The organism is Helicobacter pylori, assembly GCF_009689985.1.
GTDB lineage: Bacteria > Campylobacterota > Campylobacteria > Campylobacterales > Helicobacteraceae > Helicobacter > Helicobacter pylori_CG.
In genome coordinates this window covers 115,344-169,308 of the sequence record NZ_QBAW01000002.1, presented here as the reverse complement: position 1 = coordinate 169,308, position 53,965 = coordinate 115,344, and the positions used below count along the sequence as shown (strand labels likewise).

Below are 53,965 nucleotides of genomic sequence, written 5' to 3'. Positions count from 1 at the left end.
GGTGCTCTCTTTTGATAAAGAAAGTATGGTGTTAGTGCTAAAGGGTTCAGTGGCCGGCTTTTCTGGGGCTTATGGACGCATTAGAGCGGTATAAAACCATACATTGAATATAATATAAAGGGTTTGATATGAGTAAGGCCATCGTTTTAGACAGCCATTTGAAAGAAAAGGGTAGCGTGGAGTTACCTAAAAGATATGAGAGTATCAACAGCCATAACCTCTATCTTTACGTGAAACATTATTTATCTTCTGCGCGCGCTAATACCGCTAAAAGTAAAAACCGCGCTGAAGTGAGCGGGGGCGGTAGGAAGCCTTGGGCGCAAAAAGGGGGCGGAAGAGCCAGAGCAGGGAGCATCACTTCGCCTGTGTTTGTGGGTGGAGGTGTCTCTCATGGGGCTACGAATGAGCGCAATTACAACCTTAAAATCAACAAAAAACAAAAACGCTTGGCTTTAGAATACGCTTTAGAAGAAAAAGCGCAAGCGAATAAGCTTTTTGTGGTGGAAAAAATCGCTATAAAAGGCGTGGTTGAAGACAACAAAAGAAAGCATTTGACTAAAGAAGCCAATCAAATGTTCCAGGCTTTGGAGCAACGAGACACTTTGTTTGTGTGCATGAACATGGACGAATACACCGAGTTAGCCTTTAGCAACCTTAAAAAATGCCTTATTGTTGATGTGAGCGAGTTAAACGCTTATCTTTTAGCGGCGTTTAGCTCTGTGGTGATGGAAGAAGCAGCGTTTCAGCATGTGGTGCAAGATAAGACAGAGGAGTAAAAAATGGCAGACATCATGGATATAAAGTCAATTCTTTACACTGAAAAGTCATTAGGATTGCAAGAAAAAGGTGTTTTAGTGGTTCAAACGGCTCAACATGTAACTAAAAACCAGCTCAAAGAAGTGTTTAAAACTTACTTTGGCTTTGAGCCTTTGAAAATCAATTCTTTGAAACAAGAAGGTAAGGTGAAACGCTTTAGAGGAAAGCTTGGACAAAGAAAGTCGTTTAAGAAATTTTATGTGAAAGTTCCAGAGGGCGCTAGCATTGCCGCCCTTGGCGCGTAGAAAGGAGAAAGCGTTATGGCGATTAAAACTTATAAGCCCTACACCCCAAGCAGACGCTTCATGTCGGTGTTGGACTCTAAAGACATTACCGCAAAAAGCAGTGTCAAAGGCTTACTCACTAAGCTTAAAGCAACAGCAGGGAGAAACAATAACGGGCGAATCACTAGCCGCCACAAAGAGAGAGGGGCTAAAAAACTCTATCGCATTATTGATTTCAAGCGCAACAAATACAACATTGAAGGGAAAGTGGCTGCGATTGAGTATGATCCCTACAGAAACGCACGCATCGCTCTTGTGGTCTATCCTGATGGGGACAAACGCTATATCTTACAGCCAAGCGGTTTGAAAGTGGGCGATAGCGTTATCGCTGCTGAAGGCGGTTTGGATATTAAAGTGGGCTTTGCGATGAAGTTAAAAAATATCCCTATAGGGACGGTGGTGCATAACATTGAAATGCATCCGGGGGCTGGCGGGCAATTAGCCAGAAGCGCTGGGATGAGCGCTCAAATCATGGGTAGGGAAAATAAATACACCATTCTTAGGATGCCAAGCTCTGAAATGCGCTACATTTTGAGCGAATGCATGGCGAGTGTTGGCGTGGTAGGGAATGAGGATTTTATCAATGTCTCTATCGGTAAGGCAGGGCGTAACCGCCACAGAGGCATCCGCCCGCAAACTCGTGGGAGCGCGATGAACCCAGTGGATCACCCGCATGGTGGGGGTGAGGGTAAAACAGGGACAAGCGGTCATCCTGTATCGCCTTGGGGCACTCCAGCTAAGGGCTATAAAACTAGAAAGAAAAAAGCTAGCGACAAGCTCATCATTTCCAGAAAGAAACATAAATAAAGGGTTAAAAAATGTCTAGGTCAATTAAAAAGGGTCCTTTTATAGACGACCACTTGATGAAAAAAACGCTCAAGGCAAAAGAGGGTAAGGATAACCGCCCGATTAAAACATGGTCTAGAAGAAGCACCATTTTGCCTGAAATGATTGGTTTTACTTATAATGTGCATAACGGCAGGGTTTTTGTCCCTGTGTATATCACAGAAAACCATGTGGGTTATAAGTTAGGGGAATTCGCTCCTACAAGAACTTTTAAAGGGCACAAAGGCAGTGTCCAAAAAAAGATTGGCAAGTAAGGGGGTAGAATGAGTAAAGCGTTATTAAGATTTGTGCGGTTATCTCCTACTAAAGCCAGATTGATTGCAAGACAGATTCAAGGCATGAACGCTGAATTAGCGATCGCTAGTTTGGAATTTACGCCCAATAAAGCGGCTAGAGTGCTTTCAAAAGTGGTGGCTTCTGCGGTCGCTAACGGCTCTTTAGACGCCAAGAGCGCTCTGATTGTTTCTTGCAGAGTGGATGCTGGCCCTGTGCTTAGGCGCTCCATTCCAAGGGCTAAAGGCAGAGCCACAGCCATTAGGAAGCCAACATCTCATGTATTCGTAGAAGTAGCAGAAGGGAAAGAAATGAAATCTTCTAAAAGCCATAAAAAAAATCAAGCAGAAGGTAAGTAGGGCATGGGACAAAAAGTTAATCCGGTAGGTTTAAGATTAGGTATTAATAGGAATTGGACTTCTAGATGGTTCCCTAGCGCTCGCACCGCTCCAAGCAATATTGATGAAGACAATAAGATTAGGAAATTCCTTAAAAAAGAGCTTTATTATGCCGGCGTGAGCGAGATTGTGATTGAAAGAGCGGCTAAAAAACTGCGCGTTACGGTCGTAGCGGCTCGCCCAGGGCTTATCATTGGTAAAAAAGGCGTGGATATTGAAAAAGTCAAAGAAGGCTTAAAAACGCTCATCAAAAAAGAAGTCTCCATTAATATTAAAGAAGTCAAACGCCCCCAAGCTGACGCCCAACTAGCCGCAGAAAATGTAGCTACCCAATTAGAAAAAAGGGTCGCTTTCCGCCGCGCGATGAAAAAAGTCATGCAAGCGGCGTTAAAATCCGGCGCTAAAGGGATCAAGGTGCGCGTTTCTGGTCGTTTAGCAGGGGCTGAAATCGCTCGCACCGAATGGTATATGGAAGGGCGCGTGCCTTTACATACCTTAAGGGCTAAGATTGATTATGGCTTTGCTGAAGCGATGACGGTATATGGTATTATTGGCGTGAAAGTGTGGATTTTCAAAGGGGAAGTTTTGCAAAAAGGTATCCAATTTGAGAAAAAAGAAGAGGCTAAAGAAGAAAGAGAGCCTAGAAGAAGCAGAAGAGGGAGGCAATAATCATGTTAATGCCAAAAAGAACAAAATACAGAAAGCAAATGAAAGGGCGCAATCGTGGGAAAGCCCATCGTGGTAACTCTATTGCGTTTGGGGATATTGCGATTAAAGCCATAGAGCATGGGAGAATTGATTCACGCCAGATTGAATCCGCAAGGGTGGCCATGACAAGGCACATTAAAAGAGCGGGTAAGGTGTGGATCAGAGTATTTCCCGATAAGCCTTTGACCGCTAAGCCTTTAGAAACCAGGATGGGTAAAGGTAAAGGCTCTGTGGAAAAATGGGTGATGAATATCAAGCCGGGCAGAATCGTTTATGAAATGCTAGGCATTGAAGAAGGACTAGCAAGAGAAGCTTTAGCGTTAGCTCAGAGCAAACTTCCTTTTAAAACCAAAATTGTAACTTGTGAGAGCGAAAATGAAATATACTGAATTGAAAGATAAGAGTATCAAGGAATTAGAAGAGTTGTTGCATGCTAAGAAAGCGGAGCTTTTTGAGTTGCGCGTTAAGTTAAAGGCTATGCAATTGAGTAATCCTAACGAGATTAAGAAAGCCAGAAGAAATATCGCTCGCATTAACACGGCCATTAATGCGCATTATTCTTCTAGCGTTGAGTAAAAAAGGGTAAGCAATGAATACGAAAGAGCCGCATAAAAGGCTGGTGCAAGGCAGGGTTATCAGTAAGTTTGCTGAAAAAAGTGCTGTGATTCTTGTGGAAAGAAAAGTGGTGCATGAAAAATACCGCAAGATTGTTAAAAAGTTCAAAAAATACACCATCCATGATGAAAACAATCAGGTGAAAGTAGGGGATTTTGTGAGCGCGATTGAGTGCAGACCGCTTTCTAAAACCAAGTCCTTCACGCTTAAAGAAATTTTAGTAGTGGGAGTATAAGCATGATACAGAGTTTTACAAGATTGAATGTCGCTGACAATAGCGGCGCTAAAGAAATCATGTGTATTAAGGTGTTAGGAGGCAGTCACAAACGCTATGCGAGCGTGGGTAGCGTGATCGTGGCTTCTGTGAAAAAAGCTATCCCTAATGGCAAGGTGAAACGCGGTCAAGTAGTCAAAGCCGTTGTGGTGAGAACGAAAAAAGAAATCCAAAGGAAAAATGGTTCTTTGGTGCGTTTTGATGACAATGCGGCAGTGATTTTGGACGCTAAAAAAGATCCGGTTGGCACAAGGATTTTTGGGCCAGTGAGCCGAGAAGTGCGTTACGCTAATTTCATGAAAATTATTTCTCTAGCGCCGGAGGTTGTATAATGAAAAGCGAAATCAAAAAAAATGACATGGTGAAAGTCATTGCAGGAGACGATAAGGGTAAGGTCGCTAAGGTTTTAGCGGTGTTGCCTAAGACTTCTCAAGTGGTTGTTGAAGGGTGTAAAGTGGTGAAAAAAGCGATTAAACCTACTGATGATAACCCTAAAGGGGGCTTTATCCATAAAGAAAAGCCCATGCACATTTCCAATGTGAAGAAAGCCTAAGGAGTTGGATACATGTTTGGTTTGAAACAATTTTATCAAAATGAAGTGAGGGCAAAACTCGCTCAAGAATTGGACATCAAAAACCCCATGCTTTTACCCAAGCTAGAAAAAATCGTTATCAGCGTGGGCGCTGGGGCTCATGCAAAAGACATGAAAATCATGCAAAATATCGCGCAAACGATTTCTTTGATTGCAGGGCAAAAAGCGGTTATCACTAAAGCGAAAAAATCCGTTGCAGGCTTTAAGATCAGAGAAGGCATGGCGGTAGGGGCGAAAGTTACCTTAAGGAATAAACGCATGTATAATTTCTTAGAGAAGCTGATTGTGATTTCATTGCCCAGAGTGAAAGACTTTAGAGGGATTTCACGAAATGGTTTTGATGGGCGTGGGAATTACACCTTTGGGATCAATGAGCAGTTGATTTTCCCGGAAGTGGTTTATGATGATATTATGGTCAGTCATGGCATGAACATCACTATGGTAACTTCTACAGACAACGATAAAGAAGCGTTCAAGTTGTTAGAATTGCTTGGATTGCCTTTTGCAAAAGTGAGATAAGGGGTTAATATGGCTAAAAAATCAATGATAGCAAAGGCTCAAAGGAAACCAAAATTTCAAGTAAGGGCTTATACCAGATGCCGCATTTGTGGGAGACCTCATTCGGTTTATAGGGATTTTGGACTTTGTAGGGTGTGCCTAAGGAAAATGGGCAGTGAGGGACTCATCCCAGGCTTGAGAAAAGCCAGTTGGTAAGGATAAGATATGGTAAATGATATAATTGCAGATTCATTAACTCGTTTGAGAAACGCTTCTATGCGCCGCTTAGAATTCACACAGCTTTATTACGCAAAGATCGTGGTTTCTATTTTAGAGATTTTTAAAGAAAAAGGTTTCATTAAAGATTTCAATGTCAAAGATAAAGACAAGAAACAATCGGTTTATGTGCAATTGGCTTATGATGAAAAAGGGCATTCAAAAATCAGCGAAGTGAAGCGCTTAAGCAAGCCTGGTCGTCGTGTGTATAAGCAAAAAAACGAGTTGAAGCGCTTTAAAAATGGCTATGGCGTGATTGTGGTAAGCACTTCTAAAGGGGTGATCACTAACGAAGAAGCTTACAGACAAAATGTCGGTGGCGAAGTGCTTTGCAGCATTTGGTAAAGGATTGAAAATGTCAAGAATTGGGAAAAGAATCATTGAAATTCCAAGCTCTGTGCAAGCGAGCGTGGAAGGGAGTAAGCTTCTTTTTAAAAACAGCAAAGAAAAGCATGAGTTAGAAACTCACAACCGAGTGAAAATCACGCTTGAAAACAACCAATTGAGCTTCCAGCCTGTGGGCGAAGACGCGCAGTCTAGGGCTTATTGGGGGACTTATGGGGCGTTAGCCAACAACATTGTAACAGGCTTAAGCACTGGTTTCAGTAAGACTTTAGAAGTCAATGGCGTGGGCTATAAGGTGGCTTTGGGTAATAAAACTTTGGATTTGAGTTTGGGTTTTAGCCACCCGGTGAAATACCCCATTCCAGCAGGGATTGAAATGGTGGTGGAAAAAAACACGATCACTATCAAAGGGAGCGATAAGCAAAAAGTAGGGCAAGTCGCCGCTGAAATCAGGAGCTTCAGACCCCCAGAGCCATACAAGGGCAAGGGCGTGAAATACAGCAATGAAGTCATTATTAGAAAAGCTGGTAAAACAGCTAAAAAATAAATAAGGTGGAGTGATGAACGCGAAAGCATTGTATAAAAAGAAAGCCTTAAGAGATCGCCGAAAATTAAGGATTAAAAGCAAACTCTTGGGCGATAATTTAAGGCCTAGGGTGAGCGTTTTTCGTTCGAATCGCTATTTCTATGCGCAAGCGATTGATGATGTGAAGCAAAGCACTATAACGCATATTGACGGCAGGAAAATGGGCTTTAAAAACACGCAAGAAGACGCTAAAAAATTAGGCGCTCTCTTTGCTGAAGAATTGAAAAAAGCAGGGATTGAGCGAGCGGTTTATGACAGGAATGGTTACCTCTATCATGGCGTGGTGGCAGCGTTTGCTGAAAGCTTGAGAGAGAATGGGATCGCTCTATGACAGAAAGGAAAGGTATGGAAGAGATTAACAGAGAAGAGTTTCAAGAAGTCGTCGTGAATATTGGCCGTGTAACCAAAGTGGTTAAAGGCGGTAGGCGGTTTCGTTTTAACGCTTTAGTGGTTGTGGGCAATAAAAATGGGCTTGTAGGCTTTGGTTTAGGCAAGGCTAAAGAAGTCCCTGATGCGATTAAAAAAGCGGTAGATGATGCGTTTAAAAACCTAATTCATGTAACGATTAAAGGTACGACTATCGCTCATGATATTGAGCATAAATACAACGCAAGCCGTATTTTACTCAAACCGGCAAGTGAGGGAACGGGAGTGATTGCTGGGGGTTCAACGCGCCCTATCGTGGAATTAGCAGGCATTAAGGATATTCTAACCAAATCTTTAGGCTCCAACAACCCCTATAATGTGGTGCGCGCGACTTTTGACGCTTTAGCGAAAATCAAGGCGTAGTTAAAAAGGAGATATGATAATGGGATTAGAAAATTTAAAACCCGCTAAAGGTAGCGTTAAAAAGATCAAACGAGTGGGCCGTGGTCAAGGAAGCGGCATGGGAAAAACTGCCACAAGGGGCGGTAAAGGCCAAACTGCAAGGACAGGCTATAAGGCTAAAAGAGGCTTTGAAGGAGGGCAACAACCCTTACAACGCCGTTTGCCTAAAATAGGTTTTAGGACTAAAGATTCTCATATCTATTCTATCAATGTGGAAAAGAATGAAGCGATTAAAAATTTAGAAGAAATCACTTTTTCAAGCTTGCGCGCTTTACACCATTTCCCCCTTTATATTGAAGGCGTGAAGTTGATTGGTAAAGACGCTAAAAACTTGGCTTCTAAAATTAAAGATGAGAGAATCAAAACAAGCGGGCAGAAGTAATGCCCCTGTTGTATCAGCTTGATTTAAGAGGAATAGGTTATGAATAAAGCCATTGCTAGTAAGATACTCATCACTTTGGGTTTTTTATTTCTCTACAGAGTCTTAGCTTATATCCCCATTCCTGGCGTAGATTTAGCAGCGATCAAGGCTTTTTTTGACAGCAATTCCAACAACGCTTTGGGGTTGTTTAACATGTTTAGCGGGAATGCGGTTTCTCGCTTGAGCATCATCTCTTTGGGTATCATGCCCTATATCACTTCTTCCATTATCATGGAGCTTTTGAGTGCGACTTTCCCTAACCTGGCTAAAATGAAAAAAGAGCGAGACGGCATGCAAAAATACATGCAAATTGTGCGCTATTTGACCATTTTAATCACCCTAATCCAAGCGGTGAGCGTATCAGTGGGCTTAAGGAGCATTAGTGGAGGAGCCAATGGAGCGATCATGATTGATATGCAAGTCTTTATGATCGTTTCAGCGTTTTCTATGCTTACAGGGACGATGCTGCTCATGTGGATAGGGGAGCAAATCACGCAAAGGGGCGTGGGGAATGGGATTAGCCTTATTATCTTTGCCGGGATTGTTTCAGGGATCCCATCAGCTATTTCAGGCACATTCAATTTGGTCAATACGGGCGTTATTAATATCTTAATGCTCATTGGTATTGTACTGATTGTTTTAGCGACTATTTTTGCGATCATCTATGTGGAATTAGCTGAGCGCAGGATCCCTATTTCTTATGCGCGTAAAGTGGTGATGCAAAACCAAAACAAGCGCATCATGAATTACATTCCCATTAAGTTGAATTTAAGCGGGGTGATCCCTCCTATTTTCGCTTCAGCTTTGCTCGTGTTCCCTTCTACGATTTTACAGCAAGCCACAAGCAACAAAACCTTGCAAGCGATTGCGGATTTTTTAAGCCCGCAAGGGTATGCGTATAATATTTTGATGTTCTTGCTCATTATCTTTTTTGCTTACTTTTATTCTTCTATCGTGTTCAATTCTAAGGATATTGCGGATAATTTAAGGCGTAATGGCGGGTATGTTCCAGGGCTTAGGCCTGGAGAGGGGACTTCATCGTTTTTAAATTCTGTAGCGAGTAAGCTCACTTTGTGGGGTTCATTGTATTTAGCGCTCATTTCTACCGTGCCTTGGATTTTGGTTAAGGCTATGGGCGTGCCTTTTTACTTTGGAGGCACGGCGGTGCTGATTGTGGTTCAGGTCGCTATTGACACCATGAAAAAGATTGAAGCGCAAATTTATATGAGCAAGTATAAAACTTTAAGCGCGGTAGGCTTTTAATGGCAATCTCTATTAAAAGCCCAAAAGAAATCAAAGCTCTAAGAAAAGCCGGGGAATTAACCGCTCAAGCGTTAGCCCTTTTAGAGCGAGAAGTAAGGCCTGGGGTTTCACTTTTGGAGCTGGATAAAATGGCTGAAGATTTTATTAAATCCTCGCATGCTAGGCCTGCTTTTAAGGGGTTGTATGGTTTCCCTAACTCTGTGTGCATGTCCTTAAATGAGGTGGTTATTCATGGCATTCCTACGGATTATGTTTTACAAGAAGGGGATATTATAGGCTTGGATTTGGGGGTGGAGGTGGATGGCTATTATGGCGATTCAGCCCTCACGCTTCCCATAGGCGCAATAAGTCCGCAAGATGAAAAATTGCTCGCTTGCTCTAAAGAGAGCTTGATGCATGCCATTAATTCAATTAGAGTGGGCATGCATTTTAAAGAATTAAGTCAGATTTTAGAGGGCGCTATTACAGAAAGGGGCTTTGTGCCTTTGAAAGGATTTTGCGGGCATGGCATTGGTAAAAAACCCCATGAAGAGCCAGAAATCCCCAACTACCTAGAGAAAGGCGTCAAAGCTAATAGCGGCCCTAAAATCAAAGAGGGCATGGTATTTTGCTTAGAGCCTATGGTGTGTCAAAAACAGGGCGAGCCTAAAATACTAGCGGATAAGTGGAGCGTGGTTTCAGTGGATGGGCTTAACACAAGCCACCATGAGCATACCATCGCCATAGTTGGCAATAAAGCAGTGATTCTTACGGAGCGTTAATGGCAAGAGATGATGTTATAGAAGTGGATGGGAAAGTGATTGAGGCGTTGCCTAACGCCACTTTTAAGGTGGAGTTAGACAATAAGCATGTGGTGTTGTGCCGTATTTCTGGAAAGATGCGCATGCACTATATTAGGATTGCTTTAGGCGATAGGGTCAAGCTAGAGCTTACGCCCTATAGCTTAGACAAAGGCCGGATAACTTTTAGATATAAATAATTTAAGGGTTATTTCAATGAAAATATGTTAGTATAAAAGTTTTTAGTAGTGCCTAATTTTTTCAAAGGAGAAAAATCATGAAAGTCAGGCCATCAGTGAAAAAGATGTGCGATAAGTGCAAAATTATTAAAAGAAGGGGCGTGATTAGAGTGATCTGCGCTACCCCTAAACACAAACAAAGACAAGGATAAAGCATGGCAAGGATTGCTGGTGTGGATTTACCAAAAAAGAAAAGAGTAGAGTATGCCCTTACCTATATTTATGGGATTGGGCTTAAGAGTTCCAGAGAGATTTTAGAAGCGGTAGGCATTTCTTTTGACAAACGCGTGCATGAATTGAGCGAAGATGAAGTGTCTAGTATCGCTAAAAAAATCCAGCAAAGCTACTTAGTAGAGGGCGATTTGCGTAAAAAAGTTCAAATGGATATTAAATCTTTAATGGACTTAGGGAATTATCGTGGGATCAGGCATCGTAAGGGTCTTCCTGTAAGAGGCCAAACCACTAAAAATAACGCTAGGACTCGTAAGGGTAAGAAAAAAACCGTGGGCAGCAAGTAGCGGATAAGGAGATGATGATTTAATGGCTAAGAGAAATGTAGTGGCTAAAAAGAAAGTAGTCAAAAAGAACATTGCTAGAGGGGTTGTTTATATTTCAGCGACCTTTAATAATACCAACATCACTATCACTGATGAAATGGGTAATGTGATTTGTTGGAGCACGGCGGGTGGTTTAGGGTTTAAAGGCTCTAAAAAATCCACCCCTTATGCGGCCCAACAAGCTGTAGAAAGCGCCCTAAGCAAGGCTAAAGAGCATGGCGTTAAAGAAGTGGGCATTAAGGTTCAAGGGCCAGGCAGTGGGCGTGAGACCGCTATTAAGAGCGTGGGCGCGACAGAGGGCGTTAAAGTGCTTTGGATTAAAGACATCACCCCGCTCCCTCATAATGGTTGCAGACCCCCTAAAAGAAGAAGAGTGTAAGGAGGCTTTATGGCAAGATATAGAGGCGCAGTAGAAAGATTAGAAAGGCGTTTTGGGGTTTCTTTAGCTTTAAAGGGTGAGAGGCGATTGAGCGGGAAGAGCGCACTAGATAAGAGGGCTTATGGGCCAGGCCAGCATGGGCAAAGACGCGCTAAGACTTCTGATTACGGGTTGCAGTTGAAAGAAAAGCAAAAAGCTAAAATGATGTATGGCATTTCTGAAAAGCAATTCAGGAGTATTTTTGTGGAAGCCAATCGTTTGGACGGCAATACGGGTGAAAACCTTATCCGTTTGATTGAAAGAAGATTGGACAATGTTGTCTATCGCATGGGGTTTGCGACCACTAGAAGCTCTGCTAGGCAATTGGTAACGCATGGGCATGTGCTTGTGGATGGTAAGCGTTTGGACATTCCCTCTTATTTCGTGCGTTCAGGGCAAAAAATTGAGATCAAAGAAAAAACCAAGAGCAACCCTCAAGTGGTGCGTGCGATGGAATTGACAGCTCAAACAGGGATTGTGCCATGGATTGATGTGGAAAAAGATAAAAAATACGGCATCTTCACCCGCTACCCTGAAAGAGAAGAAGTGGTTGTCCCTATTGAAGAAAGACTCATTGTAGAATTGTATTCTAAGTAAGGGGTTAGAGCATGAAAGTTATCAAAACAGCACCTTTGATCCCATCAGAAATTAAGGTGCTAGAGAAAGAGGGCAATCGGGTTAAGATTTCTCTGGCTCCATTTGAGTTTGGTTACGCTGTTACGCTTGCTCATCCTATTAGAAGACTCTTGCTTTTAAGCTCTGTGGGGTATGCTCCTGTAGGTTTAAAGATTGAAGGCGTGCATCATGAGTTTGACTCATTAAGGGGAGTTACTGAAGATGTGTCGCTTTTTATCATGAATTTAAAGAATATCCGCTTTATAGCTAAGGCGTTAGTGGGGCAGGATAGCTCTTTAGAAAACCAATCGGTTGTGGTGGATTATTCTTTTAAAGGGCCTATGGAGCTTAGGGCTAGGGATTTGAATTCTGAGCATATAGAAATCGTCAATCCGGAAATGCCCCTAGCGACAATCAACGAAGACGCTCAATTGAATTTTTCGCTCATTATCTATAAAGGAATGGGGTATGTCCCAAGCGAAAACACAAGGGAATTGATGCCTGAGGGCTACATGCCGCTAGACGGATCTTTCACGCCGATTAAAAATGTCGTTTATGAGATTGAAAACGTTTTGGTTGAGGGCGATCCTAACTATGAAAAAATCATTTTTAATATTGAAACAGACGGGCAGATTGACCCTTATAAAGCGTTTTTATCAGCGGTGAAAGTGATGAGCAAGCAACTGGGCGTTTTTGGTGAAAAACCCATTGCTAACACGGAATATTCAGGCGATTACGCTCAAAGAGATGACGCTAAAGACTTGAGCGCTAAGATTGAAAGCATGAATTTGAGCGCTAGGTGTTTTAACTGCTTGGATAAAATCGGCATCAAGTATGTGGGCGAACTCGTGTTGATGAGCGAAGAAGAGCTTAAAGGCGTGAAAAACATGGGTAAAAAATCCTATGATGAAATCGCTGAAAAATTGAATGATTTGGGCTATCCGGTAGGCACAGAATTAAGCCATGAACAAAGAGAGAGTTTAAAGAAAAGATTAGAAAAATTAGAAGATAAAGGAGGCAACGACTGATGAGACACAAACACGGATACCGCAAGCTTGGGAGAACCAGCTCGCACAGAAAGGCGTTATTAAAGAATTTAGCGATCGCTTTGATTGAGCATAACAAAATTGAAACAGGGATTTATAAAGCTAAGGAGTTGCGCAGTTACATTGAGAAATTAACGACAGCGGCTCGTGTTGGCGATTTTAATGCGCACCGCCATGTTTTTGCGTATTTGCAAAACAAAGAAGCCACCCACAAGCTTGTAACTGAAATCGCGCCCAAATACGCCCAAAGAAATGGCGGATACACCAGGATCCAACGCACCACTTTTAGAAGAGGGGACGCTTCCACTCTAGCTACCATTGAATTTGTGTGAAATTTAATAAACTGCTAACCAAGATTTAGTCTTGGTTGGTGGTTATCGCTTTGATTTTATCTTATTTTAAAAGAAGCACTCAAAAGCTTTGACTTTGTTTTATTGATCATGAAATTTAAAAAATCTAAAAAGCATTTTCTGTAATCAAAATATAAAAGAGCTTGGCGTTAGTTAAGCGATAACCTCCAAACTGCAAAAATAAAGTAACTAAAAACCCCATTTTAATTTTCAAGTTCAACATTTGGAGAAAAAAATGGAATTTGGTAAAGAATTGTTCACAGAACTTGCTTTAAAAGTGGAAGCTTTTTGTGTGAAAAAATATGGTCAGAATTTGTGTAATTGTTTAAAAAATCAAAATAAACTCAAAACTCACACTGGCTTTTATCCCACCCTTTAATTGAGCGGTATTCCTTACATTTTTATTAAGACTTCTAATTGGTTTGATGATTTTAAGAAATCCAACTGCTGGAGATTGAGCCAGATGGATTCAAGCGTATTTTGAGACACGCTAGATATTGGCTATTCGTTTATGCTAAACTGCTTTATTTTAGCCGATATAGGTATTGGGTTGATTTGTTCGCTTTGTAGTGGTTTTGTTGAAAAAATATGAACTCCTATTATTGTGTCCGCCACGCAGTGTGCATTAAAAACACTAAACCTACCACTTCCACGCAAAGCGAAACTGAATCAATCTTTCTCTACTTGCTAACTCAAACGCTTCTTAACTTGACACAATATACAGACAAAAACTTGCCTAACAAAACCCGCTTATAAGAACTTTTGATACACCAGCACTACCGATTTAGGTGTAGAGCTAAGGCTAAAATAACTATCTGTAGCTTCATTGAGCGAGCCAGAAAAGAGCGTTTTTAAACGCAAGTTTTTTAAGGGGTATTTGAGGTTTTTAGAAGTGAATTGGGCTTTAAGATCTAAGCTAAAAAGCGAGATTTGCTCCCCTTTAAAACTAGGCAAAGTAAAAGGGGTTTCTAACACCCTAAAAAGACCATAGTCGCTTATGGCTTAATATATGAAAATTAGCCTTTTTTATTATCAAAATACCTGCGATTTAAGCCGCTATCAACCACACTACAAGGTTACTTTTATATTGTTGTTAGGCTTATGGCGGTAATTTCTACGCTAACGCCATAATAACACGCATGCAATAAAGCCTGATGATTGTTAGTCTATAATCTTTAATTCTTGACACAACAAAGCCTAAAAGCCTTAAAAAATCATTCCTCCTATAAACCCTTTAATTTTTTCTAGCATGGCGTTTTCATTGTTTAAATTTTCTTCTATGATTTTGACTAACGCTGAGCCGCAAATCACGCCATCAGCGCCCATTTCTTTAGCGTTTTTGATGTGTTCTTTTTGAGAAATGCCAAAGCCCAGTAAGGCTGGGGTAGGGCTAAAGGTTTTTAAGGTTTTAATAATAGTGCTTGCGTCATTTTTTAAAGTATGGCTCGCCCCTGTAACCCCACTCCTGGCTAAAGTGTAGATATAGCCTTGCGAATGCATGGCGACTTGTTCTAAATCTTTACTGCTCGCATTAGGGCTGGCGATAAAGATCTGCTTGATTTGGTGTTTTTGAGCGGATTTGATGACTAATTCTTTTTCTATTAGGGGCATATCCGCTATTAAAACGCTATCCACGCCGCATTCTTTGATTTGGGCGTAAAAATTATCCACGCCATAAGAAAAAATGAGATTCGCATACGCTAAAAGCCCTATGGGAATGTGGGGATTGTAATCTCTGATCGCCCTTAAAAGCTGGAAATTTTTAGCCATGCTAGCATGTTTTAACGCCCTTAAATGGCTCGCTTGTATGGTAACGCCATCCGCTACCGGATCAGAAAAAGCAAAACCCAACTCTAAAGCGCTCACCCCGCTAGTGATTAAGGTTTTAATGATTTCAAAACTCCATTCATAATTAGGATCGCCCAAGGTTACAAACGGGATAAACGCCATTTTTTCTTGTTTTTTTAAGGTTTCAAACATGTTTTTATACCTCATTTTAAACCCCCTTTTAAAGCGTTATAAACGGTGCTTAAATCCTTATCCCCACGACCGCTTAAATTCACCACAATGATGCTTTCTTCTTCGCATTTTTGAGCGAGTTTTAAGGCATACGCTAAAGCGTGTGAGCTTTCTAGCGCCGGGATAATGCCTTCTTTTTTGCACAACAAACTAAAGGCTTCTAGCGCTTCAAGATCGCTTGCACTTTCATAAATCGCGCGCCCGCTTTCTTTTAAATAGCTGTGTTCTGGCCCCACTCCTGGATAATCAAGCCCGGCGCTAATGCTATGGCTTTCTGTAATCTGGCCTTCATCATCTTGTAAAAGATAGGTTTTATTCCCATGCAAAATCCCCACACGCCCCTTATTCAAAGTCGCCCCATGCTTATTGGTTTCTAGCCCTAAACCTGCTGGCTCTACGCCTATGAGTTTAACCTCTTTGTCGTTTAAAAATGCGCTAAATACCCCTATAGCGTTAGACCCCCCTCCAACGCATGCGATAACATAATCAGGCAAGCGGTTTTCTTTTTCTAAAATTTGGCTTTTAACCTCATCGCCTATCATCTTTTGAAAGGTTTTAACCATCGTAGGGTAAGGGTGTGGCCCGGCGGCTGTGCCTAGCAAATAATGCGTGTCCTTGTAACTGCTCGCCCAATCCCTTAAGGCCTCATTCACAGCGTCTTTAAGCGTCGTGCTCCCTGAATTAACCTCTCTGACTTCAGCGCCTAATAAGCGCATTCTAAAAACATTCATTTCCTGGCGCTTGATGTCTTTAGTCCCCATAAAAATCACGCATTTTAAACCCAACAACGCACAAGCGATAGCCGTCGCCACGCCATGCTGCCCAGCACCTGTTTCAGCAATGATCCTTTTTTTACCCATTTTTTTGGCTAAAAGGGCTTGCCCTAAAGCCTGATTAGTCTTATGTGCCCCGCCATGGATTAAATCTTCTCGTTTTAGATAAAGCTTAACTTTAGGGTTAGAAACGATATTTTGACACAAGGTTAAGGGGCTAGGACGGCCCACAAAATCTTTTAAAAGATGGAAATATTCTTTTTGGAATTTCTCATCTTTCAAACACGCATCAAACGCCTGTTCTAATTCTCTTAATGCAGGCACTAACAATTCTGAAACAAAACTCCCTCCAAACTCCCCAAAATACGCTTTTTTATTCATTTTAATACTCTCTTAAAATTCGGGCTAATCGCTTGATTTTATCCTTATTTTTAATCCCAGGGCTTGTTTCTAAACCTGAATTGAAATCCAAACCCAACGCTTTAACTTTCAAGGCTTTTTGAATATTATCCAAATTAAGCCCACCAGCTAACATGAAAGGCGTTTTGACATTTTCTAAAATACCCCAATCAAAACTCACGCCATTGCCTCCCATTTTATCCCCTTTAGTGTCGTATAAAATCAGAGAGGCTTCTTGAATTTTAGGCGCTAAATCTTTAGCGTTCATCACGCTCACTACTTGCCAAATCGCGCAAGTTTTAGGGAGCACTTTTTTTAATTGAGCGATTTTTTTAGGCGAATAGTCATAAAGCTGCACCGCTTTTAAATCAAGCTTTTTAACGATTTTTTGAATTTTTTTAATTTTATCTTTCACAAACACGCCTACAAAATCCAGTTTTTTAACCGCTTTTGTGATTTTTAAGGCTTCTTTAGGCTTGATATATCTGGGCGAAGATTTTTCAAAAATCAAACCCCCATAAATGAAATGGTTTTTATAAACGGCTTTAGCGTCTTTAATCCTTGTAAGCCCGCACACTTTATTTTCGCCTAAAATCAATTTAATGCATGCTTTTTTCAAATCCTTTTCTTTCATTAAAGAGCTACCCACTAAAAAACCATTCACATAAGAGGCTAGGGCTTTGATTTGCGCATGCGAATAAATACCGGACTCACTGATAATGAGCGTGTCTTTAGGCAATAAGGGGCGTAATTCTAGCGTGTGAAAAATATCGGTTTTTAAGGTGTGTAAATCCCTGTTATTGATGCCTATAATGTCGTATTGGAGTTTGAGCAAGCGTTCAATTTCTTGCTTGTTGGAAACTTCAGTTAACACGCTCATGTTTAAGGATTTGGCGAGGTTAAAGAGCGCTAAATAATTTTTATCATCTAACGCGCTTAACATTAAAAGCACCGCATCAGCTCCCATCATTCTAGCGAGTTTGATTTGAAAAGCGTCAATGATAAAGTCTTTGCATAAAATGGGCTTGGTGGAATGCTGCGAAACAATCTTAATGTTTTCATAAGAGCCTAAAAAATATTTAGAATCAGCTAAAACTGAAACGCAGGAGGCAAATTTTTCATAAGTCTTGGCTATTTTTAACAGATCAAAATCTTTTCTGATCAAACCTTTAGAGGGCGATGCTTTTTTGCATTCTAAAATAAAGCTTGTCTTTTTTTCTAATAACGCTTTTTTAAAATCCCTGTCGCTTGGGGTTATGTTTGCGGGCAAGGTGTGATTTTTTTTGAGTGCAGAGACTTCTAGGAGTTTGTCTTTAAGGATGTTTTCTAACACGCTAGGCATGGCTTAATCTTATGATTTTTTGCAAATGCGTATAAGGCGCTTTGGTTTTTAAATGCTCTAAAGTCATGCCCACGCCCTCTTTTAAATCTTTAGCCCTATGGCTTAAATACAACAAACTCGCCACATTCGCCACAACCACCATCGTATGCGAATTTTTGCCTTTATTTTCTAAAATATCTAAACACGCTTGAGCGCTTTCTTTGGCGTTTCCAATCTGCAATTCTTTCAAATCATAGGGGGGTAAATCAAAATCTTTAGCGCTCAAGTCATACTCTAAAATTTCGTTATTTTTCAATTCACACGCATGCGTAATGTCGTGCAACACGATTTCATCTGTCCCCCCTCCATTAACCACCATCGCCCTTTTAACGCCTAAAGCCTTCAAGGCTAGTGCCATAGTCTTACACAAAGATTTGTCATACACGCCTAAAAGCTGGATTTTTGGCCTTAAGGGGTTGATTAAAGGCCCTAAGCAATTAAAAATCGTTTTAGTGAAAAGCTCTTTTCTTAAGGGGGCGGATTTTTTAAAACTTTGATGGTATAAAGGCGCGAATAAAAACCCAAAACGCGTTTGTTTGAAGCAATTCTCTAATTGCGTGGGGTTCATTTCAATATTCACGCCTAAATTTTCCAACAAATCCGCGCTCCCGCTATGACTGGACACGCTCCTTGATCCGTGTTTAGCCATAGATAACCCCATAGAGCTGGCAATGAGCGCGGCAATCGTGCTAATATTAATCGTTTTTAACCCATCGCCCCCTGTGCCGCAATTGTCTATTAAATCCAATCCACTATTAAAAGGCTTAGGGGCATGCTCTAAAAGCGTGGTTGCAGCGACGCTAATCTCCTTAAAGCTCTCGCCCTTGATTTTTAAAGCGCACAAAATTGCCCCAAGTTGCGCCGGGCTTACTTTTTCGTTGATAATAAGGGTGAATAACTTTTGGACTTCTTCATCGTTCAAGTCTTTTTGATGATAAAGGGTGTTTAAAATATCTTTCATGATAACCCTTTTAAAAACCCCACGCTTTGCTCCAACAACGCCCTCCCTTGTAAAGTCATGATGCTTTCAGGGTGGAATTGATAGGCTAAGATTTTATCTTCTTCATTGACAATAGCCATAGGGATATTGTCATGCTCAGCGATCACTTCTAAATTTTTAGGCAATCCGCTTGCCATTAAAGAATGGTAACGCCCCACCACCATGCTCTCCCCTAAGCCTTTAAAAACGGCATGCTTTTTGAGCGTGATAGTTGTCGCTTTGCCATGCACGATTTCTTTGCTCCTTATGATTTTAGCCCCATAGCTTTGCGCTAAAGCTTGCAAGCCTAAACAAACCCCTAAAATAGGGAATTTCTTTTTAGCCATTGCAATGATTTCTAAAAGATTGCCTGAACTGCTAGGGTTACCAGGCCCGGGTGAGATGAACAATAAAGGGGTTTTTGATTCTTCATGCATTAAGCCCATGAGATAACTCGGCTCAATATCGTTTTGATAAACGGCCACTTCATAACCCAAACACTCCAATTCATACACCAAGTTATAAGAGAAAGAATCAAAATTATCTATAAAAAAGATTTTCATAAGCTTGTTTTCCTGATCGCATCAATAAGGGTTTGCGCTTTGGCTCTTGTTTCATTCGCTTCGTTTTGCGGCACGCTGTCTAACACGATACCGGCTCCTGCTTGGATCACCGCTCTATTGTTTTTGACAAAACATGAACGGATAGTGATGCAAGAATCCATAGAACCCTCGCTATTTAAATACCCCACGCTCCCCCCATAAGAGCCTCTCCTTTGGTTTTCTAATTGGTAAATGAGCTTGATCGCAGAGATTTTAGGCGCCCCGCTGAGCGTGCCGGCGTTCATAAAACTCCTGTAAGCATGCAAACTATCGCACCCTTTTTTCAATTCCCCCACAACCCTTGAAACTAGATGCATGACATTGGAATATTTATCCACTTTTAAAAGCTTGTCGCAATAGCGCTTTTTTGAAACTCTGGCCATGTCGTTTCTGGCTAAATCCACTAGCATGATGTGTTCAGCCCTTTCTTTATAGTCGTGTTGCAAATCAAATTCCATTTTACTATCCAAATCGTAATCAATATTCCCTTGTTTGTCCTTACCCCTTAAACGAGTGCCAGCAATGGGATAAATTTCAGCCGTGTTGGTTAGAGCGTTGTATTTTAAGGCGCTCTCAGGGCTTGCCCCAAAAAGGATAAAATCGCTGTCTTTGATATAGAACATATAAGGGCTAGGGTTAGAGAGCTTTAAATGATAATACGCGCTCAAACCCTCCAAGCACTCCATATAAAAGCTGCGCGACAACACCGCTTGAAAGATCTCGCCCTTTTTGATTTCTTCTTGTAAGGACAGCACCCTTTTTTCAAACTCGCTATCATCACAACTAACGCTAACTTCTCTACTTTGCTTAGCTTTTTTAGGGATAAAATCGCTTTTAATATTTTTAGCCAACTCTTTTAAATCCTGTAATTCTTTAGCTATCTCTGTTTTAAAGCGTTCATCAAAACACGCCCCCAAGATTTCAGCACTCTTTTCTTTATGGTCTATGATGATCAAATTTTGCGCGACATAAAAAATAAAGTCATGCGCGGTGTTGTCTTGTGCTTTTAAGTTAGGTAAATCTTCAAAAAAATTGAGCATTTCAAAAGAAAAAACGCCCGCGCTTAAAAGCGTAAAAGGGTGTTTGGGTTTTGTTTTAACGCTTTTAAAAAGCCCCCTTAAAGCGTCAAAAGGGCTAGGCTCAAAGAGTTTTAAAAACTCATCTTGCGTTTTTTTATTTTTGGTGTAGGTTAAGGTTAGGGCGTTGTCTTGTATGGGCGTTTTAAAAAACGCGCTCAATTTTTGCAAAAACGCCCCACCATTAGGCGTTAGGCTAGTGATGGTTACGATATTGTGGTTGCAAATTAGCTTCAAACAGGCTTTAGCCATTAATAGGGATTTGGTGTGCGCTTTGCTCTCAATCTCAGCGCTTTCAAAAAGCAAGGTGTGCTCGCGCTCTAATTTTTCATAAAGAGCTAGGGGATAGGGAATATAAGGGGCTTTTTCTATAAGACTAACCATCAATTTCTTTGCATTAAAAATAAACTCGTATTCTACAAGAAATAGATAAATGGGCAATAAATTAATAGCCTTATTAGAGCTTGCAAGGGCTAATCTAACTTAAACTCAAATTGGATTTCTCAAGGCTCAATTTATGAAGAAATTAGAAATTTTAATTTAGGAATGTGAAAAACTACTTTAATCAGATTAAATTTTTTAGCGTTGTTAAGGCTACTTGTGTGGTGCTTGTTGTCGTTATCTTTCTTGTGTGCGGCAAGAAAGATTGGGTGCGATAAATTCAAGGATAGTTTCACTCTCTTTTTTGATGTCAATCAAACCCATATCGTTTGAGCCATTAGGCGGGGTGATGCCTAAAAAACGCTCATTAAAAGGCCGCCATCGGGCAATAGAAGCGCTGAGTTCGTTAGGATAAAACCCGATAGATTGGTTGTCAAATAAAGCGTTCACATGCAAAGGGCCTGAAGCGTTCCCGATATAGACGCTTAAATTCGCGCACAATTTGGCTAAATCCACTAAACTATGGCTCGTATCATAGAGGTGAGCGAGAGGGACTTTTTTAAGGAGTTCTTCTGTGGCTTTTCTCTCGCCTGGTCCGCAAATAAGAATGATCTCACAATTCAAATTCTTGTGTAAAAAATCAATCAACTTAATGAAATGCGAAGCAGGCAATACGGGCGAACTGCCTCCGCTATGCATATGCACGCCAATCCACAATAGATCAACATTAGCGTTGAGTTTTGAAGCGATGATGGATCGCTCTTTGGATTTGTCTTTAAGCTTCCATGCGATTTTTTTAAGTTGGGCGTTAGGGAGGTTGTGATCTTTACAAAACGCATGGATTAAGTCCAAATTGTATTCGTATTCGGTTTTTAAGCATAATGATCGGCTTTGACGCACGCTCTTTTGATACAGCCAAGAATAGATTTTAGTCTTTGGGGCTAGGATATAAGGAATGGATTTCCTCAAACGAAAAGCGAGTCTGGCGTTTTTAAAATTAGAAAATAAAAAGATAAGAGCGTCAATGGATTTACTTTTGAGAGTAGCGGCCAAATGGTTGTCTTCTATAATGACTTCATCAATGAAAGGGAATTCTAAAGCGATTGGGGTGGTATAGCTAGGCACAACCACGCCCAAATACACTTCCTTGCCTTTTTCTAAAAAAGCATGCTTTAGAGCGATTAAAGCGGGGATCGCTAAAATAAAATCGCCTAACTTGTCGTTACGGATCACAAAAACTTTTTGAGAGTTTTCTTTATCTTTACATTTTAAATCTTCAAACCCTACAAAATCCATAGCTCCGCCTAAGAGATCAAATTTTTTTCATGTCAGCAAAAATCGTTCTTATGCGATGGATAAATTTTATTTTTTATTCTGCCATGCTTTTATAGGCTCATCTTCCCATGTGCCATAGAGAGAATTGGGTAAAATGATCCACTCTGTGCCGAATTTTTGAGCGTTTTGCAAGACTTTAGCTCGTTGTTCTTGGCTGTTTTTAGCGTCTTTAGCAAAAATAGCGTCAAAATCATGCAAAGTGTCGCCCACTTGTAAAACAATCGCATAATCCTTAGCGACTAATTCTCGCCTAACGGCTTTAGGCTTGCCTTTTTCTTTTAGTAAAACGGATTCTTCACTCACTTGGGGGAGTTTGAAACTTTTGAGCGTTTTTAAAGTGAATGCCTTATTTTTTTGCGTGCGGTTAGAAATGTAAAAAATCTTAACGCCCTTAGAATTAGCGTATTCTAAAAAGTCTAGCGCTCCAGGAATGAGCGTAAGAGAGCCTTCTTTTTCAAATTTATCCCAAGTTTCTGGGGTGTATTTAATGCAATTTTTGACTAAATAGCCCGCATAATCAAAAGTGTTTAAAACGGTTTCATCTAAATCCAAGATGACGGCTGGCTTTTTGTCTTTAACGAGCTTGAGGTTATTGTCTAGCGCCATTTTCGCCATTTTGTAACTTTGCAATTGCAAGGCTCTAATTTCAGCGCTTTGCTGATGATACTTAACGCTTCTTGTTATGGGCGAAACGCATTCTTTGGCATTTAACACACTCATCAAACTCAATCCTAATAAAACTGATGCAAGGGTCTTTTTTATCATAACAACACCTACCTAATGGGGATTTTTTGTATTATACCTTAAAACAGATGATTAGGAGTATTCCATTAACCAATTTGTTGTATAGTTGGCGTTTTTAATTCAAAATGAAGCGAGGAAACAATGAAAAAAGCGTTAGCGTTCACCCTTTTGGGCGTTAGTTTGGCGTTTGCAAAACCTTATACGATTGATAAGGCAAACTCTAGCGTGTGGTTTGAGGTTAAGCACTTCAAATTCAATGAAACAAGAGGCGTGTTTGATAGTTTTGATGGCAAAATTGATGCCGATCCTAATACCAAAGCTCTCAATGTTTTTGAGGGTAAAATTGATATTAAAAGCATTAACACCAGGAACAAAAAAAGAGACGACCACTTAAGGACAGCAGAGTTTTTTGATGCCATGAAATACCCCAAAGGGAGCTTTAAGATGACCAAATACGAAGATGGTAAAATCCATGGGGATTTGACTCTTCGTGGCGTAACCAAACCTGTCGTATTGGAAGCCAAAATCCAAGCCCCCTTACAAAACCCCATGAATAAAAAAGAATTCATGGTGCTACAAGCTGAAGGCAAAATCAACCGCAAGGATTTTGGTATCGGTAAAACATTCAATGATGCTGTTGTCGGGGATGAAGTAAAGATTGAGCTCAAACTAGAAGCTTACGCTCAATAATCGTTTTGCAAGAGATAGGTATTTTCTTCTCTTGCGTTTTTCTAACGGCACAAAAACCTTTATTCAACTTTGATACGCCATATCCCAAAACAGATATTCGTATTCGCTTGTAGTGATAAAAATCTCCTTTAATTTTTCAATTTCTTGTTTTGAAGAAGCGAGGGTGAGGGAATCAAGCAAATTGATATTCCAATTTACGCACGCTTGAAATTCTTTGGAACTATAGCCTTTAATCCAATGCCCATAAAAGGCATGCTCTAAAGCGTTTGGGATTTGGCTTAAATTTTGCGCGATCACTAAATAGCTCCAAGCGCAAGCCAGAACAGCCGCCGTAACTTCTTTGATAGAGCCTTTAAACCCTTCAGCGAGCATGTAGCTTGTATAGGATTTATTCGCTAGAGTGGGGCGCGCGTTTTGCAATTCTTTTTGAGTGATTTGAAGTTCTCTAATGTAATGGTTATGGATACTCATCTCGTTATTTAAAATATCTTGTATAGCGTTAGAAAACTCCCTCATCACCGCTTCATCACAAGCTTTAACTACGCCTAAAGCAAACACCTTAGCGTATTCTAAAAGAAACAAATAATCCTGAATGATATAAAAACGAAATTTATCTCTTTCTAAAGTCCCACGCCCTATGCCTTGAACGAACGGATGGGAAATACAATCCCCCCAAATAGATTGTGCGTTATTATACAGATATTGTGAAACTTGCATTTTTACACTCCTAAAACCAATTCAATACGCATTCTAACACGAAAGCTCTCAATATGGTATAAAAATTTGCTTTTAAAAGATTTGTGAGTGGACTCTTGCTTTCAAAATTTGAACGCTGTATTAAAATATCTGTGATTTTGAATAGCGATTAATGATATTATGGGGCTTGTATTGCCTTTATGTTGTTTAAGATTGGCTATCATTTGTAGTCATGCAAAGGTTAATTCCATCTCGCTCTGTAGGTTTTGATTTTTAGAAGTTTTTATTATGGGAACTTGCAGTATGGCACTTACAAGATAGGAGTCAATCTTAGATGCATGGTTTCAAACCTATTACAGAGCGAGATGGAATCAACCTTACTATTTATGATTGGTTTAACCTCTTCATATCGGCCAAAACTTCAAATAGTTTAGCATAAAAATAAAAAAGCGTCTAATATATTCAAAATAGGCGTTCAATTTTTAAGCGGTTGGTGTAAAAACGCAATTAAAGGCTTTAATGCTTGAAACTTAACGCTCTAAAACGCTTAAAAAATACTAAAACCATAAAACCAATGATTTACTTTAATCCTGTAATTTGTGTAGAAACAAAACACTTATTGAGCTTTTTGTGATCTTTTGCTGATTTGTAACAACGCTTTTAAATAGGGTTGTGGTATAAATATTCTTATCAGGGTGTGCCAAACATGCCTTGAATCTCAATTTTATGAAAGGATTTGTTATGAGTGGATTAAAAGCATTTAGTTGTGTAGTGGTTTTATGCGGTGCAATGGCTAATGCGGCTGTAGCTAGTCCTAAAATAGAGGCAAGGGGTAAATTAGGCAAATTTATAGGGGGTGGTGTTGGGGGTTTTGTTGGTGATAAAATTGGAGGAGCAATTGGAGTTCCTGGAGGTCCAATGGGTATTGGATTAGGGAGATTTGTTGGTGGCACAGTAGGAGGATATATTGGGTCTGAAGTAGGCGATAGAGTAGAAGATTATATCCGTGGCGTTGATAGAGAGCCACAAACCCCAAGAGAACCCACCTATGATCGTCATTTTGTGTATGATAGGTAGTTTTGGGTGAGAAAGGAGAGAGCATGAATATCAAAGAGCGTTTGAGCATCTCTGAATATCGATGGGCAGTGGCTATAGTCTATGCGGGATGCATATCCACATTTCCTTATAGCCAAGGCGCTGTCGATCCACTTTTTAGCCCTAAAGACAGCTATTGTGCATGGCTAACAATCTTAATAGCGGCTCTATTGTCTAACCTTTTATTTGACCCACGAGGTAGGGATTGTTATAAATCCTTACAAGTAAGATACCCTAGGTTTCTCAAAGCCATTTTTAAGGCTAGGTTTTTTGGCGCGTTTCATGACGCTGTGTTAGGGGCAAGGCTAAGGGATTTTTATGTGATGCTTTTAACGATGCCCTTTATTGCCGCTATCCATGAAATTTCAGCGTATTGCGGGCATCCTAGCAATCTCCTTATAGAGGGTTTGGTTATGCTTGGCTTTCTTGTGTGTTTTGGGATTTGTGTTAGGCTTTGTGCTAAATTAGGGTGGTGATTTAACCCAAATGCAATTAAATGGAGAGGGGAGTAAAAAAATTAAAGAAACTTTAAAGCGCGTTCTCACTGATTTGTGTTACAATGAGAAGCATTTAAGGGGTGCTTTTTAAAACGCTCAAGTTTTTAAAAGGCTGAGATTAAACCCGTAGAACTTGTCAAGGTAATTCTTGCGTAAGGAATAACATGTTAATAACCACCCAACTATCCAAACGATTTTACGCCACGCTCATTCTTTCTTGCGTGTTTTTAATTACCACTAACATCCTTGTCAAAGGCTCATTTGTTAATCTTTTAGCAGGGCTTAGTGGGGTTTTGTATGCGTTTTTTGCCGGAGAAAGGCAAACGATTTGCTTTGTGTTTGGTCTTGTTTATAATTTGAGTTACGCTTATGTCGCTTATCAGTGGAAATTAAACGCTGATGTGATTTTATGCCTTTTTTTGTATATGCCAGTAACGATTTATGGGCTGTTCGCATGGAAAAAGACAGAGCAGCATGAAGGCGTTATCAAGGCTCAAAAATTTCCCAAAAATTGGCGTTTTGCGCTCGTTTTAGGCGTAGGGGTTTTAACTTATGCGAGCGCTTTGTTTTTTAAAGAGATTAAAACGAATTTTTTATGGGCAGAGAGTTTTAATTTCGTCATCTTTATTATTGCTTTTATTTTACAGGTTTTGCGCTATATAGAAAATTATGCGCTAGTAACTTTGGGGAATATCGTGTCCATTATTGTGTGGTTTTGTATTTTCCAAATTTCTACAGAGAGTTTGGTGCAACTCTTCACAACGATTCTATACCTTTTTATTGGCTTGTATTATTTTAACCGCTGGAATCAGTCATGCAAGCAGTGATCTTAGCGAATGGGGAGTTTCCTAAATCCCAAAAATGCTTAGACCTTTTACAAAACGCTCCCTTTTTAATCGCATGCGATGGGGCTGTTATGTCATTGCATGCGCTTCAATTCAAGCCCAGCGTTGTTATAGGCGATCTAGATAGCATTGATTCGCATTTGAAAGCTTTGTATAACCCTATATGTGTGAGCGAACAAAACAGCAACGATTTGTCCAAAGCCTTTTTTTATGCTTTGAATAAAGGCTGTGATGATTTCATTTTTTTAGGGTTGAATGGCAAGCGAGAAGATCATGCCTTAGCGAACACTTTTTTATTGCTGGAGTATTTTAAATTTTGCCAAAAAATCCAAGCCATAAGCGACTATGGTCTTTTTAGGGTGTTAGAAACCCCTTTTACTTTGCCCAGTTTTAAAGGGGAGCAAATCTCGCTTTTTAGTTTGGATCTTAAAGCCCGATTCACTTCTAAAAACCTCAAATACCCCTTAAAAAACTTGCGTTTAAAAACGCTCTTTTCTGGCTCGCTCAATGAAGCTACAGATAGTTTTTTTAGTCTCAGCTCTACACCTAAATCGGTGGTGTTAGTGTATCAAAAGTTTTCATAAGTGGGTTTTGTTAGGTAGGATCAAACAAATAGCATGGCTGTATGACAATAAGAGATCTTGTGGTTAGTTTGGGAGCTATTATTACTTGTGCTAAAATCTTTATAAGTCTTTACACCCACAACCACTACCACCGCAATAAAAATTACGATAAGCAAAACAATGGAGACCTTATATTCTTTTGAGTCAGTTTTATTGAAATTTTGATTGCTGTTTGCAATATCTTTTACAAAACGATAGAGAGAGTGTAATAAAATGAGAGTGAAAAACGATGCGAACATGAATAAGTATAAGGCAATTAAACCATCTAGCCCTTTCTTATCAAAAATAGCCAAATTAATTTTAAGCCCACTCAAACGCCATAAAGATAGCAGCAAAGATCCCAAGAATAGCAACAAAATCTCTTTTTGTGTTGTCAATTTGACCCTTTATGGTGCTGGTTTGGTTTGTTATGCTATTAATTTCTTCTTTAAGGTTTTTAGGCTTTGTTGCACCAAAAAATTAAAGATCACAGATTAACAATCATCAGGCTTTTTATTGCACATGCCTTATTATGGTGTTAGAGTAGAAAATACCGCCATAAGCCTAATAACAATATAAAAGTAGCCTTGCAGTGTGGTTGATAGTGGCTTAAAATCGCAGAACTATTGATTGTTTAGTCCTTTTCGTCTTCGGGTTCTATGTCTATTGTGTCATCATATTTAATTCCAGGTTTATTTTTTTGTGTTGGGTAACCATAATAGATTTCTAGAAGTTCTCTTTGAACTTGAAATTCTTCTTCCATAAGTTTCTTTTCTCTTTCAAAAGATTCTTTTTCTCTCTTAAAAGATTCTCGTTCTTGCACCTCGCTTTTTTCTTTTATTTCAAGTTGAATGCCTCTTTCTTCAAGTTGTTTTTTCTTTTCTACAAGCATTTCAGATCTTATGTTAGCTAGTTTGTGCCACATCGGTTCCATGTGGGCTTTCATGTCTGTTTCCGGAAGACTATTGTGAGCGATTTTCATCCTATGAGTAATAGTATTCTTTTTCTCATTGTTATGATTATCTGTATTCATAAAAATCCTTTACGATTGATTTAAAACTTTTCATTATAATAGGCTTAGGCTTAGCTTAAATAGTGCAAAAAATTTGAGATCTTATGATTTTATGTGTGGTTTAAAAAAGCAACTTGTTTAATTGATTTATATTTTTAAAAGTAAGGGATATAAAATGAGATTATCCCAAGCTCTATTTTAAAGTTTTTCTAATAACCCAAGCAACGCCCTTTTATATTCTAACGCCGTTATCTCATCCTTGCCTTCAAAGCGGCTGACTAAATACGGGGTGGTGTTGCTTGCGCGAATAAGCCCAAAACCATGTTCAAAAACCACCCTCACGCCATCAATGCTGATGATTTCTTTGATTTTGGGGAAATGGCTTGGCGGGTTTTTAAGCGCTTCTTGTAAGTTGTGAATGATTTCAAATTTTTCTTCTTCGCTCACGGCGATTTTTTCTTCAGGCGTGGTGTAGGAATAGGGGAGGTTTTTAATAATGTTTTCCAAATCGCTTGGACTTTGTTCAAGCAATAATTCTAAAGCCCTTAAGCATGCATAAAGAGCGTCATCATAGCCAAAATAGCGTTCTTTAAAAAAGATATGCCCGCTCATTTCAGCCGCAAAATGCGCGTTGGTTTCTTTGAGCTTGATTTTTAAATTGCTATGCCCGGTTTTATACATGAGCGTCTTGCCAAAAGTATTAATCGTGTTATACATCACTTGAGAGCATTTGACTTCGCCTATCACAAAGGGGGTGATGCCTTGAGCATGCAAGCGTTTAGCGAATAAAATCGCCAATTCATCGCCCGCATAGATATGATGAGAGCTTAGCATCGCAATCCTATCCGCATCGCCATCAAAAGCAAAGCCTATTAAAATAGCGTTTTCTTGCATGTGTTTTTCTAAATCTTTTAAGTTTTTCGCTTCGCTAGGGTCTGGGTGGTGGTTAGGGAAATTCCCATCAGGATCGCTATAAAGGCTGCTAAAATCAATGTTTAAAGCCTTTAAAATCGGCTCTAGCCCTAACGCCCCCACGCCATTACCAAAATCCAGGGCGATTTTGTATTTAAGATTTTTTAAATGCTTAAAGTCCTTGATCAAATAGCGTTGATACGCTTCTAGGGCATTGACTTTCTCTGGTGTTTCTTTTAGGGGTTTTATTTCATGCTTTGCGTTTAAAAGCGTGTCTTTTAAAGCCTGAATGTCCTTGCCATAAAACGGGTTTTGGTTGAGCGTGATTTTAAAGCCGTTGTATTCTTTGGGGTTGTGAGAGCCAGTGATCATGATGGAATTAGGGCATTGAATACCATTGATTTCATTGAAGGCTGCAAAATACGCTACCGGTGTGGGGATTAGCCCTAAATCATACACTTTCAAGCCGCTTGATTGCAGCCCCGCGCTCAAAGCTTCAAACAAAAAGCGCCCATGCACCCTTGCGTCATGCCCTACAAACACGCTTTTATCGCATTCTCGCATGATTTTCCCTAACTCCACGCCGATACTAAAGGCGCTCTTTTCGTCTAAAGTGGTGGGGTAAATGCCTCTAATATCGTATTCTCTAAAAATGCTAATGTCCATGTCATGACTCCTTGTTTTTGAATAAATTTAAACCCTGTTCGCATAAATTTTGCCATGCGTTTGTTTGATCTTTTTGTTTTAATTGAACGCATTTTTCTAAACTGGCTTTAGATTTTGCTTTTTGGTTGGTTAAATCCAGTAGGCTCGATTGTAAATACAAGGCTTTTTGGTGATCTTCTAAAGAAAGCCTGCGGTTTAAAAGCTTGTCTAGCGTTTCTAACGCTTTTGAATAGTCTTTGGTGGTTCGGTAAGCGTTAATTAGGGCAAATTCGCTAAAGGGCGTGTAAGAATAATCCCTGTAAGCGTCTTGGAGTTTGAGTAAGCTTGTGGCATAAATTTTGACGCTTTTAGGGTCTTTTTCATTCTCTAGCAATTTAAAATAAACCAACGCCATGCGTTTATCGTCTTTGAAATGCTTTTCTAAAAACGCATACAAATTGAGTGCCAATTCTTTTTCATTGTTTTGCATGTAATCTGAAAATAAAACAAAAGCAATATCATAAAATTCCTTTTTATTTAAGCTTTGAGCGAGGATTAAAGCGTCTTTAGAAGCCAGAGTGGAATTTTTAAAATCCCCTAAGCGGTAGTAATTACGCCCCAAACGATAAAGCCATATTAATTTTTCGCTAGGGGTTTTAGCTGTTTTTAAAGCGTTTAGGGCAATAACTTGCGCTTTTTCTTTGAGCGATGCGAAATACAAGCAATCAAAGGCTTGGATTTCTTCTTTGGGGGTAAATTCAAAGGCGGTGATCTGGGATAAGTATTTTAAAGCTTCTTCGCAACGATTGTTCTCTAATGGGGTTTTAGCAAGGACATTGAGCGTTTTTTGGATCAAAGGAGAATCTTTAGGCAAATTTTTTTGCATGCCTAACACTTCAGCATAACGCTTATTTTCAAACAACAGTTGGGCTTTCAATTCCAAAGCTTTTAGGGCTTCATCAGAATTAGGGAAATTTTGAATGATTTTATCATAATGGGCGATTTTTTCTTGCGTGTTCCCCTCCATGGAAAAAAGGGCTTTTTCATCGCGCATTCTAACGACAGAAGCTTTATCCAATTCCGCATGGTCTTGCAAATATTGTAGGTTGTAAAGGTGGGCGTTCTTAAAGTCCTTGATCCTTGCATACAACGCCCCTAAGTCATAGAGCGCTTGCTCTTTAGCTTTCAAGTCATCATCTTGATTGAGGAGCAAGTGAGCGATCTCAATCGCGCTTTCATTCATCTGGTTTTTTTTCAATAACTTGAGCAAGTCTAGGGCTGATTCGCTGTGTTGAGAAATATAATCAGGGTTGGATTGAACCACCTTATCAATGAGGTATTTAGCATTGTTGAAGTTTTGATAGTTTATCTCTGCTTCAGCCCAATTAAGCGCGATTTCACTCGCGCTCTCTTTGTCTTTGGCGTTAGAAAAAGCTTCTTTAAAAAGCATGTTAGCGTTGCTCAAATCAGAGCCTTCAGCCGCTTCAATGGCTAAACGCATTTGGGCTAAGGGAGCGTAGCGGGAGTTTTTGTATTCTAAAAGGATGCGTTTGTAATAACGCATGGCCTGTTTGTAATTGTTGTTTTCATTTAAAGCTTTGGCGACATAGTATAACGCTTCAGGGATATTGGGGTCAGTCGGGTAATTTTTAATCCACTTGGTGCCAATATCTATGAGTAAGGATTTTTTAATGCCTAATTGGCCTAATGCGATAATTTCTAATAAATACAGATCTTTTTTAAATATCGTTTGAGGGTAGTTTTTAAACGCGCGGCTGATCGTGCGTAGGGCGTCAAAATAGGCTTGCGAATTGATTTGTTTTTTAGCTTCTAAATAAGCGTTTAAATCATAGCCCTTTGTGGTGAGTAGGGGTTTGTTATTCACATCTAGTTCTTGAATGATGGGGGTTTGAGCGTCTTTAATGACAATGGGGAAATTCAAGCCTTTTTGAGCGTTGTCTTTTTCGCTCAAAAAAGGGATATTTTGATCATAGCCTATGATTTGCCACATTTTGGCTTTAGGATCGTTTTCCACAAAAAGGGGGATCGCTTTTTTATAATCCCTATCAAAAGAAAAAAGGGTGAGTCTTCGCATCACTTTGGGTTTGATGTGTAAAATGAATTGTTGTTGGCGCATAGAATAGGTGATATTGAAAAAAGCGTTTTCTAAAGGGGTAAAACCCTCCTTAGGGATAGAGTCTATCACGCATTCTATGGGGCGTTTAGCGTGTATAATGGATAGAGAGGCTTCAATCCCGCTTGGTGGTTTTTCATTGGTATAAAAACAAGAAAACGCCTTATTGTGTCGTAAGGTTAAAACCGAAAAATCTTCCCCACCTTCTTTGCCTTGCGTGAGCGTCAAGCTTAAGGCATTGAGAGAATGGGAGAGCAAGCCCATTAAAAGAAAGATTTTTGACTTAAGCCACAAACTCTAAAAGCCCTCGCATCATAAACACAGAGAACAAGCACGCTAACGCCATGGCAATAATGACCGCATAAATGGGCATGGTAGCGTTTTGGGTGTAAATATCGTTTTGAGCGTAGCTTTGTAAGGGCTTATTGAAAAACATCGCTACGAGCCAACGGAAATAATAAAACGCAGCCACCGCGCTATTAACTAACATCACCACCGCTAAAAGAATGTGATTGCTCTCTAACGCGCTTTCAACGGCTAAAAATTTCCCCCAAAACACGCTAAAAGGCGGGATCCCTGCAAGCCCAAAAACAAAAATAGCGCCCAAGATCGCCACTAAAGGGTGGGTTTTGATAAGGCCGTTGAATTTGGAATAAGGGTGATCGTAGCGTTCATCCCATGTTTTTTCCCGGCTTTTTAAGAGCCATAAAAGGCCAAAAGCCCCAATGTAAGTGAAGGCGAACATGAACCAGTAAACAAACATCGCCTGTTGGCTATCTTCAGTGTGGATAAACACGCACGCTAAAGCGAACCCAGAATGCGAAATGGAGCTATAAGCGAGCATTCTTTTGACATCTTCTTGCCATAAAGCAATGAAATTAGGAATGGTGATAGTCATAAGAATCAAAACATAAAAAATGTCTTCTACCCAAGCGATACGGGTGTCTATAAACGCCCCAAAAAGGCGAGTCGCTACCACAAAGCCAGCGATTTTAGGCACAATGGAAATATAGCTCGCAAAGACCGGGTTATTGCCCTCATACACATCAGGCATCCAGGTATGGAAAGGCACTAGAGAAACCTTAAAGCCAATCGCTCCAATCAAAAAAATAGCGCCCATCGCAAAAAGCATGGGGTTTGTGATACCCTCAGTGTGCAAGTATAGGGTAATGACTTCAAGATTCAAACTCCCTGTAAGCAAGTAAAAAGCCATAGCCCCCATGGCAAAAAACGCGCTCGCCATCGCCCCCATAGTGAAATACTTGATCCCTGCTTCTAATCCGTAGCGTTTATCGCTCAACGCCATTAACACACAAAGGGGTAAGGACGCTGTCTCTAGCCCAATAAGGATTAGCAATAAATGGTTGCTTGAAACCATGAACTGAAAGCCAGCAACAATAAACAAGTATAAGGAATAAAATTCAGCGGTTTGAAATTCGTTGAAGCGTTCTTTTGAAAGGGCTAAGAAAATGAGCAAAAAGGCTGAAATCAAGACAATGCTTTGAGAGATGAGCGAGAGAGTATCCAAGCTTAAAAACCCAAAAAAGGCGTTTTCTTGCTCTTCTAACCCTAAAACCACCAAAAAATCCAAAACCAAAAAGAGCATGCATAAAAACACATTCAAATTGCGTGAAAACCTGGAAGTGAAAGCGTTGATTAAGAGCGTGAAAATCCCCCCACACACCAACACCAGCATGGGCAAAATGCTCTCAAAATTAAAGCTATCAAAAGAGATGTGGAGACTATCTATTAACATAAGAGACCTCTTTTATCTTAGTGTCCAATGAACCTAAAAAAGGGAGCGAGCGGATTTCTATCACTTCTAAAAGCTGCTTAGAGCCTTGCTCAATCGGTTTTAAAAGGATTTTAGGATAAATCCCTAAAATCAAAATCAAAGCTAAAATCACGCTTAAAACCCCTACCTCACGAGCGTTCAAATCTTCAAACACGCTGATTTGATTGTTCCCAGCTTTCAAATTACCAAAGAAAACATCTTTATATGAAGTGAGCATGTAAACCGCTGACAGGATGATGCTTGTCCCAGCAATGATAGCCAAAAGAGGGTAAGTGGCAAAAAACCCTAACAAGCTTAAAAACTCTCCCACAAAACCAATGCTTAAAGGCATGCCCACGTTCGCCATTAAAACGATCATAAAAAAGGCTGCAAAAACAGGAGCGCTTTTAGCGATCGATCCAAAGCGAGCGATTTCTAAACTGCTAGCGCGTTCTTCCAAGATACCAGCGAGCAAAAATAATCCCATGACGATAATACCATGCGCAAACATCATAAACACCGCCCCTGAAATCCCCTCAACATTGAAAGAAAAAACCCCAAGCACCACGACTCCCATGTGCGAGAACGAGCTATAAGCGATGAGGGTTTTTAAATCTTTTTGAGCGTAGGCTAGAAAACCTCCATAAATAATCATGCACAGCGCCACAATGGCTATAGGGGTTAAATAGATCTCTGAAAGTTCAGGAAAAAGCGGGAGCAAGAAGCGTAATAAAGCGTAAGTCCCCATTTTAGAAAGCAAGGCCGAAAGCATGACAGAGCCTAAAGTAGGAGCGTTAGAATACGCATAAGGCAACCATGTGTGTAAGGGAAAGAGTGGGATTTTAACTGCAATCCCTATTAAGAAAGCCACAAAGAGCCAGATTTTAATCTCGCTAGAAAAGTTCAACTGATACCAGTCTAAAATATCAAAACTCATCATGCCGTAATTGCTAGCGTAGTAATACCCAATGTATAAAATGCCTAAAAGCATGCATAACGACGCTAAAAAGGTGTAGAGGAAAAACTTCATGCCGGAATAGATTTTATGATTACGGCCAAAACGACCGATGAGGTATAAAACCGGCAGGAGCGAGATTTCCCAAAAAGCGTAGAAAAAGATCATATTAAGAGAAGAAAACACGCCCATCAAAATCCCCTCTAACAACAAAAGACAGATCGCAAAGTCTTTACGATGCTCTTTGACATAAATCACACATAATAACACCACGATAGCGTTTAAGAGCAACAAAAAGAGCGCGATGCCATCAACGCCCACATGGTAATTCACGCCAATTTGATAGATTAATTCCTTTGTTTCTTCAAACTGCATGCCTGCTGTTTGAATATCAAACCCATGCCACAACAACAAGACCAATAACAATTCAATCAAAGCGATGACAATCGCATACGCCCTGCTCGCTTGATCGCTCATAAAGAACGCTAATAGCGCGCTCAGCATGGGGAAAAAGATCACCACACTTAAAAGATGCGCATGTAAAAACTGCATTTCTTATCTCCCAAAAAAAGCTACAAACGCTAATAAGATTAAAACCCCGGCCACCATGAAGCGCAGCATGGAGGTTAAATTCCCATCTTGACTGATTCTAAACACACGCCCTATAACAAAAACGCTTCTTCCTATAGTGTCCACTATCGCATCAGTGATCCTTAATTCCACGACCTGGTGCAAGAATGAAGCGATGGCGCTAAAAACTTTTGCAATCCCTTGATAAAGTTGCGGGATATAGTATTGGTTGAGCAAGAGCTTGTATAAAAAGCCCCCCTCTTTTTTGGAAGCGATACCATTTTTATATTTAAATATGGCATAAGCGATACTCAATAACACCACTATGGTGGTGATACTGATTAAAAGAGTGAGCGGGACAGGATACTCTCCAACGCTAGGGATTACTTGAGAAATAAAATGGAAAAACGGCTCTTCAAAAAACCCGGCAATGACCGCTAAAACCCCTAACGGCAGCATGCTTAAAAGCATGAAATTTTTGGCTTCATGGGGGTGGTTGATTTCGTGCTGTTTGGGTGCAAAAAACACAAGCATGATGAGCCTGAAGCTATAAAAAGCGGTAAAGATCGCCCCGATTAGAAGCATAAACCATAAAATATGGTGGTGCATCCCAAAAGCCGCTTCTAAAATTTTGTCTTTAGAAAAGTATCCTGCGAAAGGGTAAATCCCGCACAAAGCCACTGAACCTATAATCATGAAGATAGCTGTGATCCTCATAGGCTTGTATAAAGCGCCCATTTTAGTAATATCCAGATTGTCTTCCATCGCATGCATGACATTCCCTGATCCTAAGAAAAGGAGGGATTTGAAAAACGCATGCGTAAAGAGATGGAAAAGCGCGATCGCATAAGCCCCAAGACCGGCCGCTACAAACATATAGCCCAATTGAGAAAGCGTGGAATAAGCCACAATGCGCTTTAAATCCTTATTGACTAAAGCCATGCTCGCTCCAAAAAGAGCCACAAACGCCCCCAAACATGCGATAAAATAGCCCACTTCAAACACTGCGCTATACAAAGGGTTGGCTCTGATGACCAGATACACCCCAGCGGTTACCATCGTTGCTGCATGGATGAGAGCGGACACAGGGGTTGGCCCCTCCATAGCGTTGGCTAACCATGTGTGCATAGGAAATTGTGCGCTCTTCCCCATAGCGCCAATGAAAAGAAACACGCTAATGTAAAAGAGCATGGAATAATCGGCGTTATTGAGCATGCTAAAGACTTCTTTATACTGGAGGGTACCAAAATTCCAAAAGATCAAAATAATCCCCATGAGCATGCCTAAATCCGTGATCCGATTCATCACAAAGGCTTCAATGGAAGCGTCATTCGCGCTTTTTTTATGATACCAAAAGCCAATGAGCAAGTAAGAGCATAGCCCCACCCCTTCCCAACCAATGAAAAGCCCTAAAAAATTATCGCTCAACACCAACACCAGCATGGAAAACACAAAGCCGCTGAGGTAGGAAAAATAGCGGTTAAACCCTGTATCATGCTCCATATAGCCTATGGAATACACATGCACTAAGAAAGAAACTAAAGTGACCACGACAATCATGACCGCATTGATATTATCCAGCATGAGGGAAAAGCCCACTTTAAAATTCCCCACCACGATCCAATCAAATAAATATTTTTCATAGCTTTGATGATGCCATGCTTGAATGAAAAGAACCACCGCACCAATGAAAGAAACCAGCACGCACAAAGAATTGAAAACGCCCACATGCAACGCTCTAGCTTTAGCCCCAAAAAGCCCCGCATAAATCGCACCGATTAAAGGCAAAAACAACACCACTGACAGCAAAGAAGAATATTGCATGCTCAACCTTTCATAGCGTTTAAAGAATCAATGTCTAAGCTCTTGTATTTCTTAAACCACAAAATCACCAAGCCCAAACCAATAGCCACCTCACTAGCAGCAATAGCGATAATAAAGAGCGCGAACATCTGCCCGTCTAAATTGTGTGTGTATTTAGAGATCGCTACAAAACCGATATTGATCGCATTGAGCATGATTTCTGTAGAAAAAAAGAGCAACAGAATGTTTTTGCGTTTCAGCATGCCCGCTAAACCAATGCAAAAGAGCAACCCTGAAACAATCAAATAGTGGTTTAACCCTATCATAGAGATTCCTTTATAAATTGCGTGTGATTTTTCCCATGGATTTTTTGAATCCCTGTAGCGATGCCTCCAACCATAGCGACTAAAAGCATTAAAGCCGCCGCTTCAAAAGGAATGAGGTAATTAGTAAAAAGCACATAACCAATCGCTTTAATGTTAGGGATTTGCGCATCAATAGCGTTGGAATTGACTTGATTAGAAAGGTTTTCGCCAATGCTAGGAGCGCTTAAAATCAAGGTGAGCAACAGCGCCACGCCAAATGAAAGAACGCACAAGATTTTAGGGCTTTGCTTGCGTTCAATGACTTCTGCAGCGGAGTTGAAAAACATCATGCCAAACGCATACATCACAATGACCGCGCCCACATACACCGTGATTTGCACCACACCCAAAAACTCAGCGTCTAGCAAAAAGAAAAAAGCAGAGATAAAAACCATGCTACTAGCGAGAGCGGTAATGGCATAGAGAATATTCGTGGTTGTGATCACCACTAACGCCATGCTCAAAGTAAGGATCGCAAAGAAATAAAAGGCAATGGTTTCAAACATTTTCATCCCCTTTATGGCTTTCTGGGTTTGTTGGAGACTCTTCTTTGGATTCTTCTTTTGAAGGCTCTTGGACATAATCTAAAGGGGTGGCTTGCATGCGTTCATTGTAATTAGGGCTTACCGCACCAAAGCCTAAAAATTCGGCATGCGAGCAGTTTTTAGCGTCTTGTTCGCTCGTTAAAAACTCGCTTTTAGAGCCGTATTGGGAGCGTTGGGTGCTGGCGTTTTCAAACCGATTCCCCATAACAATCGCTAATTCTGGGCAAACTTCTGCGCACAATCCGCAATAAATGCAACGCCCCAAATTGATCGTGTAAGAATCGATCTTTTTGCGGTTGTCTTCGCCTTTATGCGTGATGATCCTTATGCAATTGCTCGTGCAAATCTTTTCGCACAGCCCACAGCCAATACACCTTTCAGATCCTGAGTCTAAAAGCCGTTGCAGATTATGCACCGCGCGATAGCGTGGGCTTAAAGGGAGTTGTTCCATAGGGTAATGGATGGTTACGCTTGGGCTAAAAAATTCCTTGATCGTAAGCCCTAGCCCTTTGAATAGATCCAAACCCAAGCTCGTTTTAAGGGTGTCTTTAAATTGCTCAGTCGCACTATGAGCTTCGGCTCGTTTAGGAAGTTGCTTGTATTCTTGTTTGGCCATAAAACCTCCTTAAATTAAAATGATAATGCCTGTTAGCACAATGTTCAATAACGCTAAAGGCAGCATGATCTTCCAGCACATATTCATCAGTTGGTCTGGGCGCACATGCGGATAAGTCGCTCTAACCCACATGGATAAAAAGACAAAAAAGCCCGCTTTAATCAAGATTGCTATTCCTCCAGGGATAAAGCCCCATGCGTTAAACCCGCCAAAAAACACGATAGAAATCACAAAAGAAAAAGCGAATAAGTGCGCGTATTCCGCTAAGAAGAACATGCCCCATTTCAAGCCGCTGTATTCGGTGCAATACCCTGCTACAATCTCGGCTTCATGCTCTAACAAGTCAAAGGGGGTGCGATTCAATTCAGCATAACTTGCGATCAAAAACAAAACAAACGCTAGAGGTTGCTTAAACACAAGCCAGTCTAAAAACCCACCGCTTTGGTAATTATTGATTTCCACTAAAGAGAGCGATCCTACCACCATTAAGGGGGCTAGAATGGTTAAAGTGCTGACCACTTCAAAGCTGAGTAGTTGGATCGTCGCTCTTGCTGAACCAATTAAAGAGTATTTGTTATTAGAAGCAAGCCCAGCTAAAATAGGCGCATAAATCCCTGCTGCACCCACGGCTAAGAAAAACAAAAAGCCAATGTTGATATCAGAAATAAGGGGCTTGATCTCATAGCCAAACAGAGTGAAATTAGGGAAAAAGGGGATGGGTGCCATGGACACAAACGCACTCACCATCGCAATAATGGGCGCTAGCGTGAAAATGAATTTATTCGCACCTTGGGGGATAATGTCTTCTTTAGTGAAAAGCTTAATGCCGTCTGCTGCGACTTGCAAAAGCCCAAAAGGCCCCACATAACAAGGCCCTAAACGGCGTTGGAAATAGGCTAACACTTTCCTTTCAATATAAGTGGCAAAGCCTCCTAAAGCCGAAAAAACAGCGACTAAAATCAAAATTTTAATCAAGGTTTCAATGATATAAGCGCTCATGCTTGCTCCTTTAAATCCACGCTATCAAACACGCCCTCTCTAAAAAAGTTGGAATGGCTTTTTAAAAGAGAAGGCGAAATGACAAACACCTCCTGATCCAAGCTCTCATCAAGATACAAAACGCCTGTTAATTCCTCTTCTTCTTTAGATAAAGTGATGTTTTGCCCCACTTCTTTATCCAATTTTTTTAAGAAAGCTTTAGACACATAGACACCGGCTTTTAATTGCAAATTCTCGCTTTTATGGGTAGCGTTATTGAATTGCGTTTCTGGGTATTTTAAATACGCGTTGAAAACGATTTTTTCTTTTAAAGGCTTGATAGGCTCGCATTCTGTGGTTTCGTATTCTTTAGCACTCTTTTCAAAATGGCTTGTCCCTAATAAATAGCCTCTGTGATTGACCCTGTCATTAGTGAAATAGTTGGTTAGATGATCAAATTCTATGGCTTTAAAGCCCGCTTCTGTAGGGAGTTTGTGGGTGCATTCTGTGAGATTTTCTTCCACAAAGCCAAAGCCTTGCATGATATCGCTCAAGTCATAGCCCTCAAATCTCAAAGCCGGTTTTAAGGGCAACACACGCCCTTCAACATTGGTGATCGTGCCTTCTAGCTGGTTGAGACTAGGTAAAATAAAATCCACTTTACTCACAGCGTCTTTCCCAAAAACCCTATCGTCGCTATTGATAGTGAAATCCCCTTGAGTGCGAATGCCTACAATTTTTTCATGTTCAAAAATTTCTTCGCTCAATTCGCAAATGGAAGCGATGCCTAAAGCGTTCGCGCTTGGGGGGATAAGAATGAGTTTAACAGCGCTTTTTTGGGCTAACAAACGCAGCATTTTAGCGATGTTATGGGCTTGTTTATGGCTATAAATTTCTTCGCCAACCACCAGCAGAGTGTTATTTGATTTTTGTAAAAGAGCGAGAATTTTTTCATAAGTTTCTAAATTGATGCCCGCTTCTTCAAGCAACAAATAAGTGGTTTTGGTAGGGACTTCAATTTTTTCTTCTTTAACCTCTGTCTTGTTTTCTTCTTGATTTTCTTTTGGGGTAGTTGCTTCTGTTTTATTCTCTTCTTGATTTTCTGCCTTATTTTCTCCAATACTGCACCCTTGCTCGGCTTGTTCTAAAGCTTTTTTCCGCTCTTCTTCTAAGGCTTTAAGAGCCGCTTCATCCACAATGCTTTGCTTGGAATCTTCTAAGCTTTTTAGAGCCGCACTTTCAATGTTAAGCATTTTTAAAAGCATGCCTAAAAGGATTTCTTCAGCCCCCACTTCATGGGTGATGCAAAAAGAGCTTCGACACAAATTCGCTAAAGCGTTATCCTTAATAGGGTGCATAGCGATCAAAGAAGCTTTATTGAGTTTGAGAGCGTTATTAATAGCATAGCGCACCAAAGGGTTTTCTGTTTTGATAGAAGATCCTATCGTAACGACCAAATTGGAAGTTTTAATCTCTTCAACGCTGGGGCGTTTAACTTCGCCCAATACTTTTAAAAATTGTTGGAAATGATACGCTTCTTGATTGTAGATTTTAAAATCAAGCTCTTTCCTCAAACGCTCTATTAAAAACGCCTCTTCATTCGTAATGTCTCCTCCTATTCGCACCGCTTCGCATTCTTTGAGGGCGTTTTGCGCTTCTTTAAGATTAGCGCTGCCTTTAGGGCTAGAGCTCACATCAAAAGCGAAACGGCCTGCCCCACAAATAGGGTTATGATAAAAATCATTAAGCACTCTAAAAATTTTAGATTCTTCGCCTAGAGTATCAAAATGGCGCACATCATAAGAAATCAAACAACCGGCTGAGCAATGCGAACAAGTAGAATGGATCTTTTTGAGTTCCCATGCGTTAGCCGTGTAAGCGAAATCTTTATAGCTCAAAGCGCCCACAGGGCATACCGCAATGCATTCCCCGCAATCATAGCAAGGCACGCTACCCACAAAAGAAATAATGCCTTTTTGCTTACGACTCCACACGCTAAAAGCGTCTTTAGACATGCTGTCTTTAAATTTATCCGGAGCGTGCAAGTCGGCTTTAGTGGCTTTGAGGTTGTTTTCGCCCACATTATCCTTGCAAGTGGTTACGCACCTTTCGCACATGATGCACAAATTGGGATCATACAAGGCTTTTGCCCATGAATCTAGCGCTTTAAAATCATCAGCCACTGCATAAGGTTGGTGCTCTACACCGGTTAAATGCGTCATGTCTTGCAATTCGCACTCCCCGCTTTTATCGCACACGCCACACTCTAGGGGGTGATTGACATCATAGGTTTGCATGATGCTTTTTCTTTCATCCATGAGCGTTTGGGTGTTAGTGAGAATGACGGCGTTGTTTTTGGCTTTCGTGTTGCAGCTATAAATGCGTTTGCCATCCATTTCAACCATGCACATTTTGCATGCGACCGTGGGCGAGCAACCGCTCAAATAGCAAATAGTAGGGATGTAGATCCCAGCACTCCTAGCGGCCTCTAAAACGCTTTGTCCCTCTTGGCATTCAATCATTTTGCCATTGATATTCATTGTGATCATGAAATTCCTTGAGAGTGGGATAAAATAGGGATATAAGGGTAAGCATCAAAAAACGCCCCTTCTAAAATCGCAATCAAGCCCTTCAAATGGGGGCTTTCTTCTAACTCGCATTCTAGCGTTTTATCTAAGATTTGAAACTTTGCTTTAGAATGCTTAATCTTGTTAGCGATCTTAAATTGCTTGGAAAAAGACAATTTGGGGGTTTTAAGGCTCTTGTAAGAAACATAGACAAACGAGCCGTTAGCCTCACCCATTCGCTCTAAAAGTTCTAAATCTTTTGATTGAAGCTCTGATTCAAAAGGCAAAATGCCTTCTTTAAAGACTGTTTCTAGCAACCATTCTTGATCTTTAGAATCATAAAAAGTGGCCGTTGCGCCTGAATCATTGCAAGGGATATGCAAAATTTCTAGGTAGTTTTGCAACCCGCTTAAAAGGGTGTATAAAAAAGCGCTATGAGCATGTTTTGTGATTTCTCTGTTTAAAACAAGCACTCTTTTTTTTGCTTTAACAATAAGCACGATAAGTTCTTGTAATTCTTCTTCGCTCATGTTCGCTTCAGAGCTTAAATACCCCACATCTATTTTTTCTAAAACATGCCCTTTTAATCGGGAAGTTTGTTCTAAAATGCCCCTTAAAATCAAGGCTAAAATCGCCGCTTCCGTGTGGATTTCATACGACGCAAAAAGGCAATTTTCTTGCAAGTCTCTTGTATCTTGTAAGGGTCTTAACAAGGCGTAGGGGCGTTTTGATTGGTTAATGCTTCCTAGGATCAATCGTTCGTTTTCATTCAAACAAGCGTTTGAAAACCCTCCAAACAAAACGCACAAATCGCTTTTTTCTAAAAGGTTTAAGCTATCTTTTGCCATCTTGTAATGGATTTCAAACCCTTTTTGAAGAGATAATTTTTCTAAACAATAGGCTTCTTTCAAGCTAAGAGAAGAGCTTGCGCTTAAGGGAGAATTTAAGGGGTTAAAGCCGCTCAAAATCAAGCCTTTTTCCTCACGACAATCGTCCAATCCGCTTGATTGAAACGCAAAGAATTGAGGAGCTCATGCCCTTTAGATTGGATAAATTCAGCACTCTTAGGGATATTAGAAAAATCCCCCACTTCAAACATGAAAATAGCGACTTCATTAGGTTGCATTTCTTTTTCAATCAATTCTTCTAAGCGTTCAAAAATATCTGCTTTCAAAGGGCGCAAATCAAAGCGTTTCATCTATCCACCTCGCCAAACACCGCATTGGTTGAGCCAATCACGGTTACCGCATCCGCTAAATATTGCCCCACTAAAATATCGCTTAAAGCCCCAATATGATAAAAGCTAGGGGCTCTGATTTTTAATCTGTGAGGGTAAGGCTCGCCTTCTGAATGGATAAAAAACCCTAATTCCCCTTTAGGGCTTTCTGTGGGGGCATACACTTCCCCAACGGGCGGGCGCATGCCTTGAGCCACTAAAACAAAATGCTGCATCAAGGCGTAGTTTTGCGTCATTATATCTTCTTTAGGGGCGGAAATATAATGCGGGTTTTGAGCCATGATGGGCGTATCGGTTTTAGCATACATGGGAATGAGTTGTTCAATGATGCGAATGCTTTCGTCAATTTCTAACATATACAAACAATACCGATCATAGCTATCGCCATAATTACCCACCGGCACATCAAAATCAAGCTCTTTATAAAGCTCATAAGGTTCTTCTTTCCTAATGTCATAAGCGATCCCAGTTCCTCTTAGCATGATACCGCTCATGCCCCAACTTTGCGCCATTTTTTGCGTTACAACGCCCACATTTTCCAAGCGCATCCGCCAAATGCGATTCTTATCCAATAAGCCTTGAATGAGCTTTTTGCATTCCCTCATTTCGCCTAAAAATTTTTTTAAGCCCTCTAGCCAATTAGGAGGTAAATCTAAAGGCACGCCCCCAATCCTTATAGCGTTATGCGTGAGCCTGGCCCCGCAATAATCCTCCATTAAATCCAACCCGTATTCCCTCGTCTTAAACGCATACAAAAACACGCTCATCGCCCCCACATCTAAAGCATGCACGCTGATAAAAAAGATGTGTGAAATCATGCGGTTAAGCTCTAATAAAATCGTGCGGATCACTTGCGCTCGGCGCGGGATTTCTAAATTGAGTAAGGTTTCTACCGCATAAGCGTAAGCGTAATTATTGCTGGTAGAAGAAGTGTAATCCAATCTGTCGGTAGTGGGCATGTATTCGTTATAGGTCATGTTTTCGCCTAATTTTTCACAGCCCCTATGCAAGTAGCCAATTTCAGGGGTAGCCTTAATGATTCTTTCGCCCTCTAATTCCAAAATCAAGCGCAATTGCCCATGACTACTAGGGTGTTGAGGGCCAAAGTTTAAAATCATTTGATTATCATCATGTTCAAAAATGATGTTTTCAAATTGGGGGTTGAGTTTCGTGAAATTTTGAGCCATTTTATAGCCTCTTTTTTAAGATAGTGGGGGCGATTTTGTGCAAATCTTTGACAAAAGGGATTTTCTTAAACGCATGCTTTTCTTCTACTTCTTTTAATTCTTCGCCCTTGCCCTGCTCATAGCCAATTTTTGCAAAATTGAAAGTGTCTTTTTCATCCACTCTCGCGCTGTCTCTCTGCTCTTTACCCACCACTTCTCGGTATTCTTTGCCAAAAATTTTATCCACTTCATACCATTGAGCGAATTCATCGCCTTTGAGCGGGTAAGAACGCAACAAGGGGTGGCCTACCCAATCATGCGGCATGATAAGGCGTTTCAAATAGGGGTGTTTGTCAAACACAATGCCCAGCATGTCATACGCTTCCCTTTCGCTCCAATTAGCCGATCGGTATAAAAAACTCAAAGAATCCACGCTCTCATTAGGCAACAAAACGCACTTCACGCGCACCCTACGGCGGTTCTTGCAGCTATCGCTAAAACCCACAAATTGATAAAACAATTCAAAATACCCTTTTTTAGCGCACAAATCTATCGCGCTCATTTCGCTCAAACACTCATAACCCAAATGCCTTAAAGTCGTAGCAACAGAAAAAATATCGTCTTTTTTGATCCAAAACACAGCCGTGTTAGTCTCTATGTATTTGTCTAAAATTTCATGCTTGTAAGAAAGGTGGTTGTAAATGACCTCATAAGCACTGCCCTCTAAATATTTTTTAGGGGTGGGTTCTATGATTTTATAGGGGTCATGCTGACGCGATTGTTTTTGCACATCTTCATAGGGGGATTGTTTTCTTACCATCACACTAACCTTTTAGGAGCGTCTTGTTTGATCGCTTTAGAGCGTCTGATTTTATCTTGCAAAACCATAAGAGCGTATTGTAAAGTTTCTGGGCGCGGCGCACAACCGGGCAAGTAAATATCCACAGGAACGATCCTGTCCGCTCCTTGAACGGTCGCATAAGTGTTGAACATCCCGCCCGTGTTAGCGCAACTCCCCATAGAAATCACCCATTTAGGTTCAGGCATTTGATCATAGAGCCTACGCATGAATTCGGCATGCTTTTTAGTGAGCGTGCCAGCGATGATCATCACATCAGATTGCCTAGGACTCGCTCTAAAAATCGTGCCAAATCTGTCAAAATCAAACCTTGAACCCCCTGTTGCCATCATCTCAATCGCACAACACGCCAAGCCATAAGTTAAGGGCCAAAGCGAATTAGAACGCCCCCAATTCAATAATTTATCCAAAGTGCTTAGAACAACTGGTGCTTGTTGCATTATTTCACCTCTAATTTCTGCCAACTCAAAGCGTTTCGCTTTAGAGCGTAAATAAAACCAATGGTTAAAAAGAAGACAAAGCCTAGCATTTCAATGAGCCCAAACAAGCCTAATTTTTTAAAATCAATCGCCCAAGGGAACATGAAAACGATTTCTACATCAAATAAAATAAAAAGCATGGCCATGATATAGAAATGGTGCGACACCCTATTAGGCTGTTTGAGAGCCACAGGCCCGCATTCATAGGGAGCGAGCTTGAGCTTTTCGCCCTTTTTTTGAGCCATTTTACGGCTTAAAAACCTTTGAATCCTTAAGGTTAAGTTAAACACCCAAAAGGTGAATACCAACAAAACAAAAACGCCAAAATAGGGGTGATTCAATGCTTCTGTGGCTTGTTGCATCAGGTTCTCAAACTCCTTTAATTATTCGCAAATAACGATGAAGCCAATTAAACCATGTTTTTGCTAATCGTTAGCTGAAAAAATAAAAATTATTTCAACATCTCTTAAGAGGCCATTTCTATGAGTTTAGGCATTAAATCTTGCATGGCATGCACCGCGCTTTCATTAATGCATTGGATATTCTGGGGCAAATGGGCGTTTTTAGCCTTAGGGTCAATGTAATAAATGAGGGCGTCTTTATGCGCATGCGTGTAGAGGCTAGCGGCCGGATAGACTTGCAAAGAAGTGCCAATGATGATTAAAAGGTGTGCTTGTTTGACTAAAGAAATCGCTTCCTTAAGCAAAGGCACCTCTTCGCCAAACCACACAATATTGGGGCGTAATTGCGCTTTATCTTTAGCCAAGTCGCCTAAATTCAAGTCCTTTTCCCACCTATAAACCAAATTAGGATCTTTTTCGCTGCGAACGCTTAATAATTCCCCATGCAAGTGCAAAATGCGAGAAGATCCCGCCCTTTCATGCAAATCATCTACATTTTGGGTGATGATATTAACTTGATAGTGTTTTTCCAATTTTGCTAAAGCTTTATGGGCTTTGTTAGGATAAACTTCAAAAAGCTGTCGGCGCCTTTGGTTGTAAAAATCCAACACCTTTTGCGGGTTCTTTTTCCAACCATAAGGCGAAGCAACTTCCATGATGTCATGCCCTTCCCACAAGCCATCAGCGTCCCTAAAGGTTTTAATCCCGCTTTCTGCTGAAATGCCAGCCCCGCTTAAGATCACTAAATTTTTCATGTTTCCTCCTTGATGATTTCAATATGAGTGCCGCTGAGTTTGTCATGCAAAAAAAACTTAAAAATAAAAGGCGTAACAAACCCTACAAGTAACCCCATGCTCAACACCCACAAAACAAAGCGCCACAACGCCAAAAAAAAGCCCACTTTTTCGCCATTATTTTTGACCAATTTAAACTGAGCGTAACGCATGCCAGGGCTTTGGGATTTAAAAGCGATAAAAAAGCTGTGCGTTAGGGCGTAAAAAAGCAGGCATAAAAAAATCGCGCTCTGGTTTTCCCTAAAATCCTTCGCACTCCCTAAAATCGCATAAGTCATTATATAAAGCATGGGGGTATAAATCATAAAAATATCGGTGATGAAAGCCTTTAAGCGTAAAGAGAGATTCAACCCTTTTAAAGGGCTTTCTAAAGCGCGTTTTTTTTCTGGAGTTTTATTTTTTTTGGTTTTTTTAGTTGCCACGACTTCCCGGCTTTATAGCAACGCTAGTACCGCATAAAGGGCAAGAGTTAGGCTTGTGCATGTCAAAAACAAAATCTTCTAAAGCAAAAAGGGGCAAATGGCTAGGCAAACACGCACCCTCTTGGGCTTTCAAGTGAGAATGAACGCGTTTGCAAATGCCCCGATTGGCTAGAGCGCCAAAAGCCACGATTTGAGCGCCCTTTTCTTCTAAAACTTTAGCGCATTCCATGGCGGATTTTCCCGTAGTGATGATGTCTTCGCACACTAAAATTGTTTCGTTTTTTTTGACTTCAAAACCACGCCTTAACGCCATAACGCCATTCACCCTTTCAGTGAAGATAAAACGCACGCCCAAAGCCCTTGCAAGCTCATACCCAGCCAAGATCCCCCCAATCGCAGGCGAGCATACGCATTCAATATTCAAATGAGCTTCTTGGATTTGTTTGGCTAATTCTAGCGCTAATTGTTCGGCTAGTTTGGGATCTTCTAAGACTTTAGCGGATTGCAAATAATAATTGGAATGAAACCCGCTGCTGAGCAAGAAATGCCCCTCTAATAGCGCTTGAGCGTTTTGATAACATGCCTTAATATCCATGGTTTAGACCTTTAAAATCGCATCTTCTTTGTTTTTCACGCTTTCATCAATTTTTTTAATGGCTTCATCAGTGATTTTTTGGATCTGCTCTTGGGCTTTTTTGCTTTCATCTTCGCTGATTTCTTTGTCTTTTTCTAATTTTTTCACTTGATTGTTGGCGTCTTGGCGGATATTCCTTACAGCCACTTTAGCCTTTTCGCCCATCGCTTTGGCGTCTTTTGCGATGAGTTTTCTTTGCTCGGTTGTCATGGGCGGGAAAAAAAGCTTGATCGTTTCGCCGTCGTTATTAGGATTGACGCCAATATTGGCTTCTTGAATGGATCTTTCAATTTCTTTGAGCAGGTTTTTTTCCCATGGGCTGATTTGAAGGGTGGTCGCATCCAAGCTCATCACAGAGCCGACTTGGTTTAAAGCGGTGGGCGTGCCGTAATAATCCACTTTGATGTGATCTAAAATATTGACTGAAACTTTCGCACTCCTTAGAGTGGAAAAATCTCTGTTTAAAGCTTGAACGCTTTTTTGCATCAAATCTTTGGTTTCGTTATAAATGGCTTGTAGCATTATTTTTCATCCTTTTTTTGGTTTGTATGGGCGTTGGTTGTCGCATGCGTTTTAGGCTTTTGGTGGGTGGTTGGGGGCGTTTTGGCGTTCTCTTTGGTTTTTTCAACACCCTTTATACCATTCTCTTTGGCGTCATTTTTTTCATTTTTTTCATTCTGTTTGGGGCTTTCAACAGAAAGCGCTTTGACTGGCTCTTTAGGGAGTTCGTTAGGCGTTTGTTTTGGCATTAAAGGATTAATGGGGGCTTGCTCTAAAGGGTTGAGCGTTGGGTTTAATGTGGGATTGAGCGTAGGGTTAAGCGTGCCGGTGGTAGGGACTAGGGGCGAAAGTTCTTTATTGGTTTTAGTTTCATCTAAAATGCTTTTGCCGTATTCTTTGTTGTAAAAATAGCCCAAAGCGATGGTGTTGGCAACAAATAACAGCCCTAAAAACATGGTCAATTTCGCCATAAAGCTCGCAGGCCCTCTAGCGCCAAATAAAGACTCATTACTCCCGCTATAAGCCCCTAAGCCGATGCTAGAACTTTTTTGCAACAAAACCACCACCACAATCAATACCGCTAAAACAATTTGTAAGCCTAACAGAGCGCTTGTCATAAACACTGATTCCTTAAATGCCTAAAATTTAGAAAAAATTACGCTTGATCTTATCTAAAATTTGCTAAGAATACACTAAAATTTAGTTTCAATTTCAAGCGTGGTGCGTTAAAGGCGGTGGTGTTGGACTCTTTTCATTCATTCAATCAACATGCATTCAATAAGCATGCCAAAACTTATCCTCTCTTCGCTCATATCCAGCAACAAATCGCTATCTATCTTGTTCAATTTTTAAAACAAAAACATTACGCTAAAGTTTTGGATCTAGGATCAGGGAGTGGGGCTGTTTTTAATGCTTTAGAGCGGCAAAATATTTTGATTGAAAACTTTATCGCTTTGGATAATTCTATGAACATGCTCAAATTACACCCCACGCATTCTATTAACATTCAAAAAATCTCTTTAGAGCATGCGGATTTTGAAAAACATGTTTTTTGCGATTATGATCTGGTTGTGTCTTCTTCTTCTTTGCAATGGGCAAGGGATTTAAAAAGCGTTTTAGAAAAAATCGCTCTTTTTAGTAAGGAGGCCGCTTTAGCTATCCATACGGATTTTAGTTTGCATGAAGTGCATGAGTTTTTAGGCACGCCTTCGCCTTTAAGGGATCTTAAAACGCTCAAATCTTTGATTAAAAACGCTTTTAAACATTTTCAAATAGAATTAGAAAACAAGCGCTTTTCTCTTTATTTTAACCGCAAACAAGATTGCTTGAATTACCTTAAAAAATGCGGTCTTTTAGGGGGTTCAACGCTGAGTTTCAAGCAAAAAAAACATTTTTTCCAAAACATGGCGTTTGAAAAATTGAGCTATGAAGTGTTACTCTTTTCGGGGATCAAGCGTTCTTAAAAACCAAGATAAATTAAAATATTAAAATTAGGTGGTTACAATAAACGCTAAATTAATGAGCGAGAAACAACATGCACAAAAAACGAGTCTTTTCAGGCATCCAACCTACCGGGCAAATCCATTTGGGCAACTATTTAGGAGCGATCAAGCATTGGGTAGAGATGCAAGATGAATATGAAAACCTTTTTTGCGTCGTCAATTCGCATGCGATCACCCTACCCATAGAGCCTAAATTTTTAAAATCCCAAACCTATGAGTTAGTCAAATTGCTTTTAGCTTGCGGGATTAATCCTAAGCAATCGGGGTTATTCATTCAAAGTGAAGTGGATGAGCACCCGGCTTTAGCGTGGCTATTAAATTGTCAAGTGTCTATGGGGGAAATGCAACGAATGACGCAATTCAAAGACAAGTCTTTAAAAAACCCTAAAAGCGTGAATGTGGGGCTTTTCAATTACCCTATTTTGATGGCGTCAGATATTTTATTATACCAAAGCGATTTAGTGCCAGTGGGCGAAGATCAAAAGCAACATTTAGAACTCACACGAAACATTGCAGAAAAATTTAACAGGGATTTTGGAGATTGCTTTAAAGTACCAGAGCCTTTGATCGCTAAAGTGGGGGCAAGGGTTATGGGGCTAGACGATCCAAAAGTGAAGATGAGTAAATCGCATAAAGGGGCTAACCATGCGATTTTTCTTTTAGATGAGCCGGATATTATTGTAAGGAAAATCAAAAAAGCGGCCACTGATTCTATGGGCGTTATTGCCTTTGATGAAAAAAGAGAGGGCGTTTTTAACCTTTTAAACATCTACATGCTTTTAAGCGATGAAAGCCCAGAAAACATAGAAGAGCGTTTCAAAAATAAAGGTTATGGGGATTTTAAAAAGGAATTGGCTGAAGTGGTGATCCAGGCTTTAAAACCCATCCAAGAAAGATACAAAGAAATCAGCGATGATGAAGTGAAAGCCGTTTTAAATGGCGGTGTGAAAAAAGCCAGGCCTTTAGCGCAAGCGACTTACCAAAAGGCTAAAGAATTGATGGGGTTGGTTTAGATGAAAATTTTGGGTTTATGGTTAGGGGTGTTTTGTTTCCTTAAGGCTACGCCTTATTTATACTTGGGCGAAGAGCCTAAATATAAAGACAATTTCACGCATTTTGAATACGCTAACCCTAACGCTAGAAAAGGCGGTGTTTTAAGGAATGACGCTATAGGGACTTTTGATAGCCTTAACCCTTTTGCGCTTAAAGGCACTAAAGCCGAAGGCTTGGATCTCATTTATGACACTTTAATGGTGCAAAGTTTGGACGAACCTTTTGCCGAATACCCCTTGATCGCTAAAGACGCAGAAGTGGCTAAGGATAACAGCTATGTGATTTTTACCTTAGACAAAAGAGCGAGATTCAGCAATAACGCTCCCATTTTAGCGAGCGATGTGAAGTTTAGTTTTGATACGATCATGAAATTAGGATCGCCTATTTATAGGCAGTATTACCAAGATGTTAAAAAGGCGGTTGTTTTAGACAAACACCATGTTAAATTCATTTTCAAAACCACTGAAAATAAAGAGTTGCCTCTCATTTTAGGGCAGTTGCAAATCTTTTCCAAAAAAGCGTTTCAAAAGGATTATTTCACCAAAAACCCTTTAATCATTCCTGTTTCTAGTGGCCCTTATGTGATCGCTTCTTTTGATGTGGGCAAGAAAATCACCTACCAAAGAAACCCTAATTATTGGGCGAGGAATTTGCCTAGCAGAAAGGGGCAATTCAATTTTGATCAAATCAAATTTGAGTATTACAAAGACGAAACCATTGCTTTACAGGCTTTTTTGAGCGGAGCGTATGATTGGCGCATTGAAAGCACGGCTAAAATTTGGGCTAGGGGCTATGTGGGGAAAGCTATGGATAATAAAAAAATCACTAAATACCTCATAGCCCATAAAATGCCAAGCGGCATGCAAGGGTTTTTCTTCAACACGCACCGGGAAATTTTTAAGGATAAAAGGGTTCGTGAAGCCTTATTCTATGCGTTTGATTTTGAATGGGCGAATAAAAATTTGTTTTTTTCGCAATACAAGCGCACCACCAGTTTTTTCAGCAACTCTGTTTATGCGTCCCCTCCACTCCCAAGCCCTGAAGAAAAAGTTCTGTTAGCCCCTTATGAAAAGAGTTTGGATGAAAGGGTTTTTAAAGAGCCTTATGTCGTGCCTAGAACCGATGGACCTGATGTTTTGGGCTATAATTTGAGGGAAAATTTAAAATACGCCCAAAAGCTTTTAGAAAGCGCGGGCTTTTCTTACAAAAACATGCGTTTGGTGGATAAGAATAACAAGCCGTTTAGTTTCACTTTGCTTTTAAACAGCCCGGCCTTTGAAAGACTGGCTCTAGCCTTTGCTAAAAACTTAAGGGTGTTAGGGATTGAAATGAAAATCCAAAGAGTGGATTTAAGCCAGTATGTCAATCGGGTCAAAAGCTATGATTTTGACATGATTGTAGGGGTGATAGGCCAATCGTCTTTCCCGGGTAATGAGCAACGCTTTTATTTTGGCTCTTTGAGCGCTAAAGAAAAAGGCTCAAGGAATTATGCAGGAATCTCCAGTAAAGCGGTAGATGCTTTGATTGAAAAAATCATTAACGCTAAAGATTACAAGGAGCAACTAGCCGCCATTCAAGCGATGGATAGGGTGCTGTTGTGGGGGTTTTATGTGATACCGCATTTTTATTTGCCTAATTACAGGATCGCAGTGTATAATTACATTGGCATGCCTGAAATCAGCCCTAGCTATGGATTTTCGCCGTATTTATGGTGGGTAAAAAAAGAAAGGGGTATTCAATGATTGCTTATATTCTTAAACGCTTGCTTTTGATTATCCCTACTTTATTGGCCATCATGACGATTAATTTTTTTCTGATCCAATCGGCTCCAGGAGGCCCTATTGAGCAGATGATGGCTAAAATCAATAACACGCAGTCCAAAGAAACCCAAGGTCTTGTTAAAGAGCGTTCGTATAGGGCGTCTCAAGGGTTGGAGAGCGATTTGATAGAGAGCTTGAAAAAACTCTATGGTTTTGACAAGCCCATAGGGGAGCGCTACCTTCTCATGCTCAAAAAATACGTGCAATTTGATTTTGGGGAGAGCTTTTATCGCCAGATTAAAGTGATAGATTTGATTAAGGAAAAATTGCCGGTATCCATTTCGTTAGGGCTTTTTAGCACGCTTTTGATTTATCTTATTTCTATCCCTTTAGGGATTTTCAAAGCCAAACGCAATAACGAGCCTTTAGATGTGCTAAGCAGCGTGGTGATTATTGTTGCTAACGCTATCCCAGCCTTTTTGTTTGCGGTGGTGCTCATCGTGTTTTTTGCTGGAGGGAATTATTGGCACTGGTTCCCTTTAAAAGGGCTAGTGAGCGATAATTTTGAAAGTTTGAGCGCGTTAGGCAAAATCAAGGATTATTTATGGCATATCACTTTGCCCGTTCTTTGCATTTCTTTAGGGGGTTTTGCAAGCCTTACGCTTTTAGTGAAAAATTCTTTTTTAGATGAAATGGGCAAACTCTATGTGGTGAGCGCTAAGGCTAAGGGCTGTTCAGTGGGGCGTATTTTTTATGCGCATGTGTTCCGCAATGCGATTTTATTAGTGGTGGCGGGTTTTCCGCAAGCTTTTTTGGGCATGTTTTTTAGCTCAAGCTTATTGATAGAAATTGTTTTTAGCCTGGATGGGTTAGGGCTTTTAGGGTATGAAAGCATTGTGAGTAGGGATTATCCTGTCGTGTTTGGTTCGCTTTATATTTTCACGCTTTTAGGTTTGGTGGCGAGTTTGATAAGCGATTTGCTCTGCGTGGTGATTGACCCTAGGATTGATTTTGAAAAGCGTTGAGGGTAGGAATGAAAACTGAGATGAAATCTTCTTTAAAACTTTTTATGCGGCCATCATTAGTGGTTTTAGCGTTCATGTTGTTGTATGCTTTAGTGCATATTGTGCTTGGTTTTTA

71 protein-coding genes, 1 pseudogene and 1 riboswitch (2 of these 73 only partly in view) are annotated in these 53,965 nt (G+C 40.4%); of the genes and pseudogenes, 38 read left to right on the top strand and 34 right to left on the bottom strand.

All coding sequences use genetic code 11. From position 1 onward, the window contains the following. The 28 genes from rplC to rplQ all read left to right on the top strand — a co-directional run. A protein-coding gene (gene rplC, locus DBU79_RS02865; RefSeq protein ID WP_000395323.1) for a 50S ribosomal protein L3 crosses the window boundary here: on the top strand, positions 1-94 show its 3' end. The gene continues 482 nt to the left of window position 1, outside the view; the window shows 94 of its 576 coding nt (coding positions 483-576); the start codon falls outside the window, past its left edge; its stop codon occupies positions 92-94. A gap of 34 nt (positions 95-128) precedes the next feature. After that, positions 129-776, top strand: a complete 648-nt coding sequence (gene rplD / locus DBU79_RS02860) for a 50S ribosomal protein L4 (protein WP_121074479.1) — start codon at positions 129-131, stop codon at positions 774-776. Positions 777-779: 3 nt separating this feature from the next. Then, positions 780-1,061 (top strand): 50S ribosomal protein L23, encoded by a 282-nt coding sequence (locus tag DBU79_RS02855; protein WP_000763611.1) that lies wholly within the window; start codon positions 780-782, stop codon positions 1,059-1,061. 15 nt (positions 1,062-1,076) lie between these two features. Then, complete coding sequence (gene rplB, locus DBU79_RS02850; RefSeq protein WP_000985811.1) at positions 1,077-1,907, top strand: 50S ribosomal protein L2; 831 nt, start codon at positions 1,077-1,079, stop codon at positions 1,905-1,907. Positions 1,908-1,918: 11 nt separating this feature from the next. Beyond that, complete coding sequence (gene rpsS, locus DBU79_RS02845; RefSeq protein WP_000091385.1) at positions 1,919-2,200, top strand: 30S ribosomal protein S19; 282 nt, start codon at positions 1,919-1,921, stop codon at positions 2,198-2,200. Between the two features lie 9 nt (positions 2,201-2,209). Next, positions 2,210-2,578: a 50S ribosomal protein L22 gene (rplV, locus tag DBU79_RS02840; protein ID WP_000030375.1), complete on the top strand. Its 369-nt coding sequence runs from the start codon at positions 2,210-2,212 to the stop codon at positions 2,576-2,578. A gap of 3 nt (positions 2,579-2,581) precedes the next feature. Continuing rightward, positions 2,582-3,286, top strand: a complete 705-nt coding sequence (gene rpsC, locus DBU79_RS02835) for a 30S ribosomal protein S3 (RefSeq protein ID WP_000529972.1) — start codon at positions 2,582-2,584, stop codon at positions 3,284-3,286. A gap of 2 nt (positions 3,287-3,288) precedes the next feature. Then, complete coding sequence (rplP, locus tag DBU79_RS02830; protein ID WP_000928961.1) at positions 3,289-3,714, top strand: 50S ribosomal protein L16; 426 nt, start codon at positions 3,289-3,291, stop codon at positions 3,712-3,714. Beyond that, positions 3,701-3,901 (top strand): 50S ribosomal protein L29, encoded by a 201-nt coding sequence (rpmC, locus tag DBU79_RS02825; protein WP_000877884.1) that lies wholly within the window; start codon positions 3,701-3,703, stop codon positions 3,899-3,901. Before rplP ends, rpmC begins: the two co-directional genes overlap by 14 nt. 13 nt (positions 3,902-3,914) lie before the next feature. Beyond that, a complete protein-coding gene (rpsQ, locus tag DBU79_RS02820) occupies positions 3,915-4,175 on the top strand; it encodes a 30S ribosomal protein S17 (RefSeq protein WP_001092747.1) in 261 nt (86 codons plus the stop codon). A gap of 2 nt (positions 4,176-4,177) precedes the next feature. After that, positions 4,178-4,546 carry a 50S ribosomal protein L14 gene (gene rplN, locus DBU79_RS02815; protein ID WP_000616110.1) on the top strand — a complete coding sequence of 123 codons (369 nt, stop codon included), beginning with the start codon at positions 4,178-4,180 and terminating at the stop codon, positions 4,544-4,546. Continuing rightward, complete coding sequence (rplX, locus tag DBU79_RS02810; RefSeq protein ID WP_000834238.1) at positions 4,546-4,767, top strand: 50S ribosomal protein L24; 222 nt, start codon at positions 4,546-4,548, stop codon at positions 4,765-4,767. The genes rplN and rplX overlap by 1 nt, the downstream gene beginning before the upstream one ends. 12 nt (positions 4,768-4,779) lie before the next feature. After that, positions 4,780-5,325: a 50S ribosomal protein L5 gene (gene rplE / locus DBU79_RS02805; protein ID WP_000467365.1), complete on the top strand. Its 546-nt coding sequence runs from the start codon at positions 4,780-4,782 to the stop codon at positions 5,323-5,325. A 9-nt stretch (positions 5,326-5,334) separates the two neighbouring features. Next, entirely contained in the window at positions 5,335-5,520 is a 186-nt protein-coding gene (locus DBU79_RS02800; protein WP_001085694.1) for a type Z 30S ribosomal protein S14, read from the top strand. Between the two features lie 9 nt (positions 5,521-5,529). Next, positions 5,530-5,925 carry a 30S ribosomal protein S8 gene (gene rpsH / locus DBU79_RS02795; RefSeq protein ID WP_000245805.1) on the top strand — a complete coding sequence of 132 codons (396 nt, stop codon included), beginning with the start codon at positions 5,530-5,532 and terminating at the stop codon, positions 5,923-5,925. Between the two features lie 10 nt (positions 5,926-5,935). Continuing rightward, the gene (gene rplF / locus DBU79_RS02790) at positions 5,936-6,472 is read left to right on the top strand and encodes a 50S ribosomal protein L6 (protein ID WP_000086604.1); all 537 of its coding nucleotides are present in this window, start codon (positions 5,936-5,938) and stop codon (positions 6,470-6,472) included. A gap of 13 nt (positions 6,473-6,485) precedes the next feature. Then, positions 6,486-6,842: a 50S ribosomal protein L18 gene (rplR, locus tag DBU79_RS02785; protein WP_000991872.1), complete on the top strand. Its 357-nt coding sequence runs from the start codon at positions 6,486-6,488 to the stop codon at positions 6,840-6,842. A gap of 14 nt (positions 6,843-6,856) precedes the next feature. After that, complete coding sequence (gene rpsE / locus DBU79_RS02780) at positions 6,857-7,300, top strand: 30S ribosomal protein S5 (RefSeq protein WP_001860543.1); 444 nt, start codon at positions 6,857-6,859, stop codon at positions 7,298-7,300. Positions 7,301-7,319: 19 nt separating this feature from the next. Further along, positions 7,320-7,721: a 50S ribosomal protein L15 gene (rplO, locus tag DBU79_RS02775; RefSeq protein WP_000522167.1), complete on the top strand. Its 402-nt coding sequence runs from the start codon at positions 7,320-7,322 to the stop codon at positions 7,719-7,721. Between the two features lie 39 nt (positions 7,722-7,760). Further along, on the top strand, positions 7,761-9,023 hold the full coding sequence (secY, locus tag DBU79_RS02770) for a preprotein translocase subunit SecY (RefSeq protein ID WP_001030184.1): 1,263 nt from the start codon (positions 7,761-7,763) through the stop codon (positions 9,021-9,023). Next, positions 9,023-9,784, top strand: coding sequence for a type I methionyl aminopeptidase (map, locus tag DBU79_RS02765; RefSeq protein WP_001018122.1), 762 nt, complete (start codon positions 9,023-9,025; stop codon positions 9,782-9,784). The genes secY and map overlap by 1 nt, the downstream gene beginning before the upstream one ends. Further along, complete coding sequence (gene infA / locus DBU79_RS02760; protein ID WP_000090248.1) at positions 9,784-10,002, top strand: translation initiation factor IF-1; 219 nt, start codon at positions 9,784-9,786, stop codon at positions 10,000-10,002. The genes map and infA overlap by 1 nt, the downstream gene beginning before the upstream one ends. A gap of 77 nt (positions 10,003-10,079) precedes the next feature. Next, complete coding sequence (gene rpmJ / locus DBU79_RS02755) at positions 10,080-10,193, top strand: 50S ribosomal protein L36 (protein ID WP_000868339.1); 114 nt, start codon at positions 10,080-10,082, stop codon at positions 10,191-10,193. Between the two features lie 3 nt (positions 10,194-10,196). Further along, positions 10,197-10,559 (top strand): 30S ribosomal protein S13, encoded by a 363-nt coding sequence (gene rpsM / locus DBU79_RS02750; RefSeq protein ID WP_000090809.1) that lies wholly within the window; start codon positions 10,197-10,199, stop codon positions 10,557-10,559. Between the two features lie 22 nt (positions 10,560-10,581). Then, entirely contained in the window at positions 10,582-10,977 is a 396-nt protein-coding gene (gene rpsK, locus DBU79_RS02745) for a 30S ribosomal protein S11 (RefSeq protein ID WP_001129297.1), read from the top strand. 9 nt (positions 10,978-10,986) lie between these two features. Then, positions 10,987-11,613 (top strand): 30S ribosomal protein S4, encoded by a 627-nt coding sequence (rpsD, locus tag DBU79_RS02740; protein WP_000135247.1) that lies wholly within the window; start codon positions 10,987-10,989, stop codon positions 11,611-11,613. Between the two features lie 11 nt (positions 11,614-11,624). Then, positions 11,625-12,659 (top strand): DNA-directed RNA polymerase subunit alpha, encoded by a 1,035-nt coding sequence (locus DBU79_RS02735; protein ID WP_154411466.1) that lies wholly within the window; start codon positions 11,625-11,627, stop codon positions 12,657-12,659. After that, positions 12,659-13,009, top strand: coding sequence for a 50S ribosomal protein L17 (rplQ, locus tag DBU79_RS02730; RefSeq protein WP_001216119.1), 351 nt, complete (start codon positions 12,659-12,661; stop codon positions 13,007-13,009). The genes DBU79_RS02735 and rplQ overlap by 1 nt, the downstream gene beginning before the upstream one ends. Before the next feature lie 768 nt (positions 13,010-13,777). Here rplQ and DBU79_RS02725 read toward each other — a convergent pair. The 10 genes and pseudogenes from DBU79_RS02725 to DBU79_RS02685 form a co-directional block, all read right to left on the bottom strand. After that, positions 13,778-14,029, bottom strand: a pseudogene (locus DBU79_RS02725) (hypothetical protein); the annotation flags it as partial. 204 nt (positions 14,030-14,233) lie between these two features. Continuing rightward, positions 14,234-15,022, bottom strand: a complete 789-nt coding sequence (gene trpA / locus DBU79_RS02720; RefSeq protein WP_154411465.1) for a tryptophan synthase subunit alpha — start codon at positions 15,020-15,022, stop codon at positions 14,234-14,236. Further along, entirely contained in the window at positions 15,019-16,200 is a 1,182-nt protein-coding gene (gene trpB, locus DBU79_RS02715) for a tryptophan synthase subunit beta (protein ID WP_154411464.1), read from the bottom strand. Before trpB ends, trpA begins: the two co-directional genes overlap by 4 nt. 1 nt (position 16,201) lies before the next feature. Then, positions 16,202-17,560 (bottom strand): bifunctional indole-3-glycerol-phosphate synthase TrpC/phosphoribosylanthranilate isomerase TrpF, encoded by a 1,359-nt coding sequence (gene trpCF, locus DBU79_RS02710; RefSeq protein ID WP_154411463.1) that lies wholly within the window; start codon positions 17,558-17,560, stop codon positions 16,202-16,204. Beyond that, a complete protein-coding gene (gene trpD, locus DBU79_RS02705; protein ID WP_154411462.1) occupies positions 17,553-18,560 on the bottom strand; it encodes an anthranilate phosphoribosyltransferase in 1,008 nt (335 codons plus the stop codon). Before trpD ends, trpCF begins: the two co-directional genes overlap by 8 nt. Further along, positions 18,557-19,141, bottom strand: a complete 585-nt coding sequence (locus DBU79_RS02700; protein WP_154411461.1) for an aminodeoxychorismate/anthranilate synthase component II — start codon at positions 19,139-19,141, stop codon at positions 18,557-18,559. The genes trpD and DBU79_RS02700 overlap by 4 nt, the downstream gene beginning before the upstream one ends. Then, positions 19,138-20,640 carry an anthranilate synthase component I gene (gene trpE / locus DBU79_RS02695; RefSeq protein WP_134889785.1) on the bottom strand — a complete coding sequence of 501 codons (1,503 nt, stop codon included), beginning with the start codon at positions 20,638-20,640 and terminating at the stop codon, positions 19,138-19,140. Before trpE ends, DBU79_RS02700 begins: the two co-directional genes overlap by 4 nt. Positions 20,641-20,771: 131 nt before the next feature. Beyond that, on the bottom strand, positions 20,772-20,921 hold the full coding sequence (locus DBU79_RS07890; protein WP_229764006.1) for an anthranilate synthase: 150 nt from the start codon (positions 20,919-20,921) through the stop codon (positions 20,772-20,774). Continuing rightward, the gene (locus tag DBU79_RS02690) at positions 20,875-21,933 is read right to left on the bottom strand and encodes a glycosyltransferase family 9 protein (RefSeq protein ID WP_134889777.1); all 1,059 of its coding nucleotides are present in this window, start codon (positions 21,931-21,933) and stop codon (positions 20,875-20,877) included. The genes DBU79_RS07890 and DBU79_RS02690 overlap by 47 nt, the downstream gene beginning before the upstream one ends. A 66-nt stretch (positions 21,934-21,999) precedes the next feature. Then, a complete protein-coding gene (locus DBU79_RS02685) occupies positions 22,000-22,737 on the bottom strand; it encodes a 5'-nucleotidase, lipoprotein e(P4) family (protein WP_097717013.1) in 738 nt (245 codons plus the stop codon). Between the two features lie 120 nt (positions 22,738-22,857). On the opposite strand from DBU79_RS02685, the gene DBU79_RS02680 reads away from it, so the two are divergent. Continuing rightward, a complete protein-coding gene (locus DBU79_RS02680) occupies positions 22,858-23,406 on the top strand; it encodes a YceI family protein (RefSeq protein WP_134889776.1) in 549 nt (182 codons plus the stop codon). Between the two features lie 63 nt (positions 23,407-23,469). Here DBU79_RS02680 and tenA read toward each other — a convergent pair whose 3' ends face one another. Continuing rightward, positions 23,470-24,123: a thiaminase II gene (gene tenA, locus DBU79_RS02675; protein WP_134889775.1), complete on the bottom strand. Its 654-nt coding sequence runs from the start codon at positions 24,121-24,123 to the stop codon at positions 23,470-23,472. A gap of 720 nt (positions 24,124-24,843) precedes the next feature. On the opposite strand from tenA, the gene DBU79_RS02670 reads away from it, so the two are divergent. The 4 genes from DBU79_RS02670 (at position 24,844) to DBU79_RS02655 (ending at position 27,123) form a co-directional block, all read left to right on the top strand. Beyond that, entirely contained in the window at positions 24,844-25,179 is a 336-nt protein-coding gene (locus tag DBU79_RS02670; protein WP_229764005.1) for a pantothenate kinase, read from the top strand. 23 nt (positions 25,180-25,202) lie between these two features. Then, complete coding sequence (locus DBU79_RS02665; protein ID WP_134889774.1) at positions 25,203-25,673, top strand: hypothetical protein; 471 nt, start codon at positions 25,203-25,205, stop codon at positions 25,671-25,673. An 87-nt stretch (positions 25,674-25,760) separates the two neighbouring features. Further along, positions 25,761-25,871, top strand: a riboswitch (TPP riboswitch). Further along, a complete protein-coding gene (pnuC, locus tag DBU79_RS02660; protein WP_134889773.1) occupies positions 25,859-26,521 on the top strand; it encodes a nicotinamide riboside transporter PnuC in 663 nt (220 codons plus the stop codon). (Overlaps the previous riboswitch by 13 nt.) Next, entirely contained in the window at positions 26,509-27,123 is a 615-nt protein-coding gene (locus tag DBU79_RS02655; RefSeq protein ID WP_154411460.1) for a thiamine diphosphokinase, read from the top strand. The genes pnuC and DBU79_RS02655 overlap by 13 nt, the downstream gene beginning before the upstream one ends. A gap of 20 nt (positions 27,124-27,143) precedes the next feature. On the opposite strand, the gene DBU79_RS02650 is transcribed toward DBU79_RS02655, so the two are convergent. The 23 genes from DBU79_RS02650 to secG all read right to left on the bottom strand — a co-directional run bounded on the left by DBU79_RS02650 (position 27,144) and on the right by secG (position 49,127). Continuing rightward, positions 27,144-27,539, bottom strand: coding sequence for a hypothetical protein (locus DBU79_RS02650; protein ID WP_229764004.1), 396 nt, complete (start codon positions 27,537-27,539; stop codon positions 27,144-27,146). A 236-nt stretch (positions 27,540-27,775) separates the two neighbouring features. After that, on the bottom strand, positions 27,776-28,174 hold the full coding sequence (locus tag DBU79_RS02645; protein WP_120932979.1) for a hypothetical protein: 399 nt from the start codon (positions 28,172-28,174) through the stop codon (positions 27,776-27,778). 177 nt (positions 28,175-28,351) lie between these two features. Then, positions 28,352-29,731: a phosphomannomutase/phosphoglucomutase gene (locus tag DBU79_RS02640; protein WP_154411459.1), complete on the bottom strand. Its 1,380-nt coding sequence runs from the start codon at positions 29,729-29,731 to the stop codon at positions 28,352-28,354. A 1-nt stretch (position 29,732) separates the two neighbouring features. After that, positions 29,733-32,138 carry a tetratricopeptide repeat protein gene (locus tag DBU79_RS02635; protein WP_154411458.1) on the bottom strand — a complete coding sequence of 802 codons (2,406 nt, stop codon included), beginning with the start codon at positions 32,136-32,138 and terminating at the stop codon, positions 29,733-29,735. After that, on the bottom strand, positions 32,128-33,600 hold the full coding sequence (gene nuoN / locus DBU79_RS02630) for an NADH-quinone oxidoreductase subunit NuoN (protein WP_033757122.1): 1,473 nt from the start codon (positions 33,598-33,600) through the stop codon (positions 32,128-32,130). The genes DBU79_RS02635 and nuoN overlap by 11 nt, the downstream gene beginning before the upstream one ends. Then, positions 33,587-35,125, bottom strand: coding sequence for an NADH-quinone oxidoreductase subunit M (locus DBU79_RS02625; RefSeq protein WP_154411457.1), 1,539 nt, complete (start codon positions 35,123-35,125; stop codon positions 33,587-33,589). Before DBU79_RS02625 ends, nuoN begins: the two co-directional genes overlap by 14 nt. Before the next feature lie 3 nt (positions 35,126-35,128). Further along, a complete protein-coding gene (nuoL, locus tag DBU79_RS02620; protein ID WP_154411456.1) occupies positions 35,129-36,967 on the bottom strand; it encodes an NADH-quinone oxidoreductase subunit L in 1,839 nt (612 codons plus the stop codon). A gap of 2 nt (positions 36,968-36,969) precedes the next feature. Then, a complete protein-coding gene (gene nuoK / locus DBU79_RS02615; protein ID WP_000579759.1) occupies positions 36,970-37,272 on the bottom strand; it encodes an NADH-quinone oxidoreductase subunit NuoK in 303 nt (100 codons plus the stop codon). Further along, positions 37,269-37,817, bottom strand: coding sequence for an NADH-quinone oxidoreductase subunit J (locus DBU79_RS02610; RefSeq protein WP_000464195.1), 549 nt, complete (start codon positions 37,815-37,817; stop codon positions 37,269-37,271). Before DBU79_RS02610 ends, nuoK begins: the two co-directional genes overlap by 4 nt. Next, a complete protein-coding gene (gene nuoI / locus DBU79_RS02605) occupies positions 37,810-38,472 on the bottom strand; it encodes an NADH-quinone oxidoreductase subunit NuoI (RefSeq protein WP_154411455.1) in 663 nt (220 codons plus the stop codon). Before nuoI ends, DBU79_RS02610 begins: the two co-directional genes overlap by 8 nt. Before the next feature lie 9 nt (positions 38,473-38,481). After that, complete coding sequence (gene nuoH / locus DBU79_RS02600) at positions 38,482-39,471, bottom strand: NADH-quinone oxidoreductase subunit NuoH (RefSeq protein WP_001277296.1); 990 nt, start codon at positions 39,469-39,471, stop codon at positions 38,482-38,484. Further along, positions 39,468-41,999, bottom strand: a complete 2,532-nt coding sequence (locus DBU79_RS02595; protein ID WP_154411454.1) for an NADH-quinone oxidoreductase subunit G — start codon at positions 41,997-41,999, stop codon at positions 39,468-39,470. The genes nuoH and DBU79_RS02595 overlap by 4 nt, the downstream gene beginning before the upstream one ends. After that, a complete protein-coding gene (locus DBU79_RS02590; protein ID WP_154411482.1) occupies positions 41,996-42,982 on the bottom strand; it encodes a hypothetical protein in 987 nt (328 codons plus the stop codon). The genes DBU79_RS02595 and DBU79_RS02590 overlap by 4 nt, the downstream gene beginning before the upstream one ends. Positions 42,983-42,984: 2 nt before the next feature. Next, positions 42,985-43,215 (bottom strand): NADH-ubiquinone oxidoreductase subunit E family protein, encoded by a 231-nt coding sequence (locus DBU79_RS02585; protein ID WP_000819164.1) that lies wholly within the window; start codon positions 43,213-43,215, stop codon positions 42,985-42,987. Then, the gene (gene nuoD, locus DBU79_RS02580) at positions 43,212-44,441 is read right to left on the bottom strand and encodes an NADH dehydrogenase (quinone) subunit D (RefSeq protein ID WP_154411453.1); all 1,230 of its coding nucleotides are present in this window, start codon (positions 44,439-44,441) and stop codon (positions 43,212-43,214) included. Before nuoD ends, DBU79_RS02585 begins: the two co-directional genes overlap by 4 nt. Before the next feature lies 1 nt (position 44,442). Continuing rightward, on the bottom strand, positions 44,443-45,240 hold the full coding sequence (locus DBU79_RS02575; RefSeq protein ID WP_195834211.1) for an NADH-quinone oxidoreductase subunit C: 798 nt from the start codon (positions 45,238-45,240) through the stop codon (positions 44,443-44,445). Further along, positions 45,240-45,719 (bottom strand): NuoB/complex I 20 kDa subunit family protein, encoded by a 480-nt coding sequence (locus DBU79_RS02570; RefSeq protein ID WP_001183508.1) that lies wholly within the window; start codon positions 45,717-45,719, stop codon positions 45,240-45,242. Before DBU79_RS02570 ends, DBU79_RS02575 begins: the two co-directional genes overlap by 1 nt. After that, positions 45,719-46,120 carry an NAD(P)H-quinone oxidoreductase subunit 3 gene (locus DBU79_RS02565; protein WP_001183537.1) on the bottom strand — a complete coding sequence of 134 codons (402 nt, stop codon included), beginning with the start codon at positions 46,118-46,120 and terminating at the stop codon, positions 45,719-45,721. Before DBU79_RS02565 ends, DBU79_RS02570 begins: the two co-directional genes overlap by 1 nt. 104 nt (positions 46,121-46,224) lie before the next feature. Further along, positions 46,225-46,914 (bottom strand): SIR2 family NAD-dependent protein deacylase, encoded by a 690-nt coding sequence (locus DBU79_RS02560; protein WP_134890411.1) that lies wholly within the window; start codon positions 46,912-46,914, stop codon positions 46,225-46,227. Then, a complete protein-coding gene (locus tag DBU79_RS02555) occupies positions 46,911-47,375 on the bottom strand; it encodes an RDD family protein (RefSeq protein WP_139535154.1) in 465 nt (154 codons plus the stop codon). Before DBU79_RS02555 ends, DBU79_RS02560 begins: the two co-directional genes overlap by 4 nt. Next, on the bottom strand, positions 47,365-47,970 hold the full coding sequence (gene pyrE / locus DBU79_RS02550) for an orotate phosphoribosyltransferase (protein ID WP_134890413.1): 606 nt from the start codon (positions 47,968-47,970) through the stop codon (positions 47,365-47,367). The genes DBU79_RS02555 and pyrE overlap by 11 nt, the downstream gene beginning before the upstream one ends. Before the next feature lie 3 nt (positions 47,971-47,973). Then, complete coding sequence (gene frr, locus DBU79_RS02545; protein WP_000938377.1) at positions 47,974-48,531, bottom strand: ribosome recycling factor; 558 nt, start codon at positions 48,529-48,531, stop codon at positions 47,974-47,976. After that, positions 48,531-49,127 (bottom strand): preprotein translocase subunit SecG, encoded by a 597-nt coding sequence (gene secG / locus DBU79_RS02540; protein ID WP_195834210.1) that lies wholly within the window; start codon positions 49,125-49,127, stop codon positions 48,531-48,533. Before secG ends, frr begins: the two co-directional genes overlap by 1 nt. 117 nt (positions 49,128-49,244) lie before the next feature. Here secG and DBU79_RS02535 point away from each other — a divergent pair, with 117 nt between their 5' ends. From DBU79_RS02535 to DBU79_RS02515, 5 genes are all read left to right on the top strand, one after another. Beyond that, positions 49,245-49,973, top strand: coding sequence for a methyltransferase domain-containing protein (locus tag DBU79_RS02535; RefSeq protein WP_195834209.1), 729 nt, complete (start codon positions 49,245-49,247; stop codon positions 49,971-49,973). 71 nt (positions 49,974-50,044) lie between these two features. Next, the gene (gene trpS / locus DBU79_RS02530) at positions 50,045-51,025 is read left to right on the top strand and encodes a tryptophan--tRNA ligase (RefSeq protein ID WP_154411449.1); all 981 of its coding nucleotides are present in this window, start codon (positions 50,045-50,047) and stop codon (positions 51,023-51,025) included. Further along, the gene (locus tag DBU79_RS02525; protein WP_154411448.1) at positions 51,026-52,807 is read left to right on the top strand and encodes an extracellular solute-binding protein; all 1,782 of its coding nucleotides are present in this window, start codon (positions 51,026-51,028) and stop codon (positions 52,805-52,807) included. Next, positions 52,804-53,850, top strand: a complete 1,047-nt coding sequence (locus DBU79_RS02520; RefSeq protein WP_154411447.1) for a microcin C ABC transporter permease YejB — start codon at positions 52,804-52,806, stop codon at positions 53,848-53,850. The genes DBU79_RS02525 and DBU79_RS02520 overlap by 4 nt, the downstream gene beginning before the upstream one ends. A gap of 8 nt (positions 53,851-53,858) precedes the next feature. After that, positions 53,859-53,965, top strand: the 5' portion of a protein-coding gene (locus tag DBU79_RS02515) for an SH3 domain-containing protein (RefSeq protein ID WP_154411446.1). 469 nt of this gene lie beyond the right edge of the window; the window shows 107 of its 576 coding nt (coding positions 1-107); the start codon lies at positions 53,859-53,861; its stop codon lies off the right edge, out of view.

Coding starts and splice junctions, on each gene's coding strand:
- rplD (WP_121074479.1), top strand. CDS start 129: ATGAGTAAGGCCATCGTTTTAGACAGCCATTTGAAAGAAAAGGGTAGC.
- DBU79_RS02855 (WP_000763611.1), top strand. CDS start 780: ATGGCAGACATCATGGATATAAAGTCAATTCTTTACACTGAAAAGTCA.
- rplB (WP_000985811.1), top strand. CDS start 1,077: ATGGCGATTAAAACTTATAAGCCCTACACCCCAAGCAGACGCTTCATG.
- rpsS (WP_000091385.1), top strand. CDS start 1,919: ATGTCTAGGTCAATTAAAAAGGGTCCTTTTATAGACGACCACTTGATG.
- rplV (WP_000030375.1), top strand. CDS start 2,210: ATGAGTAAAGCGTTATTAAGATTTGTGCGGTTATCTCCTACTAAAGCC.
- rpsC (WP_000529972.1), top strand. CDS start 2,582: ATGGGACAAAAAGTTAATCCGGTAGGTTTAAGATTAGGTATTAATAGG.
- rplP (WP_000928961.1), top strand. CDS start 3,289: ATGTTAATGCCAAAAAGAACAAAATACAGAAAGCAAATGAAAGGGCGC.
- rpmC (WP_000877884.1), top strand. CDS start 3,701: ATGAAATATACTGAATTGAAAGATAAGAGTATCAAGGAATTAGAAGAG.
- rpsQ (WP_001092747.1), top strand. CDS start 3,915: ATGAATACGAAAGAGCCGCATAAAAGGCTGGTGCAAGGCAGGGTTATC.
- rplN (WP_000616110.1), top strand. CDS start 4,178: ATGATACAGAGTTTTACAAGATTGAATGTCGCTGACAATAGCGGCGCT.
- rplX (WP_000834238.1), top strand. CDS start 4,546: ATGAAAAGCGAAATCAAAAAAAATGACATGGTGAAAGTCATTGCAGGA.
- rplE (WP_000467365.1), top strand. CDS start 4,780: ATGTTTGGTTTGAAACAATTTTATCAAAATGAAGTGAGGGCAAAACTC.
- DBU79_RS02800 (WP_001085694.1), top strand. CDS start 5,335: ATGGCTAAAAAATCAATGATAGCAAAGGCTCAAAGGAAACCAAAATTT.
- rpsH (WP_000245805.1), top strand. CDS start 5,530: ATGGTAAATGATATAATTGCAGATTCATTAACTCGTTTGAGAAACGCT.
- rplF (WP_000086604.1), top strand. CDS start 5,936: ATGTCAAGAATTGGGAAAAGAATCATTGAAATTCCAAGCTCTGTGCAA.
- rplR (WP_000991872.1), top strand. CDS start 6,486: ATGAACGCGAAAGCATTGTATAAAAAGAAAGCCTTAAGAGATCGCCGA.
- rpsE (WP_001860543.1), top strand. CDS start 6,857: ATGGAAGAGATTAACAGAGAAGAGTTTCAAGAAGTCGTCGTGAATATT.
- rplO (WP_000522167.1), top strand. CDS start 7,320: ATGGGATTAGAAAATTTAAAACCCGCTAAAGGTAGCGTTAAAAAGATC.
- secY (WP_001030184.1), top strand. CDS start 7,761: ATGAATAAAGCCATTGCTAGTAAGATACTCATCACTTTGGGTTTTTTA.
- map (WP_001018122.1), top strand. CDS start 9,023: ATGGCAATCTCTATTAAAAGCCCAAAAGAAATCAAAGCTCTAAGAAAA.
- infA (WP_000090248.1), top strand. CDS start 9,784: ATGGCAAGAGATGATGTTATAGAAGTGGATGGGAAAGTGATTGAGGCG.
- rpmJ (WP_000868339.1), top strand. CDS start 10,080: ATGAAAGTCAGGCCATCAGTGAAAAAGATGTGCGATAAGTGCAAAATT.
- rpsM (WP_000090809.1), top strand. CDS start 10,197: ATGGCAAGGATTGCTGGTGTGGATTTACCAAAAAAGAAAAGAGTAGAG.
- rpsK (WP_001129297.1), top strand. CDS start 10,582: ATGGCTAAGAGAAATGTAGTGGCTAAAAAGAAAGTAGTCAAAAAGAAC.
- rpsD (WP_000135247.1), top strand. CDS start 10,987: ATGGCAAGATATAGAGGCGCAGTAGAAAGATTAGAAAGGCGTTTTGGG.
- DBU79_RS02735 (WP_154411466.1), top strand. CDS start 11,625: ATGAAAGTTATCAAAACAGCACCTTTGATCCCATCAGAAATTAAGGTG.
- rplQ (WP_001216119.1), top strand. CDS start 12,659: ATGAGACACAAACACGGATACCGCAAGCTTGGGAGAACCAGCTCGCAC.
- trpA (WP_154411465.1), bottom strand. CDS start 15,022: ATGAGGTATAAAAACATGTTTGAAACCTTAAAAAAACAAGAAAAAATG.
- trpB (WP_154411464.1), bottom strand. CDS start 16,200: ATGAATAAAAAAGCGTATTTTGGGGAGTTTGGAGGGAGTTTTGTTTCA.
- trpCF (WP_154411463.1), bottom strand. CDS start 17,560: ATGCCTAGCGTGTTAGAAAACATCCTTAAAGACAAACTCCTAGAAGTC.
- trpD (WP_154411462.1), bottom strand. CDS start 18,560: ATGAAAGATATTTTAAACACCCTTTATCATCAAAAAGACTTGAACGAT.
- DBU79_RS02700 (WP_154411461.1), bottom strand. CDS start 19,141: ATGAAAATCTTTTTTATAGATAATTTTGATTCTTTCTCTTATAACTTG.
- trpE (WP_134889785.1), bottom strand. CDS start 20,640: ATGGTTAGTCTTATAGAAAAAGCCCCTTATATTCCCTATCCCCTAGCT.
- DBU79_RS02690 (WP_134889777.1), bottom strand. CDS start 21,933: ATGGATTTTGTAGGGTTTGAAGATTTAAAATGTAAAGATAAAGAAAAC.
- DBU79_RS02685 (WP_097717013.1), bottom strand. CDS start 22,737: ATGATAAAAAAGACCCTTGCATCAGTTTTATTAGGATTGAGTTTGATG.
- DBU79_RS02680 (WP_134889776.1), top strand. CDS start 22,858: ATGAAAAAAGCGTTAGCGTTCACCCTTTTGGGCGTTAGTTTGGCGTTT.
- tenA (WP_134889775.1), bottom strand. CDS start 24,123: ATGCAAGTTTCACAATATCTGTATAATAACGCACAATCTATTTGGGGG.
- DBU79_RS02670 (WP_229764005.1), top strand. CDS start 24,844: ATGAGTGGATTAAAAGCATTTAGTTGTGTAGTGGTTTTATGCGGTGCA.
- DBU79_RS02665 (WP_134889774.1), top strand. CDS start 25,203: ATGAATATCAAAGAGCGTTTGAGCATCTCTGAATATCGATGGGCAGTG.
- pnuC (WP_134889773.1), top strand. CDS start 25,859: ATGTTAATAACCACCCAACTATCCAAACGATTTTACGCCACGCTCATT.
- DBU79_RS02655 (WP_154411460.1), top strand. CDS start 26,509: ATGCAAGCAGTGATCTTAGCGAATGGGGAGTTTCCTAAATCCCAAAAA.
- DBU79_RS02645 (WP_120932979.1), bottom strand. CDS start 28,174: ATGAATACAGATAATCATAACAATGAGAAAAAGAATACTATTACTCAT.
- DBU79_RS02640 (WP_154411459.1), bottom strand. CDS start 29,731: ATGGACATTAGCATTTTTAGAGAATACGATATTAGAGGCATTTACCCC.
- nuoN (WP_033757122.1), bottom strand. CDS start 33,600: ATGTTAATAGATAGTCTCCACATCTCTTTTGATAGCTTTAATTTTGAG.
- DBU79_RS02625 (WP_154411457.1), bottom strand. CDS start 35,125: ATGCAGTTTTTACATGCGCATCTTTTAAGTGTGGTGATCTTTTTCCCC.
- nuoL (WP_154411456.1), bottom strand. CDS start 36,967: ATGCAATATTCTTCTTTGCTGTCAGTGGTGTTGTTTTTGCCTTTAATC.
- nuoK (WP_000579759.1), bottom strand. CDS start 37,272: ATGATAGGGTTAAACCACTATTTGATTGTTTCAGGGTTGCTCTTTTGC.
- DBU79_RS02610 (WP_000464195.1), bottom strand. CDS start 37,817: ATGTTTGAAACCATTGCCTTTTATTTCTTTGCGATCCTTACTTTGAGC.
- nuoI (WP_154411455.1), bottom strand. CDS start 38,472: ATGGCCAAACAAGAATACAAGCAACTTCCTAAACGAGCCGAAGCTCAT.
- nuoH (WP_001277296.1), bottom strand. CDS start 39,471: ATGAGCGCTTATATCATTGAAACCTTGATTAAAATTTTGATTTTAGTC.
- DBU79_RS02595 (WP_154411454.1), bottom strand. CDS start 41,999: ATGATCACAATGAATATCAATGGCAAAATGATTGAATGCCAAGAGGGA.
- DBU79_RS02585 (WP_000819164.1), bottom strand. CDS start 43,215: ATGAAACGCTTTGATTTGCGCCCTTTGAAAGCAGATATTTTTGAACGC.
- nuoD (WP_154411453.1), bottom strand. CDS start 44,441: ATGGCTCAAAATTTCACGAAACTCAACCCCCAATTTGAAAACATCATT.
- DBU79_RS02575 (WP_195834211.1), bottom strand. CDS start 45,240: ATGGTAAGAAAACAATCCCCCTATGAAGATGTGCAAAAACAATCGCGT.
- DBU79_RS02570 (WP_001183508.1), bottom strand. CDS start 45,719: ATGCAACAAGCACCAGTTGTTCTAAGCACTTTGGATAAATTATTGAAT.
- DBU79_RS02565 (WP_001183537.1), bottom strand. CDS start 46,120: ATGCAACAAGCCACAGAAGCATTGAATCACCCCTATTTTGGCGTTTTT.
- DBU79_RS02560 (WP_134890411.1), bottom strand. CDS start 46,914: ATGAAAAATTTAGTGATCTTAAGCGGGGCTGGCATTTCAGCAGAAAGC.
- pyrE (WP_134890413.1), bottom strand. CDS start 47,970: ATGGATATTAAGGCATGTTATCAAAACGCTCAAGCGCTATTAGAGGGG.
- frr (WP_000938377.1), bottom strand. CDS start 48,531: ATGCTACAAGCCATTTATAACGAAACCAAAGATTTGATGCAAAAAAGC.
- secG (WP_195834210.1), bottom strand. CDS start 49,127: ATGACAAGCGCTCTGTTAGGCTTACAAATTGTTTTAGCGGTATTGATT.
- trpS (WP_154411449.1), top strand. CDS start 50,045: ATGCACAAAAAACGAGTCTTTTCAGGCATCCAACCTACCGGGCAAATC.
- DBU79_RS02525 (WP_154411448.1), top strand. CDS start 51,026: ATGAAAATTTTGGGTTTATGGTTAGGGGTGTTTTGTTTCCTTAAGGCT.
- DBU79_RS02520 (WP_154411447.1), top strand. CDS start 52,804: ATGATTGCTTATATTCTTAAACGCTTGCTTTTGATTATCCCTACTTTA.